Source organism: Myxococcales bacterium (assembly GCA_022184915.1).
GTDB lineage: Bacteria > Myxococcota_A > Polyangia > Fen-1088 > Fen-1088 > JAGTJU01.
The window spans coordinates 1,787,817-1,833,338 of the sequence record JAGTJU010000001.1 but is presented as its reverse complement, the minus strand read 5'-3'; the positions used below and the strand labels follow the sequence as shown (position 1 = coordinate 1,833,338).

The 45,522-nt window shown below is 64.9% G+C and carries 43 protein-coding genes and 1 tRNA gene (1 of these 44 cut by a window edge); 14 read left to right on the top strand and 30 right to left on the bottom strand.

Going from position 1 to position 45,522, the window contains the following annotated elements; genetic code table 11:
- The 4 genes from KA712_07605 to KA712_07590 all read left to right on the top strand — a co-directional run.
- Positions 1 to 982: hypothetical protein (locus KA712_07605; protein MCG5052811.1), on the top strand; the 982-nt coding region annotated here is incomplete at its 5' end.
- Between the two features lie 359 nt (positions 983 to 1,341).
- Positions 1,342 to 1,797, top strand: a complete 456-nt coding sequence (locus KA712_07600; protein ID MCG5052810.1) for a hypothetical protein — start codon at positions 1,342 to 1,344, stop codon at positions 1,795 to 1,797.
- Between the two features lie 61 nt (positions 1,798 to 1,858).
- The gene (locus KA712_07595; protein MCG5052809.1) at positions 1,859 to 3,220 is read left to right on the top strand and encodes a DDE-type integrase/transposase/recombinase; all 1,362 of its coding nucleotides are present in this window, start codon (positions 1,859 to 1,861) and stop codon (positions 3,218 to 3,220) included.
- Positions 3,217 to 4,017 (top strand): AAA family ATPase, encoded by an 801-nt coding sequence (locus tag KA712_07590; protein MCG5052808.1) that lies wholly within the window; start codon positions 3,217 to 3,219, stop codon positions 4,015 to 4,017. Before KA712_07595 ends, KA712_07590 begins: the two co-directional genes overlap by 4 nt.
- 241 nt (positions 4,018 to 4,258) lie before the next feature.
- Here the strand turns inward: KA712_07590 and KA712_07585 are convergent, their stop codons facing one another.
- The 10 genes from KA712_07585 to KA712_07540 form a co-directional block, all read right to left on the bottom strand.
- Positions 4,259 to 4,435: an ATP-binding protein gene (locus KA712_07585; GenBank protein ID MCG5052807.1), complete on the bottom strand. Its 177-nt coding sequence runs from the start codon at positions 4,433 to 4,435 to the stop codon at positions 4,259 to 4,261.
- Between the two features lie 3 nt (positions 4,436 to 4,438).
- Positions 4,439 to 5,017: an ATP-binding protein gene (locus tag KA712_07580; protein ID MCG5052806.1), complete on the bottom strand. Its 579-nt coding sequence runs from the start codon at positions 5,015 to 5,017 to the stop codon at positions 4,439 to 4,441.
- Positions 5,014 to 5,427 (bottom strand): hypothetical protein, encoded by a 414-nt coding sequence (locus KA712_07575; GenBank protein ID MCG5052805.1) that lies wholly within the window; start codon positions 5,425 to 5,427, stop codon positions 5,014 to 5,016. The genes KA712_07580 and KA712_07575 overlap by 4 nt, the downstream gene beginning before the upstream one ends.
- A 160-nt stretch (positions 5,428 to 5,587) precedes the next feature.
- The gene (locus tag KA712_07570) at positions 5,588 to 5,893 is read right to left on the bottom strand and encodes a hypothetical protein (protein ID MCG5052804.1); all 306 of its coding nucleotides are present in this window, start codon (positions 5,891 to 5,893) and stop codon (positions 5,588 to 5,590) included.
- Positions 5,894 to 5,895: 2 nt separating this feature from the next.
- Complete coding sequence (locus KA712_07565; protein ID MCG5052803.1) at positions 5,896 to 6,696, bottom strand: AAA family ATPase; 801 nt, start codon at positions 6,694 to 6,696, stop codon at positions 5,896 to 5,898.
- Entirely contained in the window at positions 6,693 to 8,054 is a 1,362-nt protein-coding gene (locus tag KA712_07560; GenBank protein ID MCG5052802.1) for a DDE-type integrase/transposase/recombinase, read from the bottom strand. The genes KA712_07565 and KA712_07560 overlap by 4 nt, the downstream gene beginning before the upstream one ends.
- A 61-nt stretch (positions 8,055 to 8,115) precedes the next feature.
- Positions 8,116 to 8,571: a hypothetical protein gene (locus tag KA712_07555; GenBank protein MCG5052801.1), complete on the bottom strand. Its 456-nt coding sequence runs from the start codon at positions 8,569 to 8,571 to the stop codon at positions 8,116 to 8,118.
- A 378-nt stretch (positions 8,572 to 8,949) separates the two neighbouring features.
- Positions 8,950 to 9,789 carry an IS21 family transposase gene (gene istA, locus KA712_07550; GenBank protein ID MCG5052800.1) on the bottom strand — a complete coding sequence of 280 codons (840 nt, stop codon included), beginning with the start codon at positions 9,787 to 9,789 and terminating at the stop codon, positions 8,950 to 8,952.
- A gap of 48 nt (positions 9,790 to 9,837) precedes the next feature.
- Positions 9,838 to 10,113, bottom strand: a complete 276-nt coding sequence (locus KA712_07545) for a hypothetical protein (protein ID MCG5052799.1) — start codon at positions 10,111 to 10,113, stop codon at positions 9,838 to 9,840.
- A gap of 1,370 nt (positions 10,114 to 11,483) precedes the next feature.
- Positions 11,484 to 13,922 (bottom strand): hypothetical protein, encoded by a 2,439-nt coding sequence (locus KA712_07540; GenBank protein MCG5052798.1) that lies wholly within the window; start codon positions 13,920 to 13,922, stop codon positions 11,484 to 11,486.
- A gap of 184 nt (positions 13,923 to 14,106) precedes the next feature.
- Between KA712_07540 and KA712_07535 the strand changes: the two genes are divergently transcribed.
- The gene (locus tag KA712_07535) at positions 14,107 to 14,424 is read left to right on the top strand and encodes a hypothetical protein (GenBank protein ID MCG5052797.1); all 318 of its coding nucleotides are present in this window, start codon (positions 14,107 to 14,109) and stop codon (positions 14,422 to 14,424) included.
- A gap of 190 nt (positions 14,425 to 14,614) precedes the next feature.
- On the opposite strand, the gene KA712_07530 is transcribed toward KA712_07535, so the two are convergent.
- Positions 14,615 to 16,171, bottom strand: coding sequence for an oligosaccharide flippase family protein (locus tag KA712_07530; protein MCG5052796.1), 1,557 nt, complete (start codon positions 16,169 to 16,171; stop codon positions 14,615 to 14,617).
- A 524-nt stretch (positions 16,172 to 16,695) separates the two neighbouring features.
- Between KA712_07530 and KA712_07525 the strand changes: the two genes are divergently transcribed.
- Entirely contained in the window at positions 16,696 to 18,297 is a 1,602-nt protein-coding gene (locus KA712_07525) for a hypothetical protein (protein ID MCG5052795.1), read from the top strand.
- Positions 18,298 to 18,658: 361 nt separating this feature from the next.
- Complete coding sequence (locus tag KA712_07520; protein MCG5052794.1) at positions 18,659 to 19,039, top strand: hypothetical protein; 381 nt, start codon at positions 18,659 to 18,661, stop codon at positions 19,037 to 19,039.
- Between the two features lie 26 nt (positions 19,040 to 19,065).
- On the opposite strand, the gene KA712_07515 is transcribed toward KA712_07520, so the two are convergent.
- The 17 genes from KA712_07515 to KA712_07435 form a co-directional block, all read right to left on the bottom strand.
- On the bottom strand, positions 19,066 to 20,697 hold the full coding sequence (locus KA712_07515; protein MCG5052793.1) for a methyltransferase: 1,632 nt from the start codon (positions 20,695 to 20,697) through the stop codon (positions 19,066 to 19,068).
- 92 nt (positions 20,698 to 20,789) lie between these two features.
- On the bottom strand, positions 20,790 to 21,857 hold the full coding sequence (locus KA712_07510) for a hypothetical protein (protein MCG5052792.1): 1,068 nt from the start codon (positions 21,855 to 21,857) through the stop codon (positions 20,790 to 20,792).
- A gap of 13 nt (positions 21,858 to 21,870) precedes the next feature.
- Complete coding sequence (locus KA712_07505) at positions 21,871 to 23,211, bottom strand: hypothetical protein (GenBank protein MCG5052791.1); 1,341 nt, start codon at positions 23,209 to 23,211, stop codon at positions 21,871 to 21,873.
- Positions 23,212 to 23,416: 205 nt separating this feature from the next.
- Entirely contained in the window at positions 23,417 to 24,379 is a 963-nt protein-coding gene (locus KA712_07500) for a hypothetical protein (protein ID MCG5052790.1), read from the bottom strand.
- 83 nt (positions 24,380 to 24,462) lie between these two features.
- Positions 24,463 to 25,017, bottom strand: coding sequence for a sigma-70 family RNA polymerase sigma factor (locus tag KA712_07495; protein MCG5052789.1), 555 nt, complete (start codon positions 25,015 to 25,017; stop codon positions 24,463 to 24,465).
- A 110-nt stretch (positions 25,018 to 25,127) separates the two neighbouring features.
- Positions 25,128 to 25,982 (bottom strand): hypothetical protein, encoded by an 855-nt coding sequence (locus KA712_07490; GenBank protein MCG5052788.1) that lies wholly within the window; start codon positions 25,980 to 25,982, stop codon positions 25,128 to 25,130.
- 70 nt (positions 25,983 to 26,052) lie between these two features.
- Positions 26,053 to 27,081: an ABC transporter permease gene (locus KA712_07485; GenBank protein ID MCG5052787.1), complete on the bottom strand. Its 1,029-nt coding sequence runs from the start codon at positions 27,079 to 27,081 to the stop codon at positions 26,053 to 26,055.
- The gene (locus KA712_07480; protein ID MCG5052786.1) at positions 27,078 to 28,634 is read right to left on the bottom strand and encodes a sugar ABC transporter ATP-binding protein; all 1,557 of its coding nucleotides are present in this window, start codon (positions 28,632 to 28,634) and stop codon (positions 27,078 to 27,080) included. Before KA712_07480 ends, KA712_07485 begins: the two co-directional genes overlap by 4 nt.
- Positions 28,635 to 28,650: 16 nt before the next feature.
- Positions 28,651 to 29,685: an ABC transporter permease gene (locus KA712_07475; GenBank protein MCG5052785.1), complete on the bottom strand. Its 1,035-nt coding sequence runs from the start codon at positions 29,683 to 29,685 to the stop codon at positions 28,651 to 28,653.
- 58 nt (positions 29,686 to 29,743) lie between these two features.
- A complete protein-coding gene (locus KA712_07470) occupies positions 29,744 to 30,826 on the bottom strand; it encodes a sugar ABC transporter substrate-binding protein (GenBank protein MCG5052784.1) in 1,083 nt (360 codons plus the stop codon).
- A 6-nt stretch (positions 30,827 to 30,832) separates the two neighbouring features.
- Entirely contained in the window at positions 30,833 to 31,684 is an 852-nt protein-coding gene (locus KA712_07465) for a semialdehyde dehydrogenase (GenBank protein MCG5052783.1), read from the bottom strand.
- Between the two features lie 44 nt (positions 31,685 to 31,728).
- On the bottom strand, positions 31,729 to 33,123 hold the full coding sequence (locus KA712_07460; protein MCG5052782.1) for a four-carbon acid sugar kinase family protein: 1,395 nt from the start codon (positions 33,121 to 33,123) through the stop codon (positions 31,729 to 31,731).
- A 23-nt stretch (positions 33,124 to 33,146) separates the two neighbouring features.
- On the bottom strand, positions 33,147 to 34,448 hold the full coding sequence (locus KA712_07455; GenBank protein MCG5052781.1) for a ribulose-bisphosphate carboxylase large subunit family protein: 1,302 nt from the start codon (positions 34,446 to 34,448) through the stop codon (positions 33,147 to 33,149).
- Between the two features lie 70 nt (positions 34,449 to 34,518).
- Positions 34,519 to 35,556: a Gfo/Idh/MocA family oxidoreductase gene (locus KA712_07450; protein ID MCG5052780.1), complete on the bottom strand. Its 1,038-nt coding sequence runs from the start codon at positions 35,554 to 35,556 to the stop codon at positions 34,519 to 34,521.
- 121 nt (positions 35,557 to 35,677) lie between these two features.
- The gene (locus tag KA712_07445) at positions 35,678 to 35,992 is read right to left on the bottom strand and encodes a (2Fe-2S)-binding protein (GenBank protein MCG5052779.1); all 315 of its coding nucleotides are present in this window, start codon (positions 35,990 to 35,992) and stop codon (positions 35,678 to 35,680) included.
- A gap of 82 nt (positions 35,993 to 36,074) precedes the next feature.
- Positions 36,075 to 36,347, bottom strand: a complete 273-nt coding sequence (locus tag KA712_07440) for a gamma-glutamylcyclotransferase (protein MCG5052778.1) — start codon at positions 36,345 to 36,347, stop codon at positions 36,075 to 36,077.
- Complete coding sequence (locus tag KA712_07435; GenBank protein ID MCG5052777.1) at positions 36,341 to 36,478, bottom strand: gamma-glutamylcyclotransferase; 138 nt, start codon at positions 36,476 to 36,478, stop codon at positions 36,341 to 36,343. The genes KA712_07440 and KA712_07435 overlap by 7 nt, the downstream gene beginning before the upstream one ends.
- An 18-nt stretch (positions 36,479 to 36,496) precedes the next feature.
- On the opposite strand from KA712_07435, the gene KA712_07430 reads away from it, so the two are divergent.
- The 6 genes from KA712_07430 to KA712_07405 are packed head-to-tail and all read left to right on the top strand — an operon-like array spanning position 36,497 to position 42,687.
- A complete protein-coding gene (locus KA712_07430) occupies positions 36,497 to 37,135 on the top strand; it encodes a NapC/NirT family cytochrome c (GenBank protein ID MCG5052776.1) in 639 nt (212 codons plus the stop codon).
- Positions 37,132 to 37,335: a hypothetical protein gene (locus tag KA712_07425; GenBank protein MCG5052775.1), complete on the top strand. Its 204-nt coding sequence runs from the start codon at positions 37,132 to 37,134 to the stop codon at positions 37,333 to 37,335. The genes KA712_07430 and KA712_07425 overlap by 4 nt, the downstream gene beginning before the upstream one ends.
- The gene (locus KA712_07420; GenBank protein MCG5052774.1) at positions 37,332 to 37,697 is read left to right on the top strand and encodes a hypothetical protein; all 366 of its coding nucleotides are present in this window, start codon (positions 37,332 to 37,334) and stop codon (positions 37,695 to 37,697) included. The genes KA712_07425 and KA712_07420 overlap by 4 nt, the downstream gene beginning before the upstream one ends.
- On the top strand, positions 37,684 to 39,906 hold the full coding sequence (locus KA712_07415; GenBank protein ID MCG5052773.1) for a hypothetical protein: 2,223 nt from the start codon (positions 37,684 to 37,686) through the stop codon (positions 39,904 to 39,906). Before KA712_07420 ends, KA712_07415 begins: the two co-directional genes overlap by 14 nt.
- Complete coding sequence (locus tag KA712_07410) at positions 39,896 to 40,318, top strand: hypothetical protein (protein MCG5052772.1); 423 nt, start codon at positions 39,896 to 39,898, stop codon at positions 40,316 to 40,318. The genes KA712_07415 and KA712_07410 overlap by 11 nt, the downstream gene beginning before the upstream one ends.
- Positions 40,315 to 42,687, top strand: coding sequence for an Ig-like domain-containing protein (locus KA712_07405; protein ID MCG5052771.1), 2,373 nt, complete (start codon positions 40,315 to 40,317; stop codon positions 42,685 to 42,687). Before KA712_07410 ends, KA712_07405 begins: the two co-directional genes overlap by 4 nt.
- Here the strand turns inward: KA712_07405 and KA712_07400 are convergent.
- Positions 42,665 to 43,165 (bottom strand): DoxX family protein, encoded by a 501-nt coding sequence (locus KA712_07400; GenBank protein ID MCG5052770.1) that lies wholly within the window; start codon positions 43,163 to 43,165, stop codon positions 42,665 to 42,667. The two genes, KA712_07405 and KA712_07400, sit on opposite strands and share 23 nt — an antisense overlap.
- 239 nt (positions 43,166 to 43,404) lie before the next feature.
- On the opposite strand from KA712_07400, the gene KA712_07395 reads away from it, so the two are divergent.
- A tRNA-Met gene (locus KA712_07395) sits at positions 43,405 to 43,478 on the top strand.
- Between the two features lie 79 nt (positions 43,479 to 43,557).
- On the opposite strand, the gene katG is transcribed toward KA712_07395, so the two are convergent.
- A protein-coding gene (gene katG, locus KA712_07390) for a catalase/peroxidase HPI (protein MCG5052769.1) crosses the window boundary here: on the bottom strand, positions 43,558 to 45,522 show its 3' portion. Its footprint extends 240 nt past the window's final position; the window shows 1,965 of its 2,205 coding nt (coding positions 241-2,205); its start codon lies beyond the right edge, outside the window; it ends in the stop codon at positions 43,558 to 43,560.

The window sequence follows — 45,522 nt, the reverse complement described above, 5'->3', positions numbered from 1 at the left end:
CGCGGCCATGCCCCTCGTGACCCTAGGTCTCGCCTTCTGGCTTCCAGCGGAGCCAGGACGAGACTACTTTGCCATCGCTGTCGCGTTCACCATGGGCTTGGTACTCTTGGCCTTGTCCGACGAACGCTCGCAGGTTCCGATTGGCGTCTGCACCTGGGCGTTGAGCGGCTCCGACTCGCACAAGAACAGCGGATGGGCCATTGGTCTGCTCGTGATGTGCTTGGGTTTGATTGCCCAGTACGCCTCAATCGCTTGGCTTCAGCAGGTCCCGGCCGACAACGATGGAGCATACTATTTCGCTGTTGCCAAACACTCTGTGAACTCTGGGACGCTCCAAGACCCGGTCGTTTGGCACTTCTTGACCCACCCATCACGCGTGCCCCACGCACCTTTCGACTATTGGCAAGGACTCACTTCGCTGTTGATGATCCCTCCGATGTGGCTATTCGGCGCTAGCTACACCGTGGCGATTCTCACGATCGCACTGCTAGTGTCCCTTGCGTTGATATTGCTGTGGCACCTCCTGGTGGTTGAAAGACTGACCTCGAGCCCGATCGTGCAACTCGCGGCGTTGCCTCTCTTCTTTCTCTCGCCAGCTCTGGGCAAGTACGGATTCGAGACCGAATCAGTACCTGTGATTATGTTCCTGTTGATCGCGGTGGCTTGGTGCTTCCATAGGGGGAAGGCGACGCTGGCTGTAGTTTCCGCGGGGCTCATGCTTTTTACCCGCTCAGACTCGATATTCGCCGTAGCGTTTTTTTTGCTTCTTGCGTACGTCGTCCGTGAATACGGCAAACACGCAACACACCCACGATCAGAGTCAAGATGGGTGCGACATCGCGGAACTTCGTTGGCCATCGCAGGAGTCTGCGCCTCCACTGTTTTGTGGAACTGGACACAGTTCGGGACACTTACAACACCTGGAGCGTCTGCCGCCGTTCGCATTACAGACTACGGTGTTAGGTCTCACGTAAATCCGTAAACCCCCAGGAAGGAATTCCCGCACTGGGTCCCTGGTGGTTTTGGTGATGAGGGGGCGGAAAGCGGAAGAAGGGTGAGGTGGCTTTTTGCGGGAAACGGGGATCTGGGTGAGGCTACCGGCCGGCAGGCATAACGCCCGCCCTTGGGACCCCAGAAAAAGGTTGGGCCCGCCACGGAGGCAACCGTGCGAGCCCTTGGCCGGTCGTGCAGTTGCGCCAAGCGACAGTACTGACCAGCGAGCAATACGTTAAGCAGGAAGGCTGGCAACAGGCAAGGCTCGAGCGGTGTCCGGCGCACGGATCTGGTAGCAAATGTGGCTTTCGCAGCCTCGGGACCTACGCCCGGGTGGAGCCAGCTGGGATGCGGGTGGCCCGGTACTACTGCCCGACGGCACATCGGACCTTCAGCCTGTTGCCCGACTGCTTGGCGTCTCGGCTCAGTGGCTCCCTGGAGGAGGTCGAGGCCGTGGTGACCGCGGTGGAGGCCGCGCCGTCGATAGAGGCAGCCGCCGATCGGCTGCGGCCAGACATCGAACTGCCCGGGGCGGTGCGATGGGTGCGCCGCCGCTACAGCGCCACCCGGGCGGCCCTGCTGGTGCTGGTGACCTCGACGCCCGCGCTGCTCGGCAACTGCGAGCCCACGCTCGCTGAGGTCCGCCAGCGTCTGGGCACTCCGGTACTGCGGCACGTACGAGCCGAATCCGAGAAGCAGCTTGGCGCCTTGCCCGCGCCAGTCGGATTCGGCCCCCGCAGTCGAGCCGCCAGCAGACTGTGGACACCTCGCGAACACGAAACGGGGCCAGACCCGCCGCCCTAACGCCTGTAGTGGTCGAGGCATAGGCGCTCACCGCCAAAACCACGGGCGCCGAGGAGAAAACATGGACACCCAAGCCGACGACAACGAGCGACGCAAGGCCGTCGCGCTCTTTCGCTATGGTGTGATTGCCGACCTATTGCACTGGCCCAAAGGCAAGCGAGGCCTGGGCGAGCAAATCGCAAAGAAGGCGGACCGCACCTACGACATCCCCGGCTCACGCAGGAGCCGTATCGCTGCCGAAACCATCAGAGACTGGCTCAAGGCCTATCGCCACGGCGGCTTCGATGCCCTGATGCCCAAGGCGCGCAGTGACGAGGGGCAGGCACGCAAGATCCCACAGTCCATCGTGGACCTTCTGTGCATGGTCAAGGAAGACAGGCCCGCACTGTCTGTGCGCATGGTCATCGATGCCGTGCGAGCCTCGGGCGAGGTACCACAGGACCTGGAGCTGGCGCCAGCCACGGTGCATCGGGTGCTCTCTCGTGCAGGCTTGATGGCTCGCAAGCCCGAGACGCCAACGAGCAACGACCGCCGTCGCTTCGCCTTCGCGAAGGCGGGGGAGATGTGGATGAGCGACGTGATGCACGGACCGTCCGTGCTGATCGGAGGCAAGCGCCGCCAAAAGACGTATCTCATCTCATTCATGGACGACGCCACCCGAGTCGTCCCGTACGCTGCCTTCGCGCTCGGCGAAAACGTCTCTTGTTTCATGCCCGTCTTCGAGCAAGCGCTGCGACGGCGTGGACTTCCCCTGCGGCTTTACGTCGACAACGGGGCAGCATATCGGTCGCATCATCTGTCCCTCGTCTGTGCCAGGCTGGGCGTGACTCTCATCCATGCACGCCCCTACCAGCCCCAGGGCAAGGGCAAGCAGGAGCGCTGGCACCGCGAGGTGCGCCGGCAATGCCTTGGCACCCTCGCCGAAGGAGACACTGCGAGCCTCGAAGCCCTCAACCGCAAGCTCTGGACCTGGGTCGAGGGGGAGTACCACCAGGCCCCTCACAGAGGCCTTGATGGCGAGACCCCGCTCGAGCGCTGGGCTCGCGCTTGCGACGAGGTGCGGCTGCCGGACATCGGCGCAGACTTCAGTGCGCTCTTTCTCTTCGAGGAAAAGCGCAAGGTACACAAAGACAGGACCGTCAGCTTGCGGGGCGTCGTCTATGAGGTGGACGCTTCGCTCGTCGGCGAAACCGTCTCTTTGCGCTTCGACCCGAGCCGGGTCGGCAAGCCCGTCGAGCTCTGGGTCAAGGGGCGCAAAGTCGGCCTGGCCAAACCCGTCGATGCGTATGCCAACTGCTTCGTCAAACGCGACAACGAGGTGCGCTCCGTCCTGCGTGCCGACCGCGTTGCACCGAATCCGCCAGAAGGACTTCGCCTGCGCGACTTCGACGTCGTCGAGCACCACGACCAAGGAGAGCGATGATGTACCGCAAGCACTTCGGCCTGAACCGCCATCCCTTCGGCAAGGAGGTCGAGCCTGATGACCTCTTTGTCTCATCTGCAAGTCAGGAGCTGTCGGTCCGCCTCAATCACCTCATCGAGATGAGGGGCATCGGCCTCGTCACGGGCGACAGCGGCAGCGGGAAGACCACTGCCTGTCGCAAGGTAGTCTCGGGACTGCACACGGGGCTACACAAGGTGGTCTACGTCGCCCACTCGACCGGCAACGTCATGGACGTCTACAAAGCCATCGCCTGGGAAATGGGCCTGCCCACCGAGCGCAACCGTGCCGCCGTGTATCGGCAGATCCGAACCGAGGTCACACGCCTGACCACCGAGGCACGGTGTCGCCCCATCCTCATCGTCGATGAGGCCCATCATCTCAGGCCTGACGTGCTCGAAGACCTCAGGCTCCTGACCAACTACCAAATGGACGCAGAGAATCGGCTTTGCCTGCTGCTGGTGGGACAATCTGAGCTGCGTCGTCGACTGGGCATGGCTGTCTACGAGGCGCTCAGCCAGCGCATCGTCATGCGCTATCACTTCGCAGGTCTTTCCCGTGAGGAGCTGTCCGGATACTTTGCTCACCGGCTTCGCCTCGCGGGGACCGAGCTGCCGCTCTTTGATCCCGCAGCCCTCGAGGCAACCTTCCAGGCCACAGGAGGTCTGCCACGAAAAGTGAACCTCCTTGCTCACCACGCCCTCATGGCCGCAGCTCTCGCACGGGCCAAATCCGTGACTGTCGAGCACGTCCAGGCAGCTTTGCCGGAGGTCGGGTGACCATGGGCACTACGATTCCATTGGAGGCTGGTCCCATCATCCAGCCCGGGCTCGACGAGTGTCGCCACCGGCGCGGAGGGGTACCACTTTCGCCGGAATCACCGGTACCCAGGAGCCCACCCGGTGATTTCGTAGCGGTTCTTCGCCTTGACCTGCGCCGGGTTGAGGGCGCACGTCGGCCTGGGCCGTCTGAGTGACGGCCACCGGGGTGCAGGCAACCTGCCCGGTCAGGCGGCGAGGCTCATGCCCTGTTCGATCGGTACCCTTTCCCGTCAAGGACGAAGGTCTCGGAGCGCTCGGTGAGTCGTTCGGCGATCACCTGGGCGTTGAGAGCGTCGGGAAAGACCTTGGTCCAGTCCTTGAAGGCGCGATTGGTGGTGATGAGGGTTGCACGGCGATAGTCGTAGCGCTCGGCGATGACCTAAAAGGCGAGCTTGGCTTGTGCGGGATCCATGGCCAGGACGGCGAAGTCGTCGATAGCGAGCAGATCCGCGCGTACGTAGCGACGGAGCGCTCGGTCCAGTGAGCCGTGGATGTCCGCACCATGCAGGTCGGTGAGCATGCGGGGTGCCGAGGTGAAGACGACGCGCTTCTGGGCTTGGCAAGCGCGATATGCAAGCGCTCGAGCGAGGAAGGTCTTTCCTGTCCCAGGCGCGCCAATGAAGAGCGGATTGATACCCTTGGCGAGAAAGTTCAGATCATGAAGCCCCAAGTAGCGAGCCCGCAGCTTCTTTCGCGCCGGGTCGAAGTCAAAGTCGAAAGCATCCACAGTGTTGACTTCGGGAAACCGCGCATCTTTGATGCGTCTGTCGACCGAGCTGCGGATGCGGCTGTCCTTCTCTTCGTCGCAGAGGCGGCTGATGACGTTCGCGACGGTAAGATTCTCGGAGGCCGCGCGTGCGAGAAGATCTTTGATGGCTCTGGCCATGCCTGGCAGACGCAGCCAACGAAGCTTCTCGGCCAGGACCTCGATGTCACTTTCGTCTCCTGTGTATCTCATGACTGTGGGTCCTTCCGGTCTTGTTGTTGGGTAAGGTCGCCTGGGTCCCGAGTCATGGCGGGCGATACGAGGCGGTCGTAGAGGCCGAGGTCGGGCTCGCGTAGGGCGATGCTGTCGAGCGCAGGGTCGCCCAAGTAGAGCGGCTCTGCCGACGGGATGAGGCCCCGCTTATGGCGCAGGACGTACTCGATGTACTCGGCGCCGACGTGGCCGGTCTTCATCACTTCCTCGAGGGCACTCGCCGTCGCCGACTCGCCGAAGAGCTCGACGAGAAAAGTAAGGCGGAGGAGCTCACGCCTGATGGATCGCGTGCCCGCCGCGACTATCTTGAAATACTGCCCGCCCGCACTCCCCAATCGTGCCAGCACTGGTGGAATCTCCGCGCCACCAGCCCGGGTGTTGTCTCTCACGCTATCTCACCTCGAGTTTCTCAGCGAAGATCACCCTGACAGGGGGTTGATTTCTCAGATTGGAGGGTGGGTGCGTGCCGGGTTGGATAAGGGCACAAATGGAGAAGCCCCGGCGCGGTTGAGGCGAAGCCGGGGCTGATTTGGGGATTCTTCTCGGGGTTCAGAAGGGCAGGTCGAGCTGGTCGCAGGCGTTGTCGATGGCCACGTGCCTGTATTCCCTGATCGCGGTGCGCAAGTCGACACAGCGAAAGAGAAGGAGGTACGCCGAGCGCGCTTGCGGTGAGAGCGGCTCACCAAAGGCCAGCCCGCCCAGGGTTAGGTCTGGATGCGCTGCGTGTAGCTGTTGGGCAGCAGCTGCGAGCGTGGCGTCCAGGGCGGCAAGGACGCCGATCGCGGGCGCGACACAAAGCTCGTCGAGCCCGGGCTGGATGATGGGACCAGCCTCCAATGGAATCGTAGTGCCCATGGTCACCCGACCTCCGGCAAAGCTGCCTGGACGTGCTCGACAGTCACGGATTTGGCCCGTGCGAGAGCTGCGGCCATGAGGGCGTGGTGAGCAAGGAGGTTCACTTTTCGTGGCAGACCTCCTGTGGCCTGGAAGGTTGCCTCGAGGGCTGCGGGATCAAAGAGCGGCAGCTCGGTCCCCGCGAGGCGAAGCCGGTGAGCAAAGTATCCGGACAGCTCCTCACGGGAAAGACCTGCGAAGTGATAGCGCATGACGATGCGCTGGCTGAGCGCCTCGTAGACAGCCATGCCCAGTCGACGACGCAGCTCAGATTGTCCCACCAGCAGCAGGCAAAGCCGATTCTCTGCGTCCATTTGGTAGTTGGTCAGGAGCCTGAGGTCTTCGAGCACGTCAGGCCTGAGATGATGGGCCTCATCGACGATGAGGATGGGGCGACACCGTGCCTCGGTGGTCAGGCGTGTGACCTCGGTTCGGATCTGCCGATACACGGCGGCACGGTTGCGCTCGGTGGGCAGGCCCATTTCCCAGGCGATGGCTTTGTAGACGTCCATGACGTTGCCGGTCGAGTGGGCGACGTAGACCACCTTGTGTAGCCCCGTGTGCAGTCCCGAGACTACCTTGCGACAGGCAGTGGTCTTCCCGCTGCCGCTGTCGCCCGTGACGAGGCCGATGCCCCTCATCTCGATGAGGTGATTGAGGCGGACCGACAGCTCCTGACTTGCAGATGAGACAAAGAGGTCATCAGGCTCGACCTCCTTGCCGAAGGGATGGCGGTTCAGGCCGAAGTGCTTGCGGTACATCATCGCTCTCCTTGGTCGTGGTGCTCGACGACGTCGAAGTCGCGCAGGCGAAGTCCTTCTGGCGGATTCGGTGCAACGCGGTCGGCACGCAGGACGGAGCGCACCTCGTTGTCGCGTTTGACGAAGCAGTTGGCATACGCATCGACGGGTTTGGCCAGGCCGACTTTGCGCCCCTTGACCCAGAGCTCGACGGGCTTGCCGACCCGGCTCGGGTCGAAGCGCAAAGAGACGGTTTCGCCGACGAGCGAAGCGTCCACCTCATAGACGACGCCCCGCAAGCTGACGGTCCTGTCTTTGTGTACCTTGCGCTTTTCCTCGAAGAGAAAGAGCGCACTGAAGTCTGCGCCGATGTCCGGCAGCCGCACCTCGTCGCAAGCGCGAGCCCAGCGCTCGAGCGGGGTCTCGCCATCAAGGCCTCTGTGAGGGGCCTGGTGGTACTCCCCCTCGACCCAGGTCCAGAGCTTGCGGTTGAGGGCTTCGAGGCTCGCAGTGTCTCCTTCGGCGAGGGTGCCAAGGCATTGCCGGCGCACCTCGCGGTGCCAGCGCTCCTGCTTGCCCTTGCCCTGGGGCTGGTAGGGGCGTGCATGGATGAGAGTCACGCCCAGCCTGGCACAGACGAGGGACAGATGATGCGACCGATATGCTGCCCCGTTGTCGACGTAAAGCCGCAGGGGAAGTCCACGCCGTCGCAGCGCTTGCTCGAAGACGGGCATGAAACAAGAGACGTTTTCGCCGAGCGCGAAGGCAGCGTACGGGACGACTCGGGTGGCGTCGTCCATGAATGAGATGAGATACGTCTTTTGGCGGCGCTTGCCTCCGATCAGCACGGACGGTCCGTGCATCACGTCGCTCATCCACATCTCCCCCGCCTTCGCGAAGGCGAAGCGACGGCGGTCGTTGCTCGTTGGCGTCTCGGGCTTGCGAGCCATCAAGCCTGCACGAGAGAGCACCCGATGCACCGTGGCTGGCGCCAGCTCCAGGTCCTGTGGTACCTCGCCCGAGGCTCGCACGGCATCGATGACCATGCGCACAGACAGTGCGGGCCTGTCTTCCTTGACCATGCACAGAAGGTCCACGATGGACTGTGGGATCTTGCGTGCCTGCCCCTCGTCACTGCGCGCCTTGGGCATCAGGGCATCGAAGCCGCCGTGGCGATAGGCCTTGAGCCAGTCTCTGATGGTTTCGGCAGCGATACGGCTCCTGCGTGAGCCGGGGATGTCGTAGGTGCGGTCCGCCTTCTTTGCGATTTGCTCGCCCAGGCCTCGCTTGCCTTTGGGCCAGTGCAATAGGTCGGCAATCACACCATAGCGAAAGAGCGCGACGGCCTTGCGTCGCTCGTTGTCGTCGGCTTGGGTGTCCATGTTTTCTCCTCGGCGCCCGTGGTTTTGGCGGTGAGCGCCTATGCCTCGACCACTACAGGCGTTAGGGCGGCGGGTCTGGCCCCGTTTCGTGTTCGCGAGGTGTCCACAGTCTGCTGGCGGCTCGACTGCGGGGGCCGAATCCGACTGGCGCGGGCAAGGCGCCAAGCTGCTTCTCGGATTCGGCTCGTACGTGCCGCAGTACCGGAGTGCCCAGACGCTGGCGGACCTCAGCGAGCGTGGGCTCGCAGTTGCCGAGCAGCGCGGGCGTCGAGGTCACCAGCACCAGCAGGGCCGCCCGGGTGGCGCTGTAGCGGCGGCGCACCCATCGCACCGCCCCGGGCAGTTCGATGTCTGGCCGCAGCCGATCGGCGGCTGCCTCTATCGACGGCGCGGCCTCCACCGCGGTCACCACGGCCTCGACCTCCTCCAGGGAGCCACTGAGCCGAGACGCCAAGCAGTCGGGCAACAGGCTGAAGGTCCGATGTGCCGTCGGGCAGTAGTACCGGGCCACCCGCATCCCAGCTGGCTCCACCCGGGCGTAGGTCCCGAGGCTGCGAAAGCCACATTTGCTACCAGATCCGTGCGCCGGACACCGCTCGAGCCTTGCCTGTTGCCAGCCTTCCTGCTTAACGTATTGCTCGCTGGTCAGTACTGTCGCTTGGCGCAACTGCACGACCGGCCAAGGGCTCGCACGGTTGCCTCCGTGGCGGGCCCAACCTTTTTCTGGGGTCCCAAGGGCGGGCGTTATGCCTGCCGGCCGGTAGCCTCACCCAGATCCCCGTTTCCCGCAAAAAGCCACCTCACCCTTCTTCCGCTTTCCGCCCCCTCATCACCAAAACCACCAGGGACCCAGTGCGGGAATTCCTTCCTGGGGGTTTACGGATTTACGTGAGACCTAACACCGGGGCTTGTGGGCGAGTGCCTTCGCCCTGTGGGATGGATCCTCGATGTCCTTGTTGATGTCCCAGGAGCGCGGATACGTCGCGACGAGTTTCGGTCCGAGGTACATGGAGACCTGGTGGTCGTCACCGCGTACGAGCACGACTTGATCGACGAGGTGCGGGGGTACGGAGTAAAGGTTTCTGTCGAAACGCACGCGAAAGGTCTTGCTGACCGTGGCGGTTTCGATGTCGTCCGTGTTGAATGGTAGGTCATCGAGAGGCCGAAGCATCTGCTGCTCCTCGTGCTCGAAGACAAGAGCGGGAACCTTGCCTGTCACCTCGTGAATGCGATTGTTGGCAAACGTCTCCCGCCAGGCTGCTGCCTTCGTGTTCAAGTCGAGGAGATCGCTGGGGCGACACCCCGGCCAGAAACGTTCCCTGATGAAGCCAATGGGCCGCTCGACGAGGCCCTTTTCGTTACCGCGGGCGACGTTGCAGGCCACGACGCCAAAGTGGCGGGCGCGCGCATAGTCGAGGAAGCGCTGGTTGAAGACGGTCCCTGCGGCGGTGTGCGACTTCACGACGGTCTTCATGTTGTCGAAGATGTCGACCTTGGTGGATCCCTTGAAGAATCGCAGCCCCCTGTCCATGCATCTCAGAAATGAGCCCATCGTTTGGCTGAGCTGGAATTCCAGATAGAGGTAGCGAGAGTGGCAAAGCACCATCACGAAGGCGCTCACCCGCCTCGGGCAGCCAGGAAGTGCAAAGCCGAAGTCCGCCCAGTCCACCTGCACGGCCGCTCCTGGCAGAAACTCCAGCGTCAAGAAGGGCTCGCGCTCCGCACGTGGACGCAAAGTCCGCAGCCGATCCCGCAGAATCGTAATGCCCGCCGCGGTAGCCCATCACCCGAAGGCGCTCCAGCACCGCCGGGGCACGCATATCAGGTGGTCTCCCGCAGAATCTGCCGAATGACCCCCATCAAAGGGATTGAGCAAATGCGCCCGAGGCGCTCCCGATAGCCTCAGCTTGTGTGAGCGATCTCCATCCAAAAGCTGGCGCACGGTCTTCCTCGCCATCTTGAGGTTTCGCGCTATCGCGCGTATGCCGAGCCCCTCGGCATAGGTCAGACGCAAAACCTCTGCGCGCCGCTGGGCGAAGATCTCATCGTCAGCGCTCATGACCCACCAACATGGTGCCAGGAAAGGCCTCGGACCTCCAGATGGAGGTCAACCTGGTGGAGGCCGAGCCACTGGAGGCCATCGTCCCAGCGCAAAGCCCACTCGGTATCCTCGTTTGTCCCGTCCACAGACAACACAAACCCGAACCGGTCCTTGATTCCAAGCTGCTAGGATCGCCAGAAGCCGACAGATCGTGCGGGGGGGGCGGCACTGAGGGTGCTACCCCCGAAAGGCGGACCTCTGTCGCCCCCGTCTCGCTTCTCCGCCTTAGCCTCAATGTCAGGGTCGTCGGCTCGAAACATGGTTGCCGACCATCAATGCCACGTCGGTCAAATTTTCGCAGGCATGATCCCCCACGCATCGACTTGCAACGCTTGCGTGCCCTCGCAGCAGCACGCTGCTGGTCGCGGTGGTCCTGGCGGCCCTCATCTGACTGACGGTGACGTCGGTGTGCCGCCCGCGCTGTACGGCGCCGGCCCTCTCTCCGGCACAATTCACCGCAGTAGACATGCCCACGGTCGCACTGCCGATGCACCCAGAACGGGCCTCCGCATTGCCGACACTGTCGCTCTCGAATCTCCAGTCGCCCTCGGCGAGGTCGAGGAACTGGACAGCGCCATCACCTTCCCCCGCATCATCGACACACCTGTGTGGGGAGTGTGCGGTGCCCTGGTTGGCGCTGCCCACGAAAGGCTCGGAGCGCCAACTCCGGGCCTTTCGTCATTCAACCTCTCGTCGGGCCAGCTTCATCCAGACCGGCCCGTTGCGCCAATTTCGGGGTGGGCTCCTGGGTACCGGTGATTCCGGCGAAAGTGGTACCCCTCCGCGCCGGTGGCGACACTTTTTGTGATGCTACCCGTGGCAACCCTGATCGCCACTTTTGCCATGGATTTCTCCGCTCGGCTTCTTCTCATCCCGAACGGGTCCTCTGCACGCCGAATCTTGGCGCTTACTGTCTTCGTCGGTCTCGTTGGCTTGACACTGAGCAAGACAAGGTTGAGGCCTGGAAGGCTCTACGAGCCTCCAAGCGAACTCGTCGAGGCGATTATGGACTTCGCGCCGAAGCTGAAGTCAGACGTCGCCGCGCTGGAACGTCCCTGGTACCTTTCTGCGTTGTCAGATGCTCGGTCAGTGATGATTCCCAGCGACGGCGAGATGGCTCTTGCAGAGTCATGGGAGCGCTATCGAGTCTCCTGGTTGATTGTCTCACCGGATGGATGCGGACGAGACTCCCGATCTATTTGTCGAGCGGTCTACAATCACGAGACGCAGAGGGTGGGCCACTTCGAGCTAACGCTCGAGTCGAGCAGTAGAGGATTCAAACTCTTTCGCATTGCACCCATCGGAGCCATTTTGGGTATCCGTTCCCGCTAGTGTCCTGGCGCCAATACTGCCACGCCGTCCCTCTGGAATAGCAGAGCCCATGAGGATGGCAGCCTTTCGCGAACAGAGGTCAGCCTCCCTGATTGTGTAACGACGAATCTCGCAGACATCGATGCCTCTTCGAGCCCACTTAGCTCTAACTGACAGTCGTTCGTGATATCCGGGATTTCCTCGTCAAGATCCCGAATAGAAGGCAAGAATCGGAGGCCGCGACAGCCAACCACGAGTGATTCAGCGCGATCTGAGTAACGTTGGGGTGGACCTTCGAGCAGTGAGAAGATGCGGTACCCTTCGACCTCCGATACCTTCGGTAAGGCTCGGAGGAGGTCGAAAAAGACAATGTCATCCGCCAAGGAAAACTGTCCGACTGCACCTTCACGCACCAAAATGTGCGTCGAGCCCAGCGCCCTTAGGCGGTCGTAAGCTTCTCGTTGCGTGTTCCAGTTCCTGTAACGGATAGCTCCTTGTCGGCCGAAACTGTCCGTGAGGACCCACCTTCCGAGTCCGAGACGGAGGTGCTCTTCGTGAAGAAGCGGCACGGCATCTGAGGGCAGGCGTGCAGCAACTCTTTGAAGGTGGGTGGCAGCGTCGTCCCGCTCATTCCAGGCTTTACGAAAGCCTGATGAGAGACGATCCATCGTCGCCGAAATAGGTGACTTGCCAATCATCGCGTGGGTGGGCAGGGCGGGGAGATCCGCTGACCACACTATCTGAAGAGCGATTGCAGAAAATAACGTAATCCGAACAAGAAGGGCCCGACTCCGCCATAGAACGGCGATCGCGGCAGCGGTAGCGGCCACCATCCACGGCAAGATCGATTGCAGATACCTATCTTGGTGATAGGTCCAATACCAAACGCCCAAAGCCAAGCACGTCGCTATCGCCAGGTTAAGGAGGCGAAGAGATGCGCCGAGGACAAGAGCCGGGCCTACCAAGACTGAAAAGAGCGAACCGAATACCGGCCAATTGCGGTGGAATGTCTCCCAGTCGTGCGGCCTGAACGAAAAACTCGCGATAGCCGAAACGGTTTCTACGATGCGCGACCAGAACGGACCTTCAGGCGTCCATCCGTCATCCAGGAGCCCAAACTCAATGCCTGGTCCCCACGGCACGCCTCCGAAAACGCCTCTTGCGAAGGGATAAACCGGATTTTTATGCCAGACAACGTTCTTCAACCAATGAGGTGTCGTCACCAAAAGGGTCGTGAGTCCCGTCAGGACAAGTCTCGTCAGCACCACCATCGCAAGGTGACCTCTCTGTCCTCGTTTTGCTCGAAGCAAGACGCCGACCGTCGCGGCCACTACGAGCCACCCCGAACCGACGGTAATGTACAAGGCCTGATACTTCGTGAGAAGGGCACCTGAAAAGACGATCCCGACAAGGATCGCGGACTCCAGCGGCGGCCGCTGGTTTCCCGGCCGCGGAAACAACCGCCGCCCCGCCAACACCAACGGCAGAGCCCATAGCGCAAGCACGTGATCCGCTGACAGATTTAGGTTCGAGTCGTAAACGAACAGCCCGGGAAAGAGAAAAAAGATCGCCCAACCGCCACGAATACGCTTCGATCGCAACAACCAACGTAGAGCCGCACCGACCCCCGCGAGCGTGAAGAGAAAGATTAGGAACTCGGTATACGCTGCGAGTTCTATGCGGAACGCCAGCGACGTACCGGGGCACAGCATAGCCCACGTGTAGATCCAGGTTGCAAGTTGAGGGAGAGTCCCCAAAAACCATCCGTCATCGAATCGGATAATCTTTCCGATCGAGGCATATGATTCGGCGATCGCCAGATGGTACCAACGGGCGTCGAACGCAACATTGTGAGGCGTCATGATCTGGAGCAGAACGATCGCGATTCCTATCGCTCCAAATCCCCGGACAAACCAGCTCCAACGAGGCTCATCCTCGTGCAGGGAAGCAAGCGCTCTGATCCGACGCCAGCGAACGATCGAGTTCGAAAGCAATGAAGGACCGGAAGCCACGAGAAGAAGCGTAGGCCAAGTAACAAAGAAAACACCCCCGAGCCCGCCAAGAATGCCCGTGACGAAGACGCCGAGGCCAAACACGACGACCCCCAATGCGAAGCTCAGAACGAGGTGTTCATCCCACGGAGACCGTACCCTGCGGAAACGGCGCAGCAGAACGCTACCCGCCGAAAGAACTGCCCCACCCCACCCGAAAGACAGCGCAAGCTGGGAGAGGAATCGCCAGGCCAGCCAGCGATTGAACGGGTATACGCTGTCAAGTTCTCTTCCGAACCAGTAGAGGCCGAAGACCAACGTAACGGACGCGAGAGCGAGGCGAAACCTACCCAACATGCAGCCGGTTGCGTTAGCCGAAATCTGCGCATTTTCGGCGAAGAATCCGACGCGACGACGCCAGACAATCGGGCGGTACCATGCGGATACAAGAAGCACCTTTCGCATCCGTGGGCCGCTTGGCTCCGAGCCCGGAACCAAGCCGAGGGTTCCAAGGCACGTAGGCTCTCCAAGGCCAAAGCTCCGATTCGGGATCGTCAAAAGACCCTTTGACCGGCTCGATGCGTTTCGTGGGCCCGACCAACGATCTCGGTAACATAGTCGACCAAACGCGGTAGATTAGAGCTCCACCGTGCCACCGCTGCTCGCCACCCATGCCTCGGTCTTTGCCGTCGAGACCGACCCTTGGTTCGCGCGGGACAAGTACCTGCATGGCGGCGTGTCGGCGGCCCTGGCGCTCACGGGCTACGGCGCGTCAGCGCTGGTCTGGGAGGAACCGCGGTGGCGTTTTCTGGGAGGTGCGGGATTCGCCCTTGCGCTTGGCAGCGCAAAGGAGCTTGCCGACCTTGTGGGGCCTGGGGATGCCTCGTGGAAAGACTTTAGTTGGAACGTGGTCGGGACCGCGTCGGGCCTGCTCGTGGCATGGTGGCTCGACGCCTATGTCTTCTGAAGAGCCCCTTCCCTTCCCAACGAGCCTTTGCCACCGCTGTGGGAACCACAAGCTGGTGAAGGCGGCGCGGAGCGTGTTCATTCTGTGCCCCGTCTACCCGGCGAAGTACCCCCCCTCAGCCGGTGAGCCGTTGCGCGTGGTTTCAACCGAGCCCCGCCGTGCCCCCGCCCGGGTCAAACGACGACGAGTCCTAAGCGCGTTTGCGGCGCGCCAGGCGGGCGAAGCGGGCGCGATCCTCGGGCCCCAGCTCCTGGGCCAGGAGCAGCGTTGCCAGGAAGACCAGGACCGCGACGGCCACGGCAGCGAGTCCCATGACACGGCCCCCTTCGGGCATGAGTTGCGCGGCCGATACACCCAGCGCCAGCCCCAACGTGGTGCGCAGGACCGTGCCCAGCGGAACTGCGCCTCCGAAGCTACGTTTGAGGTAAGCCATGGCCACCAGGAAGCCCGCGCCCATGCCCGCCGCCGTGGAGACCGCCTGTGCACGCAGCATGGCGGGACCCGGCGCAGCGCCTGGGACGAGGTAGAGGGCAGAGAGGCTGCCCACGAGCAACGTGACCGCCACCAGCCCCACGGCCACCCGCGGACGTCCCGAGGCGTTGATGATGGCGCACGCCACGCCCAGCAAAGACAGGGCGCAAAGCCCCGCCGCAAGGATGGGCAGCGCGGTGGTGCCCTCGAGATACGCGGGTTTGTAGAGAATCGCCAAGAGGGCGCCCGGGCGGCACCCCAGCGCCAGGCCCATGAGCGCCGCGAAGGCGAAGGCGATGCGCATCGTTTGCCGGACATACGCGAGGGTGGCGTCCCGGTTCTGCTCGAAGGTCACACGCGACACCAGGGGAAACACGACGAAGGTCACCACGATGAGCGCCTGGTAGGGCAAGAGCGCCAGGTTACGGAGCGCTTCGTAGTTGCCCACGAGGGCATCGGCGCGTGTGGCCTCGGCCGAAGCGCCCGCGAAGCGCCTCAGCCAAAAAAGATCGTAGTTGAGCGCCAGGTTCACCATCACCGCGTAAAGCGCCACCCCCGTCATGAACACGGTGAGACGCTTCAGGGGAAAGGGGGCACCTGCGGGAGCCTTCACCTTGCCCATCACCCGCGCCGCGACGAAGAGGATCACCACGGCCGCGACGACGAAGCCTGCGAACGCGCCCGTCACGGCCGCGCGAGGGTCTTGTCTCCCCCGCGCGAACAGCAGCGCGCCTCCCAGCAGGAGCCCGGTCTTGAGAGCCGAGAAGAGCACGTCGAAGCTCGCCTGGGTAGCGAAGCGCCGCAGGCCATTGGCAAGCCCGACGTACACGGCATAAAAGCCGTAGAGGAAGGGGATAGCCGCAACCAGACGGAACCAGGGCACGTAGTAGGTCGGCGCCCCCACGAGGCGCGCAAGCCAGGGCGCTGCCAGCAAAAAGGCGAGCCCCACCGCCGTCCCCACGAACATCTGCAGCCGCAGTCCCGCGCGCGCCACCGCGCCCGCACGCTCGTCGTCTTCAGCCGCGAACTTGCTGATGGCCTGGGTGGTGCCCTGGACCATGGTGTTGTTCACGGTCGATACGGCGCCGTTCACCACCGAAAAGGCACCGTATTCGGCTGGACCCACGATGCGGGCCAACAGCCAACGTTGCAGAAAGCCAGCCACCATGAAGACGATTTTGGCGGCACCAATGTAAAGAGCCCCGCGGCCCGCCACGGCGGCGGCCTGCGCGCGTGCGGGCGAGGGAGGAGACGACGGGGACGAGGTGCTGGTCATGGCAAGAGCGGATCGCGGAGCTTACACCAGGCGGTCAAAGTTGACGAAGCACAAGACCTCGGTCTCTTCAGTGCCAAACGCCGATGGCGGGAGTTTACTGAGGATGCGAGCCCGTTTCCTCAGTCGCCTGCTACACCAGCGGGCGCTGGCCGTCGTATTGCGCGCTCGACTCACGCCTACGATTGAGCTCGCAATGGCAGCTCAACTCACACGACCTTTATCGGTTCACGTGGACGTGAGTTTGCGGGGCGAGGGGTCTCGTTGACCTAGCCAGGCCTGCGCCCCGTCGAACGAAAAGGCGACAGGACGTCGTAAGGGGTCTCACGTCGACGAGGGATGAAACCTGAGGCTCAGCGGTGATTATGACCAAACCCGTGACACCCAACAGGGTCCGAATTCGGGCTCATAAACTCCTTGGCTAACGGGCCTACGCCGCTGGTATATGGAGGAGCATGACTATCGCTTCGCGTTGCCGTTCGCTCCTGCAACTATGGCGACTGATTCCGTGGCGTAGCGCTGACGGTGTGGCTTTGGCTTCCCTGATTGCAGCAGCGCTCGTATTCTTAACGCAATGCATCAGCGCAGGGCATGTCGGTGTCGATGACGCCTACTTTACCTTTTCGTTCGCCAAGAATCTGGCGATTGGCAATGGCCCCACCTACAGCCACGGTCTTCGGGTGGAAGGGTATTCCACGCCCCTGTGGATGCTGCTGCTTGCTTTGCCCATGCTGTTTACCCGAGGGCAAGCCCCTCTGCTTTGCGCCCGCATCATGGGCGCGCCGTTTGTTCTTCTTTTGGGATACGCCGTCTATCGGCTGGCCCGGGCCTGCGGAACCCGCCGACACACTGCCACGTTTTGTGTACTTCTTCTGTCCTTCAATACGGACTTAGCGGTCGCGTACCTCAGTGGTATGGAGACCTTGCCGCACGTGGCCCTAACCGCGTTCGCCTTTGCCTCGCTAGTTGCGAGTTTCTCAAAGGTCACCTGGCAACGCACCGCCGCTTGGGCCGGTCTTGCCGTCGCCCTCATGCGCATCGATGGCTTTTTGACCTTCGCATTTCTCATCGTAGGCGCCCTCGTGCGCGCGGTAAACCTGAAAGAACCCCGACCCTTTAGGCTAACCGCACGGCTCCATCTCGCCCCGGTCGGCGTCTTTGCCCTATGGTTCGCCGCTCGGTACGCATACTACGGCCTGCCGCTGCCCAGCACTTACTACGCGAAGCAACTCATTGGCGTTCTCCTGCCCCTCCGTGGAATCGAATACGTCGCGAACGAAGTCACGGGGCAGTGGCTCTGGCTAGGACTTGCCGCGTGGTGTTGGCTTCTGTGGAGGCGCAACCTTGCAGCGGCGATTCTAGGGGCCTTTTCGGTCCTGCACCTTGTTTATGTGACCAAAGTGGGTGGAGACTGGATGCCTTTTGGGCGGTTCGTACTTCCGGTGGTTCCTCTACTCTTGGTCTTGAGTGTTGTAGGATCTCGAGACATTCTTGACGTGTGTTCGACTGTGCGGCGATGGCTGAACCCCTTGATTGTACCTGTCGCCGCCGGTTGCCTGGCCATGCTCGCGGTTAGAATGGACCACCGGTTCTGGAACTCTCCTCACGAGGAGGCGAAAAACGAAGGTGTTAAAGAGCAAAGCCGCAACGTTGACAGCTATAGGTACGCGGCCAAGTTCTTGCGCCAAGTTATCCCTCCAGGTGGACGCTTGGTGACGGACTATGGCGGGGTGTTCGCCTGTTACACACAAGGCGCCCTCATCGAGATGTGGGGCCTCGCCAACGCTACAATCGCGACACGTGGCGACGCCGAAGGAATAAACCCCATTTACGGGAAGACCTGTGCCGCCTGCTACCCGGACCTTAGGCCAGAGTATTTCCATGTGATGGCCCCACTCGTGCGACCGGTGAATGCGTTCTCGTCCGCCGATGAAGTGATCGCAAACGTGTGGCAGACGAATACGATTGGACGCTACATAGATTTTCGGCAGGCTTTCTCCGTTGGACGTGTCGTATCACCCAAAGGTTCAGAAGCGCTTTACTTCCTCCAACGTCGCGGCCCATCGTTTTCAACCGAAACGAGGAAAACCAAAGCTGGATATGTAATCGACTTTCCTTTTGGCCCCTGAGATTTCCAATGGAAAGTAACCGTGGGTTGCAGCGCGATGTCTCAATGACTTTGAAGAGGTCATCCGCCCAACCACCAGACTTAGGCGTCGTTCGCGAGTGAGTCGAGAGTATGCTCATCGAGACGTAGAGTTTAACGAGATCGTTACGCTCGCTCAGACGGACTCCGGCAAGTCTCATGCTCCTCGAATGCGTCTAGCCGTCATCTTCCTCTCAGTGGCAACCGTATCCCTCGGGTGCGGCGACGAGACGATGCGAGATCCGCACCACTCCCGGTCAGTCGACGCGTCCGTGGACCATCACCCCGAGCCTCGCGGCGACGCGAGCGCTGACGGCGTGTCAACTTCGATTGAAGGAGAGCGCGTGACGGACGCCTCTACCGACCTCGCGGGCCCCGTCGATGTCGCGACACCACCATCGCTCGCGCCCGTCCGCGGTGTGGTTCAAGGCTGCGAGCCCGGCGACTACGTTGACCGCCGCGCCCACGATGCCGACCGCAACCTCGCGTGGACGCACGGCTTTGGGCAGGACCCCGAGCGTTGTCTGGTGGTGCGCGTCGGCCAGGGCGTGCGTTGGAGGGGCAGCCTTTCGACTCACCCGCTCGACGCCGAGGGTGGCGACCTGCCGAACCCGATCGCCTTGCATCGTGAAGGGGTGGTGCAGTTCGAACGCGCCGGCACGTTCGGGTACGTCTGTGGTGCCGGTCACAGCGGGATGCAGGGTGCCGTGCATGTCGCGCCGTGAGGGACGTGGGGCTACCCGGAGGTTGCCTAGCGTTTTTCCCAAAGTTCCAGGTGGGCCGCAAAGCCCCCGAGATCCACGGGCAGGTGCCGCAGGCGCACGAGGCCCGCCTCCGAAAGCGCCCGCGCCGTCACACTGACCCTGGGCGTGACGAACACCATGCGTCCGCGCGGGGCAAGGCACCTGGCCGCGTGAGAGAAGACCGCGGCGAGGAGATCACCGACACCCTCGTGCACGACCACCCTTTGCCCGAACGGGGGGTTGGTGATGATGAGCGTGGGCGGCCGAGGTGGTGTGTACCGGCGGGCGTCTGCTTGCACGACTTCGGCCTTCGCGAGGCCCGCAGCGGCGAGGTTGCGCCGGCAAGCGTCCACGGCTTCAGGGTCTAGGTCACTGCCGTACAGACATCGGTAGGCGCCTGCGAGACCTCGCTCCGCCAACTCTACACCCGTGCCGGCAAAGGGATCCCACACCACGTCGTGGTCCCGATGTCCCGCCACGCGCACGAGCGCCGCGGCCACCGTGGGATGAGAGGACGCAGGCATGGTCACGCGGCGATACGCGAAGCGATCATCCACCGAACGCCCCTCGCTCCTTCGCGGCCACAGCTCCACGTGCACCCGCTCCCCCGCCAGGTGCACCACCACCACCCAGGGCGCCTGCGTGGCATCGTTGACGAGCCAGGGGATCTGCTGCTGCACCTGCCGGGCCACGGCCTGCGTGGCGGTGCGGCCGAGCGCCGTACGCCCCCAGTCGAGACGATAACGAACCGGGCCTTCGGTGAGCGTCCGCAGCAGCGCTCCCGTGGCGTCGGCCGTCAGGGCCTCTCCCACCGCGGCCACGGGATCCCCTTGCCCCGGGGGCAACGGAAACCCGAGGTGCAAAAACGTGCGGGCACGGTAAAGGTCTGCGAGGCGCTCGGCGTGCACGCGCACACGCCCGGGGCCCACCTGCCGTGGGGGCGCGCGCAGGGGCAAGGCTGCCAGCTCTTCCAGCAGCACAGGCTCGAGCCCCGCACGCACGTGTAGCAACACGGGGGTGTGCGCGGGAAGCGCGGCTTCGAGGCGGAGGCGGGTGGGGGTGTGGCGCAGGGTGCGCTGCTCGATCTGCCGCTGGGCCCGCTCCGTGCGCTGCCCCAGGAGCGCGTCGGCGGCGGACCGTGGGTCGTGAAGATGCGCCAGGCTTCGCTGTGAAGCGGCTCCCCCTTGTTTGCCCAGCGCCTCGGCGAGGGCCCGTCGGTCGGCCGGGTCGCGGGTGGCTTCCCAGGCGCCGAGCAACGCGGGCTCCACCGCGTGCTTCGTCGAGGCCCACACCTGAGCGTGTTTGCCCAGCTGGGCCGCGGCACGCCGGCGGGTGGCGCCCTCGGGGTCAGCCAGGCACGCGAGAAGCCAGGCGCCCACCTCTTCGTCGCCCGTGTCCGCGCCCACCGTGGCGATGAGTTCGCACAGCCGGGCGCGCAGCGGAGGACCTGCCGCCGGGAAGCGGACACGCGCCGCCGCGAGCGCGGGGGGCCCGAGCCGGGCCAGAGCCCGTCCGGCCAGGCGCCCTTGTTCGCGGTCGGGTGAACCCAGCAAAACGAAGAGCCCCTCCACGTCCTGTTGAGCAGGCGTGAAACCCCGATCCAAAATGCGGCTTGCGAGATCGTCGAGGGGGCGGGGCACGGGCCGCCCAGGATGCCGCACCCAGGGCCCGCTCGCAAAGGCCCACGCGCCGGAAAGCCACACGCGGACCCGAGACCGGGTGAGCACGCAGCTCAGGGCGGGGACGCCAGGTGGCGCACCAAGACCGCTATGCGTTCGGAGAGCGTTTGGGTCTGGGCCACGGTCAAGCGCAGGGACAAGTGCAGCGTCGGGCCTTCGGCCTCGATGTCCACCTGCTCGAGCCAGGGTCCCACGCCCGCCAGCAACACCTGCGGGCTCTGGCGCGCGTCGCGCATGAAGCGCTCCACCTGACCACCCAGCGCTTGCGCAGCCTCGCGCGAGGAGGTTTCGATCCGCAGGTGCGCCTCGACGCCTGTATCCAGCGCGAGAGACAACGCCAGGCGTGCAATGGACGAGGCGGCTCGCAAACGGCTGTCCGCAGCCAATTGGGTGCGCGTCGACCCGGGCACCACGGCGACTGCGCGCACCGCCGAGGCCCGAGGCAGCTTGTGAAAGAGATTCCATAGCTCGCCTGAACCTGCGGGGCCGTCCCTGGGCTCACCCGCGGACGAAGCGGTCTCGGCCATCAGGTGGCCCCAGCCGCCCCCCCCCAGCACGAACGTGCGACGATCGAGAAAGAACCCCGCACGGCGCGGAGGGCCCTGCTCGACCCACAGCCGGCGGCCCGCATGTTCCTCCTGGCGAATGTCCTGACCTCGGGTGCTCGCTTCGTCCCGGGCATACGCCACGAGACGCCGTTCGTCCGCGTGGTCGGCGACGAGGACGAGAGCAAACTCGCCCGAACGCCGAGCCGCTTCCGGAAACGCCACCACCACCCGCTGCAGGTCTTCGAGAGGGTCGAAGCCCGTACGTGCCCTCACCTCCGCGAAGAGCTGTGCGTGAGCCGCGCGACGCTGCATCGCCAGCGACACCGCCTGCCACAGGGGCGAGCGGCGGATCGCCTGCACGTCGAAGGACAAAAGTGTTTGGGCGGACGCAGGCAGAATCGCAGAGAGAGGCTCCGCGGGCGGTGAAGGGCGCGCGCGGCACCCCCCCAAGAGCAGGAAGAGCAGGAAGAGCAGGCACACTGCCAGGGTGAGCGCTCGCCACCCGCGCCGTGCGCCCCGTTGCCCCCGGGCGCGGAAGGCGTGCAGGCCCATTCCGAAGCAGGCAACCGTCATGCAGGTGCCCACCCTACCGCGAGGGCGTGGGCCAGACTGAAAAATAGGTGGCCCAAGGCGTGCCCGCAGGCCCTGGCGCAAGGGCCTCGTGTGTCACCAAAGGCGCGGCTTGCTGTTGCGCCAGGGTCTGGAGCGCCAAGAGTGCAGCTCGTTGCGGCCCCAGGGCCACCGCCACGGCCGCCGAGCCCCCACCGGTACCAAAGGTGGTCCACACCTCGGTGCGAGCCAGATCGGGTGCAAGCAAGATCGCGACCCCGTCCACGCCCTCGGCGGCAGGCGCGACCGACTGACCAGCCAGGAGCTTTTGCGTGCCCTCGGGGCCACAGCACGCTTGCGTCCCTCCCACCAACACCCGCCCCTCGGCATCCACCGCCAACGCCCGCGGGCGCAAGTCGACGCCTGCGGGGTTGCCCGAGTCACCCGGCTCGCGAGGCACCAGGAACTGGCCGGCCTCGAGTGTGCCGTCTGCCGCGCGGAAGCGGCCCACAAAGCCCACGAAGCGGGACGTGTTGAACGGGGTGAGGTAACGATCCCCGCTTCCGACCACGGGCGCAGGCTTGCCCAGGTCACCCGGCTCGCGCCCGTGAACCGTGTTGCCGCCCTGGCTTTCCCCCAGGTAGTAGAGCTTGCCGTCGCGCCCGAAAACCACGGCGATGCCCGTGCTGCTGGCGCCCAGGTTATTCGCCGCCAAGGCTTCCCCGGTAAAACCGTACGCCTGCCACAGCACGCTGCCATCCAGCCGATGAGCGTCGAGCACCGGCACCGAAGGCGTGCCCGCGGGGCGCGCCCCCACCACGAACACGGCCTCGGGGCTGTCCCCGATGGCCACATCGCCCTGGCCAGGCGGAAGCCGCGTCGCGAACTCGCCCCGCAAACTGCCGTCGGGCCCGAAGATACGCACGGTGCCCGTCGCGGTGGCCAGTGCGGCCACGGCGCCCGAGGGAGCGATGGCCACGCGATCGGCCGCAAACGCGGCGGTCCACACGACGCTCAGACCGTCGCGGGACACGAGGGCCACCCCGAAGGGCTCGCCCACCACGACGATGGCCCCGGTGGGCGCCACGTCGAGATCCCGGATGCCATCGCCCATCTGCAGGGTCGAAAGCAGCCGGTGGCCGCTGCCATCGAAGCGATGGAGGGCCCCGTTGCCGGTCCCCGGGCCCGGTTGCTTCGGGGGAGCCTGCGGAAGCGAGCCCGGGGCCGTGGCTGTGCCCACCACGAGCGCGCCGTCGGCCGCGAACGCGACAGCGCCGAGGTCCGAGCTCTGCCCACCCAGATAGCTCGCTGTACAGAGGGGCAGATCGACCCCCGCCCTAAACGGCGGGCAGCGAGCCGGCGGGGTGACGTCCCCCACCACATGCGAAGCTTGGCACCCGCAAAGGGCCGTTGCGAAGACGCCCCCGACCACGGCGAGGGAGCGCAGACCGGTCCGCCCGGGCGAAGACACCCATGCCCCCGGTGGCCATCGGCTCAAAAGTGAGCGCCGCACGGCCAGCAGCATAGCCCGTTGAGCGCTTGCGGCACGCGCCTCGTGCGGCGGGCCTTCCCGCGGGGCACGATCACTCGAGGGCCGCCAGCCCGCGCGCCACCTCGGACGCGAAGCGCCCCTTCGGAAACCGCTGGCTGTAGGCCCGCAGGTCGTCTCGAGCGGCGGCGTGATCCTGAGTTGCCAGGTGGCAGGAAGCGCGGCCGAACAGAGCCCGCTCGGCCATGGGCCCGCCGCGGACCCGCGCCAGAACCACGCTGAAATCCTGCATGGCTTCTTTGCAACGACGGGCCTTACCCCGAAGCTCACCCCTCAGCACCTGGAGCTCGAGGTCTTTTTGCGCCGGGCCCAAGTGAACGCTCTCGAGCCGCTGCAAGGCCTCGTGACTCCGGCCGAGGCTGAGGAGCGCCTCGACACGCGCCCGCGCCGCTTCCTGACCGAGAGCCCCATGGGGAAAGCGGCGTCCGTAGTCATCGAGCGCTGCGAGCGCCTTTTCCCCGTCCCGTCCCTGACGCAAGTGTCGAAGCGCCACCTCGAGCCGTTGGGACTCCTCGAGCAGGGCCGAGGGCGACACGGCCACGGCGGGCGCAGGGGGCGGTGCGGCCGCGGTCTCGGGCGCGCGGACCGAAGGTCGGACTGCCGAGCGGCGCGGCGCAGCCACCGAGACGGTGACTTCCAACGGTGGCTCCGGAAGCGCTTGCCCCATGTGGATTTCTGCCGGGATTGCGACGACCTCGGGAGGGGGCGGGGCTTGCACGACTCGCCTCCGCACAGGCGTCGGTTGCGGCACCAAGGCAAGCGCACCATCGGTGTGGGCCTGCCAAACCCGGTGTACCGCCGTGGCCCCCACCGCGAAGCTGGTAACCCCCACGCTCGCAAGCGCCCACCAGGCGACCCCAAAGCGCAGCCCGCGCCACCGGGAGCCGGACCTGTGTTGCGCGGCGCGCAGGGCCACGGCAACGCGCATCCGGCTTGCCGGCGTGAGCGCCAAGGCGGGAGCCATGTGCCCGAGCAGCCGCTGCGCCATCCGCTCCACGTGAGGGGGCCCAGCGCCGGTCCTGCTTTCCGACAGGCGTGGGCCCAACAGCTCGTCTGATGGTCCTGTCGAGTGAACACCTCTCACGACGACACCCCTTCTCGATTTGCGACGCCAGGGTCTCCGCGAAGGTTGTCGTAGCCAAGCGCCCCGAGCCGCTTGAAGAACTGCTCCCGTGCCCTCATCAAGTGCACACGAATCGTAGAGGCATTGCGTCCTGTCAGTTCACAGATCTCGGCGCCGGAAAGCCCTTCGATCTCGAAGAGCACGAACACTTCACGGTACTTCTCCGGAAGCGCGTCCAGGGCCCGGTACACCGCGCGGCTCGCTTCTCGCCTCTCGAACTCTTCCACTGGCGTGGGACGGGCCGGCTGTGTATCGCGTTCGACCTCGCCCAGAAAAAAGCGTCGCACCCTCTCGTTGCGGCGGCGGTGCCGGACCACGTTTTGGGTGATCCCGTAGAGCCAGGTGCTCGGGCGGGAGTCGCCCCGGAACTCCTTCCGCTTGCGGTGCGCGATCATGAAGACCTCCTGCACCACGTCGTCGACCTCGACTCCGGGGCCGCAGAGGCGAGACGCCCAGCGTGCCACCTGGTCGGCGTGCAGGCGGAACAGGTCGTCGAGACACACCTCAGGCATCGGAGCCATTGGGGCATCGCCCTGTCGGGAAGCGCACGCGCATGCATCAGACCTGTCTTTCGTCACACCCTTCGTACTCCCCTTGTGTGGCGCGGGACCCTGCGAATGTTTCAGGGTAGCCAAGCGGTGACCCCCAGGCCGGTAAATATTTCGAGTGTCGGAAGCTCTCGCTCGGCGTCCGAGTTGCGCAAACTCAAGGTCCTCCTCACGGGATGGACGGTCAGAAAAAGGCCGACCCACGGCTGAAACGCCCGCAGCCGAAGGCCGAGGCGTGCCCCCCACCGGGCGTAAGGGTCCCACGCGGTGCTCGCAATGTCGACGGGCTGCCCCTCGCCTCGCAGGGCCAGGCGGGACACCCCGGCTTCGAGTTCGGGCTCCACCGCGAGCGCCCGCGCGCCCCAACGAAACCCCACCGCCCCGCCCACGCCCACGCGCCACCATCGCGCCTCGCCGAGGCCCAGGGCAAAACGGCGGGGGCCCACCCCCTGCACACCCAGCCGCCACACCCAACCCGAGAGCGAGGGTGCCCGCTCGAGTTCGAGGCGCCCGGCCGGGGCCCACGGCCCGGGCACGACCAAGCCCGCGACGCCCAATCCGTAGCGAGAGCGCGGCTTCACGGATGGGGGCGGAGGGGGTCTTTCGGGAAGCCACAGGGCGCCCGAAGCGCGCAGCTCGCCTTCCCAGGAGGCCACCACCACCGCCGCCGCGGCCGCCAGGTCGCCGCAGGCCGCGTTGCCCGGCAGCGGCCGCTCGGCGATCACCTCGCCGCCTGGACCGGTCAACCTGAGCACCACCTGGTCCGCGAGCCTCTGCACATCGACCCGCCCTTCCTGAGCGCCGACCGACGTCGTGTCCACACCCAGGGCCTGGGCGCGACGTGCCACTTCCGCGGCCGTCGGGCAATCGGCATCACCCGCCACGACCAGGGCCCACGTGGCAAGCACCGCGTCGAGAAGCCCCCGCATCCCTCACACATACGCCGAATCGCTGCCACCAGCCAACCGCAAGTAGGGGCAGGTGTCCGCTGACATGACCTCACCGCGGCTTTGGGAGCCCCAAGGGGCGGATCTTGCGGAGACTTTGCTTCGCTCGCTCGAGGTTGCGAAGGCTGTCGATCGCCACGGCCACGAAGATGATGCCGGCCGTGAACAGAGGGTACAGATAAGGGTCGACGTTGAGGATCACGAGACCGGTTTCGACGGTCTGAATGAGAAGCGCACCAACGACGGTGCCTGGAAACACCTGGCCGCGTCCGCCAAACAGGCTCGTACCGCCCAGGACGGCGGCAGCAATCATGGCCAGCTCGCGCTGGCTCCCCATGGTGGGCGAGACCACTCCCACCCGCGCGATCGTCACGAAGCCCGCCAGCCCCGCGCACACAGCGCTCACGAGGAACACGGAGGCGCGTATCCGCTGCACGGGTAACCCTGCCTTGCGCGCGCCCTCGGCGTCTTGCCCTACGGCATAGAGTTGCCGCCCATAGGGCGTCGAGGACAGCGTGTAGTGCCCGAGGGCCACGACGACGAGCGCCGCGACGAGGGGGAGCGGCAGCCCCACCACCCGCGTGGTACCCACGGCCAGCAACGACTCCGGGAGATTCATCGCTCGGGTCTGCGTGATGTAAAGCCCGAGACCCCGCCCGATGTAGAGCGTTGCCAGCGTGACGATGAAGGCCGCCACCCGAAGCTTCACGACCACCAGCGCGTTGAGCAGCCCGTAGACGAGCGCCACCCCCACAGCCGCCCCCAGTGCCACCCCTGCTGAATGCCCGCCAAGGACGAGCTTGCCCGCGGGAACCGCAGCCAGGAACATCATCGACCCCACGGACAGATCAATCTGTGCAGCCAGAAGAACGAAGGTCATGCCCACCGCCCCCATGAGCAAGACCGAGGACTGAACCAGGATGTTCTCCAGGTTCTCGAAAGCAAAGAAGCGCGGCGCAAGCACACCAAAGACCGTAAACACGAGCCCAAGAAGCACGAGGGAGGCGTGGTTGAGCAGAACGTTGCGGAGACGAGTTCGTCCTCCGAGGGCCTGCGTGGGAAAGGCAGGGGGCGCGGTCACGAGAGCCCTCCGCCGAAGGCCTGACGCAAGATCTCCTCACGCTGAAAAGACTCTTTACGAAACTCGCCGGTGACCGTGCCCTTGTGCATGACCACGATCCGATCGCACATCCCGATGAGCTCCTCGAGCTCCGACGAAATCATCAGCACCCCCGCACCCCGACCCACCAGGTGATTGATGAGTGCGTAGATCTCGCTCTTCGCTCCCACGTCGACGCCACGGGTCGGCTCGTCCAGGATGAACACATCGGGCTCGGTGAGCAACCACTTTGCCAAGACGACCTTTTGTTGATTGCCGCCCGAAAGGGTCTTCACGGCTGCTCCCTCTAGCTTGCTTGCCGGAATCCCCACCGCGAGCGCAATCGCATCCACCTCTGCGGCAAGCGCGGCTCCGTCCAGAAGCCCCGCACGCGCCGAAAAGCGCGGAAGAGCAGCCAAGCTGACGTTCTCGCGCACGTCAGCGTCCATGAGAAGTCCCTCATCACGGCGGTTCTCCGTGAGGAAGCCCATGCCGCGCGCAATGCAGGCCGCGGGACTGCGGTGGCCGAAGGGCGCTCCGGACAGAACGACCTGCCCCAGGGCGGCGGGTTCCAGGCCGAACAGAATGCGTGCCAGCTCCGAGCGTCCTGCCCCCATCAAGCCGGCGATCCCCAACACCTCTCCCCGGCGGAGGGTAAAGCTGATGCCGTCGACGACACCCGGTTGTGCCAGGTCCTTCACCTCCAACACCGGCTCGTCCGTGGGCGTCGTCCCGCGGTGCGGAAAGAGCTGCTCCAGTTTCCGCCCCACCATCAGCGACACCATCCGATCGAGCGGGTACGCCTCGCGTGGGCCCTGCCCCACCACCTCACCGTCTCTCAACACCACGACGTCCTCGCATAGCCGCCTCACGTCCTCGAGCGCATGCGAAATGAAAATCACGGAGCGCCCCTCCCGCTTGAGTCTTTCGATGAGGCCGAAGAGCCGCTCACATTCCCTGGCGGTCAGCGACGTGGTGGGCTCGTCGAAGATGACGATGCGGGCGTCGAAGGCCAGGGCCTTGGCGATCTCCACCAGCTGCCGCTCGCCAGGACAAAGCGTGTCGACCCGCGCATCGGGCGACACGTCGAGATCGACGGACGCCAGCAAAGTCCGCGTCAGCGCCGCGTTCCGCCTTCGGTCGATAGGCGCCAAAAGGCGTGCCCAGGGCGGCACCCGCTTCGCGTGAGGAAACCCCGTGAGAAAGATGTTCTCGGCGATCGACAAATTCGGGAACAAGTTCAATTCTTGGTGGATGAACGCGATCCCGTGGGCCCGCGCCTCCGTGGGGCTCTTGGGCACATACGGGGTCCCGCACACGCTCAGGCGGCCCCCATCGGGCTGCGTGACGCCCCCGAGGATGTTCATCAGGGTCGACTTCCCTGCGCCGTTCTCACCGATCAGGCCGAGAGCACGGCCCGGCGCGAGCGAGAAGCTGACACCCGCCAGCACACGGACGCCGAAGTAACTCTTGGTGACGTCCTGGCACTGCAGAACCAAGCTCTCACCCGCGTGACTTTCGAGGGGTCCCGTCATGGCCGCTCCGTTGAACCTACGCGGCCACGCGTCGCGCGCGCGTTGCATCGAGAACCGCCGCCATGAGAATGACCACGCCCTTCGTCATGAGCACGGCGAAGCTGGAGAAGCCAAGGATGTCGAGGCTGTTGTCGATGAGCGTGATGAACAATACGCCACACAGCACGCCCGCCACGCTGCCCTTCCCCCCAAACAGGCTCACGCCTCCCATCACGGCCGCGCCGACGACGTCGAGAAAGATGCGTTGGCCCAGCACCGGTGAGCCCGTCTCGAGCCGCCCCGTGTAGAGCAAGGCACCCACGGCGGTGAAGCCTCCACACAGGACGTACGCCAAGACGATCGTCCTGTGCACAGGCACACCCGAGACGCGGGCCGTCTTCGGGTTTCGGCCCACGGCGAAGAGCCAACGCCCAAGAAGCGTTCGAAACAGGAGGACGTGGGCGAAAACGCCAAGCGGCACGACTAGCAGAGCGGCGTAAGGCACACCACCCAGCTCCTCCTGCGACAACACGGCCAGCACCGCGGGAAGGCCATAGATGCCAGTGCCTCGCGTGCCGAAGACGGCGGCACCCGACAGAGCCATCATCGTCGACAACGTGACCATGAAGGGCGGCATGGTGAGCTTCGTAACCGCCAGTCCGTTGATCAAACCCACGGCGGCACCCAGGCCCACCATCACCAGGGAGCCGACAAGGAGCGCCGCCGCGCCTGTCCACCCCGGCAGGGCCATGACGGCAGCACCCGCCACCGAGGCGGCGGCGATAATCGCGGTCACGGATAGGTCGATCCCCTTCGTGATCAAGACGAAGGTCTGTCCGAGCGTGACTGCGAGCAAAGGAAGCATATTCGACAGGATCAGCTTGAGGTTCTCGATGTTCGCCAGATCGGGCGCCACGGGCAACAACAGAACGAAATAGAGGACCGCCAGCATCAACACTAAACCTGCCGAGCCAAGGCCCGAGGGCCTTCGCGGGCGCGCGCCCGTACCTTCGTTGGCGGGCGGCGCCGCCGTCGCAGGCACCAGAAGCGGACCATTTGAGTATGCGGGCATCACTCACACTCCTTACACGCACGCGAAACACTTCCGAGGAGCCTTCCTCGGGGAAAGCTCAACTCGAGGGCTTGACCACTTTCGATACGGCCGCGCCCCACATGCGGGGCCCCAAGGTGCCCAAGTTCCCCTGGTGAACCACGAGCCCCGGATCGAGCACGACGGGCGCGACGGCTCGGCCGGCGCGCGCGCCCAGCAGGGCGTCTACGACCAACTGACTTTGGTAGAATACGTCTTGTACGCCGTCGACGTCGAGGTAGCCAGCCCTCAAGAGCGCGTAGGCCGTGGCGTCTCCATCGAAGGCGCCGAGGATGACATGGTGGTCAGAGCCTACCTTTTCCCATTTGCCAGCGGCCTTCAACGCCGACATGACCGAGGGCAAGAGAAAATCCGACGAGGTGAAGACGAAGCTGATGTTCGGGTGGGCTTGCAAACCGTTGGTCACCCCGGCCAGCGCCTTTTCCTGATTCCACTCAGAGGGCACGCGGCTCACCACCTCCACCCTGTCGTGGCAAGCCTCGACGGCGCTCAGAAAGCCGTCTCGTCGCCCGATGGCGTTGAAGTCTCCGAGGTCGCCCATCACCAGGAGCGCCTCGTGCTTGCGCTTGCCTTCCGGGGGCTTCACCTGACGCGCCAGCTCGCACATGTGCAGGACCGTGTCGCGTGTGATGCTGAAATTGTCCACGCCCACCGTGATCGACTTGGCCTTGCTGGGCGCGGGCGGGCGGTTGTACAGCACCACCGGTATGCCGGCACGGTTGGCCGCCTTGACCATGGGGATCACCGTGTGGGCGTCCTTGGGAGCGATGATGATCCCGTCTACCCTCCGCGCAACGAAGGTCTTGACTTGCTCGAGCTGGCGGTTGGCGTCTCCGTCGGCGATCGCCTCGAGCATGCGAATGTTTCGTCGCTCGAGCTCGGCCTTCATGATCTCGAAGCTGGCCACCCAGTATTCGGTCTGCAAGGTCTCGAAGGCCACGCCCACGGTGAGCCGATCGTCCTTTTTTCGGCAGCCGCACACCCCGGTGAGCACGAGCAGGGCCCAAGCGCTGACGAGCCACAGCCCCCAGCGCGCAGACGCACGCGTATCTCCTCGCTTAGAGGGACGACGCACACAACCGGGGAGCGAGTGGTGAGCCATGACGGCTTACTTGTCAGGCGTCGTGATCTCGTCGACCGACTTTCGAATATTGTCGGGATTGAAGACCTGTTCCTTCCAGTCTTCCTTGAAGATCACCTTCTTGGCGTTCTCGATGGCCTTCTTGGCGGCGTCAGAGAAGGGCGCGCTGATCTCGCCGAACACGATCGCCAGCTCGATGTTGATGTGCCCCATGAGGAAGGCCCGTGCGGCGTCCGCAGGAACACCGCGCTTTATCGCCTCGTCCATGGCTTCCTTCATCGCCACCACCAAAGTGGCCGCGCTCGTTTCGGAGAGTGCCGGCTCGAGGATGGCCATCTGCTCTATCGTCACACGGAAACTCTCCATGACGGGCGCATACATCTCACGGGCGATCTTTTCGCCCAGAGCGTAGTGAGCTTCAGGCCCTTGAATCAGCGCGCAGACCACGTTCTGCTTGGCCTTGATGCCCCCGAAGAAGTCGCGACGCGCTTCTGGATCGGTCTCGTCGTTGAAGACAGGCGGATGGCAAGGATGAGCAGCAAAGTAGCTGCAGTCGCTGCGCATCTTCAGCTTGCCTGCGCAGGGCGCCGCGGGATCCAGGGCCATCAGCAGGGCGCCGGGTTTCATGCCCTCTGCCACCACCGGCGAGAGCCGCTCGATGAGCACGTCGGGGATGGCAAGGATCACCACATCGGCCACGCGCAGCGCCTCTTTTTCAGGGGTTGCGACGAGACCCCGCTGGGCAAGATTCGCCACCCCTCGCTCACTCACCTCGACGTACTTCATGTCGTAGCCGTGATTCTTGAGATTGTCGACGATCCGACAACCCATCTTTCCACCCGCGCCCATGAGGGCAATTGTCAGCGTCTCGGTGCTCATTGGTCTCGCTCCTTGTCGCCCCGTCGTGGGCGCATGATTCGTTCTCAGAATGCGCCGTCGCGCACGGCCTCGAAAAAGTCGGTGCGGCCCACCTGGCCTCCCTTGAACAGCAGGTCGAGACCGTCGATCAGGGGATCCGAAGCATGAGCCCGGCACAGCGGCGAACCGGGCGCCGTGGGGCCCACGATCGTGAGGGCCTCTACACCCAGCCGCCGTGCCCCGTGGCCGGACGTATCGCCCCCGGCCACGATCACCCGACGTAACCGGCGCGAGTGAGCGTTCCAGCGCTCCAGCACCGCACGGACGATCAGGCCGAGCTGCTCACCGAGGGCCCGGCCGGGCCCACCCCCGCCGCCGTGCGACGCTCTCCACACGGCCTCGGCCCGGCCGATGCGTTCGTCCTCGGGCCCCCGTGCCGAGTAGAGAAGCGGCGAAGCTCCTCTTTCCAGGATCGCAAGGGCTCCCCGCACCGCGAGCTCACGGGCAGCCTCGGAGTTTGCCCTGTCGAGCAACGAGGCCGCGCCCACGTCGAGACCCTCGAAGCCGCTGCCCTCGGCGAGGGCACGATCGATCTGGGCCTGAGTCACCGGAGAGCAACTCCCCGAGACGACCAGCACCTGGCGCTCCTTGCCAAGAGAGGTCCGCTCACGCGGGGTCTCGGGCACGAGCCCCGCCTGCCGCAGGGCCAACACCAGCGCATACTCCACGCCCGAAGATCCCACCACGAAGGCGTTGCCCCGATGGGCTTCCCGCCAGATCAGCTGGCCCGCCGTCGCGAGGCGCGCGTCGTCGAGCACGTCGAACAGCACCACGTCGGCACGCTCACCCGCCTGCCACGCGTCGAAGCGTTCCTGGACCTCCTGCCAGGAGCCCTCGAGGGCGAGGATATCGAACGACGCCACGCTCTTCGTGCTTTGTGCGCGAAGGTGCCGACGAAGATCGGCTTCGTTCATGGGCGTGACCGGGTGACGGCTCATGGTGGGGTGACGATCGAGCCGAAAGGTCTCTTGCCCGACGGTGGCAAAGTGAGTGCCGAAAAGCGTGTAGCGACGCAAGGCAGGCGCCCCCACCAGGAGCGGCACCCTCTCTGCCTGAAACACCCGCATGCCAACGTCGATGGCGCGTCCGATGCTACCCACGTGCGGCGCCGAGTCGAAGGTCGAGCAAACCTTGTAGTGACACAACGGCGCGCCCAGGGCGCGAAGGGCTCGAAACGCGGGTTCGAGTACGCTTTCCATCTCGTCGGGCGGCAGCGCCCGCGTCATGCCTGCCACGCCCACGGCCTGCACGCCCGGGAAGTGCGCAAGATCTCGGGGCGTGGGCGGGTCGAGGAAGAGCACCGTACTCACACCTGCCAAGGCGAGCGCTTCCATCGAGTCCGTCGACCCGGTGTTGTCGTCACCAAAGAACGTGAGCAGCAGGTTGGACGTGTCCGACATGGCTGAGTGAGCGTCAGGAGGTCTCAGGCACCGGCGACCGCGTAGAGCTTCAGCGCCTGCGCGAGCTCGACGTGCGTTTTTGCGTAGTCTTCCAGGGAGATGCCTTGAATCGCGGCCTCCCAACCTTGCTGCACGCTGACGACTCCCGCCGCGATGCCGCCCGGGTGAGCGAAGATCCCGCCTCCACAGACGTACATCACATCCGTGGTCCCCAGCGCCGCGTACGTATCGGGCGCCTGGCCGGCCCACTGCGCTGACGAGAGCACGGGCATCACGGTGTAGCCTGAAGGCCCGTAATCCATGAACGCCTTGCTGCCAAACATACCGGTGAGACAGCCCCGGGCGCTTCTGAGCACCGACTCGTCGGGCTCCCAGAACTTGTTCCGAAGACCGTTGCAGTGAAGGTGATCCACGCCGGCCAGGCGATAGAGCTTTTGGTAGGCGCTGTACTCCATGCCCAAGGCAGGCGAGCGGGTCAACATACCCCAACCGTTGCGGTGTCCGTGGATCGGCAGGGCGGTATGCCGGCGCAGATGTGCCAGCGCGGGAAGCCCCACGCTGTTCATGCTGAGCATCACACAGGTGCCCCCCGCGGCCACCACGGTGTCGTGGTGCCGGCGCATCTCATCGACCTCGTCGGTCAAGTTGAAGGCGTACATCACCTTTTTGCCGGTACGGTCGGCGTGCTCGTTGATGACCCTCATGACGGCCTTGACTCGTTCGTCGAAGGGCGAGTGCGGACCGTTGGCCTGCAGCTCGTCATCCTTGATGAAGTCCAAGCCGGCCTCGGCCAGGATGCGCACCGTGTCCGCCGTGGCAGCCGGCGTGAGCCCCACGCTGGGTTTGATGATCGTGCCAATGATTGGCCGGTTCTGGACGCCGGCGAGCTTGCGCGTTCCAGGCACGCCGAATTGAGGTCCCGGGTACGCCTCGGCGAAGGCGGGCGGCAGATCCAGATCGAGCAGCTTCAGGCCCGAAAAGGGGCTGAGCTCGAAAAGGTTACCCATCACCGTGGCCACCAGGTTCGGCAGCGAGGGCCCCATGTTCGACAGCGGGAACGAGAGCACCACGCGGGCACGGCGGTAGACCGGAGGCCCGCCTGATCCCGAAGGTGCCTTCGAGCCCGGAAGGCTCGGCCCGGGCGCGGGCTCGAGCTCTTCGAGCGACACGACACGCGCGGCGTGCTTCTCACGCAGCTCGTCCGTCTCACCCGGGACGCGAATGAACGTGCCGGTCGACTGCTCGCCCGCCATGACCTGCACGGCTTTTTCGAGCGGCTGCGGAGTTTCGATGAGGTAGGTGGCTTCTATGCGAGGTTCTGACATGAAGAATGGCCTTCGCCGCGAGCAGCGCATTTTCTATGGGTGCAGGCAAGCCCCTGCTGGGGAGCCCGGGTTATGCCCGCCCGGCCGCGAGGCGAAGCGCCTCACGTCGGTGAGCCGAATCGACGGCGGCAAACACCAGCCGCAGAGTTTCCAAGTTGTCTTCTCCGGTGGTCTCCGCCTGCCCCCGGCCCGTCAAGGCGCCGAGCAGGTTCTCGTTGCACGGCACGATGCTGGAAAGAACCACGGCGTACGCAGGGTCGGCCCAGGGGTAGCGCGGAGGCGGATGCCGGGTGAGCTTCGTGCCCTCTTTGGTGGTCAATCGGAGCGTACAATCAGGCGCGAGCTCCACCGAACCCTTCGTCCCCTCCACGAACACGAGCGGCTGCGGAAACGCCTCTCGTTCGACCGGCGTACCGGCATACGCCATGTGACAGACCACGGTCGCGCCGGACGTCATGCTCAAGGTCACCGTGGCCACGTCCTCGCCGGCGATGTCGGTGTGGATGCGTTGGGTCTGGCAATAGAGCCGCTCGGCCTCGCCGAACAAAAAGCGGGCCACGTCGAGAATGTGCGTGCCGATATCCATCAGGATGAAGGGATCCATCGACTTGAGGGCGGGCTGGTTATCGAAGACCGGAAAGCCCGAGATGAAGTCGATGCGGCTGCGAAACGGTGTTCCGATTGCCCCGGCGTTCAGCAGCCCGGCAAGAGCACGGAGGGGCGCTTGCCAACGAAAGTTCTCGTGCACGAAAAAGGGCACACCGGCCCGCTTGGCCTTGCGGACCAAAGTCTCCGCCTGCTCGAGGGTCTCGGTCATGGGTTTTTGACAGATGACGGCCATGCCGTGGTCGAGGGCAAGGTCGACCAGCGGGTAGTGGCTTGGCACCGCGCTGACGATGTCGACGAAATCCAGCCGCTCGCGGGCGAGCAGCTCGGCGGGATCAGCGTATACGTTCGGGATCTCCAATCGCTTCGCGAGCGCCTCGGCCTTGGCGCGCGTGGGGTTGCACAGGGCCACGCACGTGTTGTCCGGAAGTTCTCGCCACGCCGCCAACTGGAACGGGGCCCAGAACCCCGCACCGAAGGTCGCGAATCGTAAGGTGCTCATGCCGTGTGTCCTGATGCGTCACGCACGTGGCCACGTCGCCACGGCTTCGGTATAACAAAAAATCACACATTGCAACACAGGGTTTCACCGCGGCGGACGCGCTCCCGCCCGTACCGCCCTTTCAGCGGCTCTTCCCTGGGGGCCGGGCCTCCGCCAACCGCGTCTCGACGGCGGCGTCGCCCAGCACCCGGGTTTGGCAGGACAGTCTCTCCTTCGTCAGGAAGTAGACGTTGCCAAGATGACGGCTCTCGGTCTCTGTGAACGCCGTCAGGTTGGCCTCGCCCTCCCGCACACGCACACGACACAGGCCGCAGGTGCCCCGGCCCACGCAGGCGGTGCTGATAGGAACGCCCGCCCTGCGCCCAGCGTCAAAGACACTCTCACCCTCGGAGCAGTCGACGACGAGGTTGAGAGGAAGGAACGTGAGACGAGGCATGTGGCGAGGCTGTCGAAGCTACCGGCCAAACCTGCCTCCGTCTAGGAGAGAGGGGGCCTGCTGTCGCACAGGCTCGCTCGGCTCACGGCTTGTGCCCTCCCGGCAGGTCCACCGCTCGGTGCCTCTCGCCTGCTTCGTCTCGCCGGCGCCAACAGCCGGAGGCCATCACCGGCAGCCCCCGCGCCTGCTCAGGTCGCAAGAGATAAGCCTGCACCACGTCCCCTGCCAGCGTTTGGATGAAGCTGCGTCGATACACGTGCGGATGCTCCTCGAAAGCGTCGAGCTTCGCCAAGAGCAAGGACTCGACCGCATAGAGCTCTCCCGCCACTCGGCCCGCGCCCCTGGCAGCTACCATGCCGGGGGCCCGAGGTCCACGAGCGCGTATCCCGAGCCCGACAAGTTTTCGCCCAGGAAGTGGGCGCCGCGCAACATGTGCGCATTCGACTCGCCTCGCATGAGCGAGCCATAGACAAAGAGCGGCCTCACGGGTGGCAAGTCCTTTGCATGACGCGCCCGCCGGGGCTTCTCATGGCACAGACGATCGTAATCGGGGCGCTGGCGTTGGCGTTGGGTTTGGCGGTGTTTTTATTCATCGGCGTCCCGTCGTTTCTTCAGGCCCACTGGGGCAAGCTGGCGCTGCTCGCGGGCGGCGTGATCCTGCCCGTGATGGTGACCACGGGCTCCGTCGCGGTGGGAATCAACGAGTCCAGCCGGACCCGCTTCTGCCTCGATTGTCACGAAATGCAGGACCACGGCAAGAGCCTCTTCGTGGACAACCCCCGGGCGCTGGCGGCCGTGCACTACCAAAACCGCCTGATCGATCGCGACCGCGTCTGTTACGACTGCCACAAAGACTACGCTCTCTTCGGTGACGTGCACGCGAAACTCAACGGCCTTCGTCACGTGTGGGTGCACTACTTCGGAACCGTTCCCAAGACGTTCGCGCTTTACCAGCCCTATCCGAACTCCAACTGCCTCCACTGTCACGAGGACAGTCGTCATTTCGTCGAATCGGAGCCTCACCAGCCGGTGATGAAACCCATCCTGTCGAACGAGATGTCGTGCCTCCGCTGCCACAACGTGGCGCACGACATGGACGCGGTCAGGGCGAACGACTTCTGGCAAGCGAAGACGGGAACATGAGCATCAGCAAAGAACGACGGGTTCGCAGAGGGTTGGGCTTGACGGGGGCCGGCCTGCTGCTGCAATTGGGTGCCCTGGTCTACTGGACCCCCATCACCTTCGTCGTGGCGGTATCTTTAGGGGTACCTCTCGTGTTGGCGGGCGCGGCAATCTTTTTGTCGGTGGTGTGGCGCGATCTGAAGGAGAAGGGGGCGGTATGAGACGAAGACTTGCGGGCCCACGGGCTGCGGGTGCGTTGCGCGTCCGTGCGGTCAAGGGCGGGATCGTTCTTGTCGGGGTCGCGGGGGGAGCCTTGTTGGCGTTTGCGCTCCCGGCCACCCTGCGCATCCCGAAAGCCAAACCACATCCCCCGGGCACGCCCCAGCCGAGCGCCCTCTTTTCCCACCGCGGGCACAACCAATTTCAGTGTTACGTGTGCCACCCCTCCCTCTTCCCCCAAATGCCCCTCGCCTTCACCCACGAAGACATGAACCAGGGACGCGCCTGCGGTGCGTGCCATGACGGAAAGGCCGCCCAGGCCGTCACCTCACTCAAATGCGAGGCATGCCATGTCCCCGAGTGAGCGTATGAAGTCGCTGCTCGTCACCCTCAGCATGACCGCGCTGGCGGCTATGGGCACACCTGCTTTCGCGCAAGGCAAGGTGGAGCGCAAGCGCGACGAACTCCTCGACAAGCTCGGCCTCGACAAGGCGAAGAGCCCTCCCAAGCCCCAGCCGACAGAAGAAGCAGAGTCATCCGAGGCACCGCAGCCAAGCCCCTCGGCCCAAGACACCCCTTCTCCCCTCCCCGCGTCGGCGCAAGCCCCTGCGGAGCCCGGCACCGCGACAAAACCGCAGGTGCCTTCGTTCCGGCGCCAGATTCACCCCTGGTTGCTGAAGTCGTGCAAGGCGTGCCATCAAGCCGGCGGCCCCGCGGGGACAACGAAGCTGGTGCTCTCCGGAGCGGCCGCACGTGATCACGTCGCCGTCGCCGGTCTCGTGAACAACGAAAATCCCGCGCGCAGCGCACTCGTCCAGGAAGCCACCGGGAAGAACCATGGGGGCGGGGCAATCGCGAAGGCGTCCTCGCCCGAGATCCGTCGTCTCATCGCCTGGATCACCGCAGGCGCGCCCGCCAGCGACGAGCAGGCCGCGCGTGTGCCCGCCCCCGCGGTCCCGTCCCCTTCGGAGCCGGCGAAGCGCCGTCCCCGTAAACCACGGGACTCGTCCGCACCCCATCTTCCTCCTGAGGCCGAAGCCGAAGGCGAAGCGGCACCCGAAGCAACGCCGCTTGGCACCGAAGAGCAGGCGGTCACCGACCTCGTGGCTCCCAAACCCGATGCGCCCCCCGCCGAAGCGGCCAAACCCGAAGGCGTGGCCTACAGCGTGACCGTGCATGCTCATCTGCAGAAGAGCTGCGCTTCGTGCCATGGGCCGGGCGGGTTCGCGGCTGGCACCAGGCTTCGCCTGACCGGCAACGAAGAACGAGACTACGCCACGGCCCGCGCGCTGGTCGAACCGGGGCATCCCGAACGCAGCCTTCTGCTGGACAAGGCCGCGGGCGCCGCGCATCCCCCCGTCCTTTCCAAAGCCAGTGACGGCTACCGAGCCTTGGCGGGATGGATCGCAGCCGGAGCCCAGGGGCCTTTCACTGCCGCGCCCCCCGAAGCCGCGCCCACCCTGAGCGAAGCACCTTTGGGACCGCTTCCGTCCGCCCCCCCCGCCGATCTGCCGCCACCACTTGCGACGAGCCCTGCCGCACCCGCCCACGCCGGCGGGCCCCATCACGGGCCTCACGGTGTCCACGGGGGCGTGGGCTTGCCGCTCGGCATGCGCCTCAACGGGCGCTTCGACATGAACTTCGAGCGCCGGGCGACGAGCAACCACCCATTCTCCTCGGGCAACAGCGCCTTTCAGAACTACCACCACTTCCTCTTCCTGAGTCGGGGCGATGGCCCCGATCCGGTCTCCTTCACGGTGGAGCTCGTTGATCTGCTCTTCTGGGAAGCCGCGTTCAGGCTTTCGCCCCGGGAGGCCAGCTGGGGCCTGAGGCTCAAGATGGGCAAGCTGCTGGTGCCCTTCGGCGCCGAGCCTCTCTTTCACCAAAGCTACGGCGGGCTCCAAGGCTTCGACCAGCGTGTGCTGCCCGTGGTCTTCACCCAGCACGGCTTCGGGCTTCAGTACACGGCGACGGTGAAGGAGGTTGCCGTCATGGCCGACCTCTACGCCGTGCGCGGCTACGGGCTGCGGCAGCAAGAGGGCATCTTGAATCTGCAGAACGACTTTTCCCCCACCGACGACGCTCAGCCCGCCTTCGGGCTCCGGGCCAGTGTCTCGTGGCGCGCCTTGAACGGACACTACTCGTTGCTCGGCAACCGGCTCGGGTACGACCGCACGTTGGTCATGCAAGCCCTCGACCTGAACACCTGGCGTTGGCGAGGTGTGCCCGTGCTCGAGCGGTTCACGTTCGGCCTCGGCTTCCTCCGTGCCGACGTCTCGGGCGGCGGCGCCGGAAGCGACTACTACCATTTCGCCAGCTACTACGTGGCGCGGTTTTACTTGAGCGACACCCTCTACTTTCAATACAGACAGGGTCTGCGCACGTTCAACAACCGCCGCGGCTTCATTCAAGACGACACCCGGTTCACCGAGGCGGATGGCTCTACCCACAACGTGGGTCTCGTATGGCGCACCCACGGTTTGACGGTGGGCGCGTTCCAGTTTTGGCAAATGGAGAAGGCAAACGAAGTCCGCGACGACTTCTTCCGCTTCGTGGTGGCCTATGAATTTTAAACTCCGATCAACTCTTTGGACCCTGCTCGTGGTCATGGGCGGATGCGCCGATTTCGAGCGCGGCGACGACGCCCCCCTTCCCGAGGCGCCGGCCGCGCCAGACGCCGCGGCGACGGAGGGCGGCCGCGCGGCGGCGTCCTTCGAGACGGACATCCTCCCCCTACTGACCGAGGGGTGCGCCGGTTGTCATTCCTCGGGGGGACAGGCCGCGAACACCACCTTGCTTTACACCGGGACGGCCAGCGCCGATCTGGCGGCGAGCCTACCCTACGTCAACCAAAACGACCCCACAGCCAGTCGGCTCGTGACGAAAGCGCTCGGGCGTGGGCACGGAGGCGGCATGGTGTGGGCCTCCGGGTCTACCGAAGTCAGCCTCGTCGTCGCATGGATTCAAGAAGGAGCAAAACCGTGATCCTCAGGGCAACCGAAGTGACGAAGATGATGAAGCACGCGGGCCCCCGGGTCCAAGCGCTGATGGTGGTGTTGGTGATGGCACTCTCCCCGGCTTGTGCCGAATTGGAGAAGGAAAAACTGCCCCTGGTGGTGACCCAGGGGCCGCACCAGGTCCTGGTGGCCGGAGCGATCACGCTTTCGGCCTCCACCGAGAACGCCGCTGACACGGGCTACACCTTCACCAGCAGCAACCCGGCCATCGCGGCGGTCATTCCCCAGGGGATCGTGACGGGTGTGGCGCCCGGCGAAGCCCTGATCACCGTGACGGGCGTGCCGAGCGGCGCGACCGCCACACACCCCGTGGTCGTGGTGGCGCCCACGGTCGAGCCGGTTGCCCCCGATACCAGCGCCGTCCCCTACTTCGACAAGTGGAAAACCTCGGCGCACGCCGACGTCACGGCTGAAGCCTTCGTGCACTGGAACGCCGACGGCGCCGTTCCGTCCTCCTGCGCGCGCTGCCACAGCAGTGAAGGCTTCATCGATTACATCGGCGGCGATGGCACCGTACCGTTTCAGGTCGACAAGCCCGCGCCCATCATGTCGGTCGTGACCTGCAAGACCTGCCACAACGAGGCGGCAGACCAACTGACCCAGGTGACATTCCCCTCCGGCGTCACGGTGAGCGGGCTCGGACCCGAAGCGCGTTGCATGACTTGCCATCAAGGGCGTGCTTCAGGGCAAGACGTGCAAGCGGCGATCGCGAAGGCGAACCTGGCCACCGAAGACACAGTGAGCGACAAGCTCGGCTTTTTGAACATCCACTACTACCCCGCCGCCGCCACGCTCTATGCGGGCGTGGCCAAGGGAGGGTTTCAGTACGAAGGCCAAGCCTACGACGTACGCTTCCGCCATGTAGAGGGCTACGACACCTGCATCGGATGCCACGATGCGCACGCGCTCGAGATCAAATACAACGAATGCGTGCAATGCCACGCGGAGGCCAAGGATCTGGCCGGCGTTCAGGCCATTCGGATGTACTCGTCCCAGGGTCGCGACTATGACGGTGACGGCAACGTGGCCGAGGGTCTGGCCTCCGAGCTCTTCGGCTTGCGCGACAAGCTTCTGGCCGCCATCCAGGCTTACGCGCGGGAAAAGACGGTGCCCACCTGCTACCAGGCGGCTAGCTACCCCTACTGGTTCAAGGACACGAACAACGATGGGCTTTGTGGGGCAGACGAAGCAAGCCCCGCAAACGGCTTCAAGGCCTGGACGCCGCGTTTGCTCAAGGCGGCCTACAACTACCAAATGGCGTCCCAAGATCCTGGGGCCTTTGCTCACAACGCGAAGTACATCATCGAGCTCATGCACGATAGCGTTCAGGATCTCAACGGCGCCATCGTGCTGAAGATCGACATGAGCAAGTCCGTCCGCAACGACCTCGGCCACTTCAACGGGTCGAGCGAAGCCGCCCGCAACTGGGACGAAAACGACGAAGTAACGGCCAGCTGTTCCCGCTGCCATGGCGGTGCCGAGGGCTTCCGCTTTTTCACCCAGTACGGCGTGGGCAAGCAGGTGCAGGAGACGGCCAATGGGCTCGAATGTTCGGCTTGTCACACCAGCTTCGGCAGCACCTGGGACGTGCTCGAAGTGGCTTCGGTCACGTACCCGAGCGGCGTGGTGCGCAAAGATCCGGGCAACGATAACCTCTGTTCCGGCTGCCACAGCGGCCGCGCAGCCAAGCCCGCGGTCGATGCCACGCTCAAGACCAGCAGCCCGCGCTTCATCAACCCCCACTACCTGCCCGCCGCAGCCACGAAGCTGGGCAGCGAGGTCAAGGGGGGCTATGAATACGAGGGCAAAGCGTACGCGGGGCCGCTCACACACATGGGCGGGGTCCAGTGCACGAGCTGCCACGATCCGATCGCGAGCCAGCACAGCTTCCTCGTCGAGGACGCGTTCGAGGCCCGCTGTCGCAACTGTCACGCCGATGCGCTCGGCAAGGCCGAGAACATTCGGCTCACCCACCTCGGCGACTACGACGGCGACGGCAACGCCAAAGAGACACTGCGGGCTGAGCTTGAGGGCCTGGCCGCGCAGCTCCTGGCCGCGATGCAAGCCGCTGCAACCCCGAAGATCTGCTACGGCACCAACGCGTTCCCCTACTGGTTCATCGACACGAACGGAAACGGAAGCTGTGAGCCTGCCGAGACGACCTCGGCCAACGGCTACAAGCCCTGGTCGCCCGCCCTGCTGAAGGCCGCCTACAACTACCAGCTCCACCATGTGGAGCCCGGCGTGTGGGCGCACAACTTCAGCTACATGGGCCAGCTGCTTTACGACAGCATCGAGGACGTGGGCGGTAACGTTACTGGGCTTTCGCGGCCATAGCGCGGGCGGGGGCCTCGCTGCCTGCGGGGCCCCGCAGGGCGCTCCAGCGCACGATGAGCGCGTCGAGCGCCAGCGCGCCGGCGCCGGACACCAGCAACCACACGAGCCCTGCCAGGTACACGGTTTCGGCAAGGGTCAAAAAGCCCGCCAGGCCCTCGAACTCTTTCCACTGGGCGGTGGCGATGGCAACCACCATCGTGCCAGAGAGAAGGAGCGACGCGAGGCGCGTGGCGAGCCCCAGCACCAGGGCTCCGCCTCCCACGAGCTCGACCACGCCCACGAACGCCGCCTGCAGGCCCGGCGCCGGGATACCCAGGCTCTCGAAGAAGCTCGTCACGCCCGCGAGGTTGTGGAGCTTGCCCCACCCGGACTGGGCGAAAAGCACACCGAGACAGAGCCTCACGGCAAGCGGGCCGAGGGGTTCGGCACGTCGAAGCAGATGAAGTGCCTTTCGATAGGTCTGGGCGAGCGCGTTCATGGGGAAATCCTTCTTCGGTGGGGGACAACATGCGCCGCTCCCGGGTCATGCCGTGGGGCGGAGGCGAACAGGGGGGTATTCGCGAACTTCGGCATTCGGTAACGGGTGACAGCTCGATTTCTCCTGTGTGCGAGCCCCGTTTCGCCTCGGTTAATTTTCCTCCCACAAAGCCCTTGACCCGACGTTCCCGATGGCCTAAATACCGACACCTCGGCGGCGCAAGCCAAAGAGACTCCTGATGCGGGGTGGAGCAGCCTGGTAGCTCGTCGGGCTCATAACCCGAAGGTCGTCAGTTCAAATCTGGCCCCCGCTACAAAAGACCGCGGCGTTCACGTTGAGCGCCGCGGTTTTGTTTTTTGGGCCACGCGGCGGCAGTCCCCCGCGATGTCAGCTCAGTCGTGCGTCGCAGGAACGCCTACGACCGTGACGCCGCCGAATCGGTCGAGGTTCATCACCTTGTCGAAGGCCGCAACGAAGTCGCGCACGAACCGCTCCTGGGAGTCGTCGCTGGCGTAGACCTCCGCGATGGCCCGCAGCTGCGCGTTCGAGCCAAACACCAGGTCAACGCGGCTCGCGGTCCACCTGAGCGCCCCCGTCTTCCGGTCGCGGCCCTCGAACACGTCCTGCGCTGCCGATCGCGCCGACCACACGACCCCCATGTCGAGCAAATTCACGAAGAAGTCTTGGGACAGAACGCCGGGCCTGTCCGTGAACACACCGTGCGGGAGCCCCCCCACGTTGGCCCCCAGCACGCGCAGGCCACCCACCAGCACCGTCATTTCGGGCGCCGTGAGGTTCAAGAGCTGGGCTTTGTCCACCAGCAGAGCCTCGGCGGGCGCGGTGTGCTTGCCATCGCTGTAGTTCCGAAACCCGTCGGCCACGGGCGCGAGCACGGCCATGGCCTCAACGTCGGTTTGCTCTTGCGAGGCATCCGCACGCCCCGGCGAAAATGGCACGGTGACGTGCACACCGGCGTGCCTCGCCGCCTCTTCCACGGCGGCGCAGCCGCCCAGCACGATGAGATCGGCCAGCGAGACCTTTTTGCCATCGGTCTGCGCAGCGTTCCACGCCTGCTGGATGCCGCCCAGCACCTCCAGCACTGAACGCAGCCCCTCGGGCTCGTTGGCTTCCCAATCCCGCTGCGGCGCAAGCCGAAGCCGCGCACCATTGGCCCCCCCGCGCTTGTCCGAACCGCGGAACGTCGAGGCTGAAGCCCAGGCGGTCCGCACGAGCTGCGCGACTGACAGCCCCGAACCAAGCAGCTTGGCCTTGAGCGCCGCCACGTCGGCCGCGTCCGGAAGCGGGTGGTCGACCGCCGGAAGGGGGTCTTGCCACAACAGCTCTTCCGCTGGCACCTCGGGCCCAAGGTAACGGGCGCGGGGCCCCATGTCCCTGTGGGTCAGCTTGAACCACGCCCGCGCGAACGCATCCGCGAACGCGCCGGGGTGTGCGAGGAAACGCCGCGAGATGACTTCGTACGCGGGATCGAAACGCAGCGCCAGATCGGTGGTGAGCATGGTGGGCACGCGCTTTTTGCTCGGATCATGCGCATCGGGAATCGAGGACTCGGCACCCTTCGCCACCCACTGGTGCGCGCCGGCGGGGCTCTTCGAGAGTTCCCACTCGTAAGAAAAGAGGTTCTCGAAGAAGTGGTTGCTCCACTTCGTGGGCGTTTGCGTCCAGGTGACCTCGAGCCCACTCGTGATGGCATCTCCCGCTTTGCCCGTGCCAAAGCTGCTCTTCCAGCCCAAGCCCTGCTCCTCGAGGCCTGCCGCCTCAGGGGCGGGGCCCACGTGCCCGGCATCACCCGCGCCATGCGTCTTGCCAAAGGTGTGCCCACCGGCGATGAGCGCCACGGTCTCCTCGTCATTCATGGCCATGCGCGCGAAGGTCTCGCGAATGTCTCGCGCGGCCGCCACGGGATCGGGCGTGCCGTTCGGGCCTTCGGGGTTCACGTAGATGAGGCCCATCTGCACGGCGGCCAGGGGGCTTTCGAGGTTGCGATCGTCAGTGTGGCGGTTGTCCTCGAGCCACGCCTTTTCGGAGCCCCAGTACACGTCTTGATCAGGCTCCCACACGTCGGGACGGCCGCCGCCAAAGCCAAAGGTCTGAAAGCCCATGGTCTCGAGCGCCACGTTGCCAGCCAGGATCATGAGATCCGCCCACGAGATCTTTTGGCCGTATTTCTGCTTGATCGGCCACAGCAACCGGCGCGCTTTGTCGAGGTTGCCGTTGTCCGGCCAGCTGCCGAGCGGGGCGAAGCGCTGCTGACCGCGCCCCCCACCGCCCCGCCCGTCGAAGGTGCGGTACGTGCCGGCGCTGTGCCAGGCCATGCGCACGAAGAGCGGCCCGTAATG

Coding starts and splice junctions, on each gene's coding strand:
- KA712_07455 (MCG5052781.1), bottom strand. CDS start 34,448: ATGTCAGAACCTCGCATAGAAGCCACCTACCTCATCGAAACTCCGCAG.
- KA712_07555 (MCG5052801.1), bottom strand. CDS start 8,571: ATGCGGGTGGCCCGGTACTACTGCCCGACGGCACATCGGACCTTCAGC.
- KA712_07490 (MCG5052788.1), bottom strand. CDS start 25,982: ATGCGGGGGCTTCTCGACGCGGTGCTTGCCACGTGGGCCCTGGTCGTG.
- KA712_07475 (MCG5052785.1), bottom strand. CDS start 29,685: ATGCCCGCATACTCAAATGGTCCGCTTCTGGTGCCTGCGACGGCGGCG.
- KA712_07425 (MCG5052775.1), top strand. CDS start 37,132: ATGAGCATCAGCAAAGAACGACGGGTTCGCAGAGGGTTGGGCTTGACG.
- KA712_07480 (MCG5052786.1), bottom strand. CDS start 28,634: ATGACGGGACCCCTCGAAAGTCACGCGGGTGAGAGCTTGGTTCTGCAG.
- KA712_07470 (MCG5052784.1), bottom strand. CDS start 30,826: ATGGCTCACCACTCGCTCCCCGGTTGTGTGCGTCGTCCCTCTAAGCGA.
- KA712_07510 (MCG5052792.1), bottom strand. CDS start 21,857: ATGACGGTTGCCTGCTTCGGAATGGGCCTGCACGCCTTCCGCGCCCGG.
- KA712_07400 (MCG5052770.1), bottom strand. CDS start 43,165: ATGAACGCGCTCGCCCAGACCTATCGAAAGGCACTTCATCTGCTTCGA.
- KA712_07530 (MCG5052796.1), bottom strand. CDS start 16,171: ATGACCAGCACCTCGTCCCCGTCGTCTCCTCCCTCGCCCGCACGCGCG.
- KA712_07600 (MCG5052810.1), top strand. CDS start 1,342: ATGCGGGTGGCCCGGTACTACTGCCCGACGGCACATCGGACCTTCAGC.
- KA712_07495 (MCG5052789.1), bottom strand. CDS start 25,017: ATGCCTGAGGTGTGTCTCGACGACCTGTTCCGCCTGCACGCCGACCAG.
- KA712_07440 (MCG5052778.1), bottom strand. CDS start 36,347: ATGGTAGCTGCCAGGGGCGCGGGCCGAGTGGCGGGAGAGCTCTATGCG.
- KA712_07545 (MCG5052799.1), bottom strand. CDS start 10,113: ATGAGCGCTGACGATGAGATCTTCGCCCAGCGGCGCGCAGAGGTTTTG.
- KA712_07465 (MCG5052783.1), bottom strand. CDS start 31,684: ATGAGCACCGAGACGCTGACAATTGCCCTCATGGGCGCGGGTGGAAAG.
- KA712_07560 (MCG5052802.1), bottom strand. CDS start 8,054: ATGGACACCCAAGCCGACGACAACGAGCGACGCAAGGCCGTCGCGCTC.
- KA712_07460 (MCG5052782.1), bottom strand. CDS start 33,123: ATGTCGGACACGTCCAACCTGCTGCTCACGTTCTTTGGTGACGACAAC.
- KA712_07415 (MCG5052773.1), top strand. CDS start 37,684: ATGTCCCCGAGTGAGCGTATGAAGTCGCTGCTCGTCACCCTCAGCATG.
- KA712_07420 (MCG5052774.1), top strand. CDS start 37,332: ATGAGACGAAGACTTGCGGGCCCACGGGCTGCGGGTGCGTTGCGCGTC.
- KA712_07570 (MCG5052804.1), bottom strand. CDS start 5,893: ATGGGCACTACGATTCCATTGGAGGCTGGTCCCATCATCCAGCCCGGG.
- KA712_07590 (MCG5052808.1), top strand. CDS start 3,217: ATGATGTACCGCAAGCACTTCGGCCTGAACCGCCATCCCTTCGGCAAG.
- KA712_07580 (MCG5052806.1), bottom strand. CDS start 5,017: ATGAGATACACAGGAGACGAAAGTGACATCGAGGTCCTGGCCGAGAAG.
- KA712_07410 (MCG5052772.1), top strand. CDS start 39,896: ATGAATTTTAAACTCCGATCAACTCTTTGGACCCTGCTCGTGGTCATG.
- KA712_07595 (MCG5052809.1), top strand. CDS start 1,859: ATGGACACCCAAGCCGACGACAACGAGCGACGCAAGGCCGTCGCGCTC.
- KA712_07445 (MCG5052779.1), bottom strand. CDS start 35,992: ATGCCTCGTCTCACGTTCCTTCCTCTCAACCTCGTCGTCGACTGCTCC.
- KA712_07540 (MCG5052798.1), bottom strand. CDS start 13,922: ATGCGAAAGGTGCTTCTTGTATCCGCATGGTACCGCCCGATTGTCTGG.
- KA712_07450 (MCG5052780.1), bottom strand. CDS start 35,556: ATGAGCACCTTACGATTCGCGACCTTCGGTGCGGGGTTCTGGGCCCCG.
- KA712_07565 (MCG5052803.1), bottom strand. CDS start 6,696: ATGATGTACCGCAAGCACTTCGGCCTGAACCGCCATCCCTTCGGCAAG.
- KA712_07430 (MCG5052776.1), top strand. CDS start 36,497: ATGACGCGCCCGCCGGGGCTTCTCATGGCACAGACGATCGTAATCGGG.